This window comes from Pseudomonas lutea, from assembly GCF_000759445.1.
GTDB classification, from domain to species: Bacteria; Pseudomonadota; Gammaproteobacteria; order Pseudomonadales; family Pseudomonadaceae; genus Aquipseudomonas; species Aquipseudomonas lutea.
Genome location: NZ_JRMB01000002.1, coordinates 1,776,191 through 1,833,861, shown reverse-complemented (window position 1 = coordinate 1,833,861; position 57,671 = coordinate 1,776,191). Strand labels below are relative to the sequence as shown.

At 57.2% G+C, this 57,671-nt stretch carries 51 protein-coding genes (2 of these 51 running past the window's edge); 36 read left to right on the top strand and 15 right to left on the bottom strand.

Features of this window, described 5'->3' with window-relative positions:
• The 4 genes in view from glyQ to LT42_RS20315 are tightly spaced (at most 57 nt apart) and all read left to right on the top strand, a layout consistent with a single transcriptional unit that may run on beyond the window.
• On the top strand, window positions 1–381 hold the 3' portion of the coding sequence (gene glyQ / locus LT42_RS20330) for a glycine--tRNA ligase subunit alpha (protein ID WP_037016961.1). 567 nt of this gene lie to the left of the window's left edge; 381 of the gene's 948 nt are visible here — the last part of the coding sequence; the start codon falls outside the window, past its left edge; it ends in the stop codon at window positions 379–381.
• Window positions 378–2,432 (top strand): glycine--tRNA ligase subunit beta, encoded by a 2,055-nt coding sequence (gene glyS / locus LT42_RS20325; protein ID WP_037016959.1) that lies wholly within the window; start codon window positions 378–380, stop codon window positions 2,430–2,432. The genes glyQ and glyS overlap by 4 nt, the downstream gene beginning before the upstream one ends.
• A gap of 11 nt (window positions 2,433–2,443) precedes the next feature.
• Entirely contained in the window at window positions 2,444–3,001 is a 558-nt protein-coding gene (gene gmhB / locus LT42_RS20320; protein ID WP_152597704.1) for a D-glycero-beta-D-manno-heptose 1,7-bisphosphate 7-phosphatase, read from the top strand.
• A 57-nt stretch (window positions 3,002–3,058) separates the two neighbouring features.
• Window positions 3,059–3,829 (top strand): lysophospholipid acyltransferase family protein, encoded by a 771-nt coding sequence (locus tag LT42_RS20315; RefSeq protein ID WP_037016956.1) that lies wholly within the window; start codon window positions 3,059–3,061, stop codon window positions 3,827–3,829.
• Window positions 3,830–4,011: 182 nt separating this feature from the next.
• Here LT42_RS20315 and LT42_RS20310 read toward each other — a convergent pair whose 3' ends face one another.
• Window positions 4,012–5,199: an MFS transporter gene (locus tag LT42_RS20310; RefSeq protein ID WP_081955428.1), complete on the bottom strand. Its 1,188-nt coding sequence runs from the start codon at window positions 5,197–5,199 to the stop codon at window positions 4,012–4,014.
• A gap of 338 nt (window positions 5,200–5,537) precedes the next feature.
• Here LT42_RS20310 and LT42_RS20305 point away from each other — a divergent pair, with 338 nt between their 5' ends.
• Entirely contained in the window at window positions 5,538–6,653 is a 1,116-nt protein-coding gene (locus tag LT42_RS20305) for an acyltransferase family protein (RefSeq protein ID WP_052075341.1), read from the top strand.
• A gap of 60 nt (window positions 6,654–6,713) precedes the next feature.
• A complete protein-coding gene (locus LT42_RS20300) occupies window positions 6,714–7,862 on the top strand; it encodes an acyltransferase family protein (protein ID WP_052075340.1) in 1,149 nt (382 codons plus the stop codon).
• Window positions 7,863–7,927: 65 nt separating this feature from the next.
• On the opposite strand, the gene gyrB is transcribed toward LT42_RS20300, so the two are convergent.
• From gyrB to dnaA, 4 genes are read right to left on the bottom strand one after another with little or no spacing between them, the layout of a single operon-like run.
• Window positions 7,928–10,345 (bottom strand): DNA topoisomerase (ATP-hydrolyzing) subunit B, encoded by a 2,418-nt coding sequence (gyrB, locus tag LT42_RS20295; protein ID WP_037016953.1) that lies wholly within the window; start codon window positions 10,343–10,345, stop codon window positions 7,928–7,930.
• Window positions 10,346–10,349: 4 nt separating this feature from the next.
• Window positions 10,350–11,453, bottom strand: a complete 1,104-nt coding sequence (recF, locus tag LT42_RS20290; RefSeq protein WP_037016950.1) for a DNA replication/repair protein RecF — start codon at window positions 11,451–11,453, stop codon at window positions 10,350–10,352.
• Between the two features lie 13 nt (window positions 11,454–11,466).
• Window positions 11,467–12,570: a DNA polymerase III subunit beta gene (dnaN, locus tag LT42_RS20285; RefSeq protein WP_037016947.1), complete on the bottom strand. Its 1,104-nt coding sequence runs from the start codon at window positions 12,568–12,570 to the stop codon at window positions 11,467–11,469.
• Between the two features lie 35 nt (window positions 12,571–12,605).
• A complete protein-coding gene (dnaA, locus tag LT42_RS20280) occupies window positions 12,606–14,141 on the bottom strand; it encodes a chromosomal replication initiator protein DnaA (protein ID WP_037016945.1) in 1,536 nt (511 codons plus the stop codon).
• Between the two features lie 584 nt (window positions 14,142–14,725).
• On the opposite strand from dnaA, the gene rpmH reads away from it, so the two are divergent.
• From rpmH to glmS, 21 genes are all read left to right on the top strand, one after another.
• Entirely contained in the window at window positions 14,726–14,860 is a 135-nt protein-coding gene (gene rpmH, locus LT42_RS25435; protein ID WP_002551315.1) for a 50S ribosomal protein L34, read from the top strand.
• Between the two features lie 16 nt (window positions 14,861–14,876).
• Entirely contained in the window at window positions 14,877–15,278 is a 402-nt protein-coding gene (gene rnpA / locus LT42_RS20275) for a ribonuclease P protein component (RefSeq protein WP_037017607.1), read from the top strand.
• Complete coding sequence (gene yidD / locus LT42_RS25430; RefSeq protein WP_074886126.1) at window positions 15,271–15,516, top strand: membrane protein insertion efficiency factor YidD; 246 nt, start codon at window positions 15,271–15,273, stop codon at window positions 15,514–15,516. Before rnpA ends, yidD begins: the two co-directional genes overlap by 8 nt.
• Window positions 15,517–15,518: 2 nt before the next feature.
• Window positions 15,519–17,198 (top strand): membrane protein insertase YidC, encoded by a 1,680-nt coding sequence (gene yidC / locus LT42_RS20270; RefSeq protein ID WP_037016941.1) that lies wholly within the window; start codon window positions 15,519–15,521, stop codon window positions 17,196–17,198.
• Window positions 17,199–17,274: 76 nt separating this feature from the next.
• A complete protein-coding gene (mnmE, locus tag LT42_RS20265) occupies window positions 17,275–18,645 on the top strand; it encodes a tRNA uridine-5-carboxymethylaminomethyl(34) synthesis GTPase MnmE (RefSeq protein WP_037016939.1) in 1,371 nt (456 codons plus the stop codon).
• 522 nt (window positions 18,646–19,167) lie between these two features.
• Window positions 19,168–21,066 carry a tRNA uridine-5-carboxymethylaminomethyl(34) synthesis enzyme MnmG gene (mnmG, locus tag LT42_RS20260; protein ID WP_037016937.1) on the top strand — a complete coding sequence of 633 codons (1,899 nt, stop codon included), beginning with the start codon at window positions 19,168–19,170 and terminating at the stop codon, window positions 21,064–21,066.
• Window positions 21,067–21,071: 5 nt separating this feature from the next.
• The gene (gene rsmG, locus LT42_RS20255) at window positions 21,072–21,707 is read left to right on the top strand and encodes a 16S rRNA (guanine(527)-N(7))-methyltransferase RsmG (RefSeq protein WP_152597717.1); all 636 of its coding nucleotides are present in this window, start codon (window positions 21,072–21,074) and stop codon (window positions 21,705–21,707) included.
• A gap of 18 nt (window positions 21,708–21,725) precedes the next feature.
• Window positions 21,726–22,520, top strand: coding sequence for a ParA family protein (locus LT42_RS20250; RefSeq protein ID WP_037016931.1), 795 nt, complete (start codon window positions 21,726–21,728; stop codon window positions 22,518–22,520).
• Window positions 22,521–22,529: 9 nt separating this feature from the next.
• The gene (locus LT42_RS20245) at window positions 22,530–23,402 is read left to right on the top strand and encodes a ParB/RepB/Spo0J family partition protein (RefSeq protein ID WP_037016929.1); all 873 of its coding nucleotides are present in this window, start codon (window positions 22,530–22,532) and stop codon (window positions 23,400–23,402) included.
• 143 nt (window positions 23,403–23,545) lie between these two features.
• Complete coding sequence (locus tag LT42_RS20240) at window positions 23,546–23,956, top strand: F0F1 ATP synthase subunit I (RefSeq protein WP_037016927.1); 411 nt, start codon at window positions 23,546–23,548, stop codon at window positions 23,954–23,956.
• 16 nt (window positions 23,957–23,972) lie between these two features.
• Complete coding sequence (gene atpB / locus LT42_RS20235) at window positions 23,973–24,842, top strand: F0F1 ATP synthase subunit A (RefSeq protein ID WP_037016925.1); 870 nt, start codon at window positions 23,973–23,975, stop codon at window positions 24,840–24,842.
• A 137-nt stretch (window positions 24,843–24,979) separates the two neighbouring features.
• Window positions 24,980–25,237: a F0F1 ATP synthase subunit C gene (gene atpE, locus LT42_RS20230; RefSeq protein WP_002555987.1), complete on the top strand. Its 258-nt coding sequence runs from the start codon at window positions 24,980–24,982 to the stop codon at window positions 25,235–25,237.
• A gap of 57 nt (window positions 25,238–25,294) precedes the next feature.
• Window positions 25,295–25,765 (top strand): F0F1 ATP synthase subunit B, encoded by a 471-nt coding sequence (locus LT42_RS20225; protein ID WP_037016923.1) that lies wholly within the window; start codon window positions 25,295–25,297, stop codon window positions 25,763–25,765.
• A 12-nt stretch (window positions 25,766–25,777) separates the two neighbouring features.
• Entirely contained in the window at window positions 25,778–26,314 is a 537-nt protein-coding gene (locus tag LT42_RS20220) for a F0F1 ATP synthase subunit delta (protein WP_037016920.1), read from the top strand.
• Between the two features lie 21 nt (window positions 26,315–26,335).
• Entirely contained in the window at window positions 26,336–27,880 is a 1,545-nt protein-coding gene (gene atpA / locus LT42_RS20215) for a F0F1 ATP synthase subunit alpha (protein ID WP_037016918.1), read from the top strand.
• 50 nt (window positions 27,881–27,930) lie between these two features.
• The gene (gene atpG / locus LT42_RS20210) at window positions 27,931–28,791 is read left to right on the top strand and encodes a F0F1 ATP synthase subunit gamma (protein ID WP_037016916.1); all 861 of its coding nucleotides are present in this window, start codon (window positions 27,931–27,933) and stop codon (window positions 28,789–28,791) included.
• Window positions 28,792–28,819: 28 nt separating this feature from the next.
• The gene (atpD, locus tag LT42_RS20205) at window positions 28,820–30,196 is read left to right on the top strand and encodes a F0F1 ATP synthase subunit beta (RefSeq protein WP_037016914.1); all 1,377 of its coding nucleotides are present in this window, start codon (window positions 28,820–28,822) and stop codon (window positions 30,194–30,196) included.
• A 44-nt stretch (window positions 30,197–30,240) separates the two neighbouring features.
• A complete protein-coding gene (locus LT42_RS20200; protein ID WP_037016911.1) occupies window positions 30,241–30,666 on the top strand; it encodes a F0F1 ATP synthase subunit epsilon in 426 nt (141 codons plus the stop codon).
• 113 nt (window positions 30,667–30,779) lie between these two features.
• A complete protein-coding gene (gene glmU, locus LT42_RS20195; RefSeq protein ID WP_037016909.1) occupies window positions 30,780–32,147 on the top strand; it encodes a bifunctional UDP-N-acetylglucosamine diphosphorylase/glucosamine-1-phosphate N-acetyltransferase GlmU in 1,368 nt (455 codons plus the stop codon).
• A gap of 163 nt (window positions 32,148–32,310) precedes the next feature.
• On the top strand, window positions 32,311–33,078 hold the full coding sequence (locus tag LT42_RS20190) for a DeoR/GlpR family DNA-binding transcription regulator (protein ID WP_037016904.1): 768 nt from the start codon (window positions 32,311–32,313) through the stop codon (window positions 33,076–33,078).
• A 9-nt stretch (window positions 33,079–33,087) separates the two neighbouring features.
• On the top strand, window positions 33,088–34,923 hold the full coding sequence (glmS, locus tag LT42_RS20185) for a glutamine--fructose-6-phosphate transaminase (isomerizing) (RefSeq protein ID WP_037016901.1): 1,836 nt from the start codon (window positions 33,088–33,090) through the stop codon (window positions 34,921–34,923).
• A gap of 62 nt (window positions 34,924–34,985) precedes the next feature.
• On the opposite strand, the gene LT42_RS20180 is transcribed toward glmS, so the two are convergent.
• The 6 genes from LT42_RS20180 to lpdA all read right to left on the bottom strand — a co-directional run bounded on the left by LT42_RS20180 (window position 34,986) and on the right by lpdA (window position 42,657).
• Entirely contained in the window at window positions 34,986–35,216 is a 231-nt protein-coding gene (locus LT42_RS20180; protein ID WP_037016898.1) for a hypothetical protein, read from the bottom strand.
• Window positions 35,217–35,292: 76 nt separating this feature from the next.
• Complete coding sequence (locus tag LT42_RS20175; protein ID WP_037016896.1) at window positions 35,293–36,030, bottom strand: substrate-binding periplasmic protein; 738 nt, start codon at window positions 36,028–36,030, stop codon at window positions 35,293–35,295.
• A gap of 166 nt (window positions 36,031–36,196) precedes the next feature.
• Entirely contained in the window at window positions 36,197–37,480 is a 1,284-nt protein-coding gene (locus LT42_RS20170; protein WP_037016893.1) for a hypothetical protein, read from the bottom strand.
• Between the two features lie 11 nt (window positions 37,481–37,491).
• Window positions 37,492–38,793 carry a hypothetical protein gene (locus tag LT42_RS20165; RefSeq protein WP_276209547.1) on the bottom strand — a complete coding sequence of 434 codons (1,302 nt, stop codon included), beginning with the start codon at window positions 38,791–38,793 and terminating at the stop codon, window positions 37,492–37,494.
• A gap of 538 nt (window positions 38,794–39,331) precedes the next feature.
• Window positions 39,332–40,951, bottom strand: a complete 1,620-nt coding sequence (locus LT42_RS20160; RefSeq protein WP_037016890.1) for a glucan biosynthesis protein D — start codon at window positions 40,949–40,951, stop codon at window positions 39,332–39,334.
• Between the two features lie 305 nt (window positions 40,952–41,256).
• Window positions 41,257–42,657: a dihydrolipoyl dehydrogenase gene (lpdA, locus tag LT42_RS20155; RefSeq protein ID WP_037016887.1), complete on the bottom strand. Its 1,401-nt coding sequence runs from the start codon at window positions 42,655–42,657 to the stop codon at window positions 41,257–41,259.
• Window positions 42,658–43,035: 378 nt separating this feature from the next.
• On the opposite strand from lpdA, the gene hflK reads away from it, so the two are divergent.
• From hflK to cfaB, 5 genes are all read left to right on the top strand, one after another.
• Window positions 43,036–45,003 (top strand): protease modulator HflK, encoded by a 1,968-nt coding sequence (gene hflK, locus LT42_RS20150; RefSeq protein ID WP_037016884.1) that lies wholly within the window; start codon window positions 43,036–43,038, stop codon window positions 45,001–45,003.
• A gap of 11 nt (window positions 45,004–45,014) precedes the next feature.
• The gene (hflC, locus tag LT42_RS20145; protein WP_037016881.1) at window positions 45,015–46,055 is read left to right on the top strand and encodes a protease modulator HflC; all 1,041 of its coding nucleotides are present in this window, start codon (window positions 45,015–45,017) and stop codon (window positions 46,053–46,055) included.
• Window positions 46,052–47,119 (top strand): SPFH domain-containing protein, encoded by a 1,068-nt coding sequence (locus LT42_RS20140; protein WP_037016879.1) that lies wholly within the window; start codon window positions 46,052–46,054, stop codon window positions 47,117–47,119. The genes hflC and LT42_RS20140 overlap by 4 nt, the downstream gene beginning before the upstream one ends.
• Window positions 47,116–49,065 carry a cation-translocating P-type ATPase gene (locus LT42_RS20135; protein ID WP_037016877.1) on the top strand — a complete coding sequence of 650 codons (1,950 nt, stop codon included), beginning with the start codon at window positions 47,116–47,118 and terminating at the stop codon, window positions 49,063–49,065. The genes LT42_RS20140 and LT42_RS20135 overlap by 4 nt, the downstream gene beginning before the upstream one ends.
• A gap of 267 nt (window positions 49,066–49,332) precedes the next feature.
• Window positions 49,333–50,517 (top strand): C17 cyclopropane fatty acid synthase CfaB, encoded by a 1,185-nt coding sequence (gene cfaB, locus LT42_RS20130; protein ID WP_037016874.1) that lies wholly within the window; start codon window positions 49,333–49,335, stop codon window positions 50,515–50,517.
• Window positions 50,518–50,632: 115 nt separating this feature from the next.
• Here the strand turns inward: cfaB and cls are convergent, their stop codons facing one another.
• Entirely contained in the window at window positions 50,633–52,072 is a 1,440-nt protein-coding gene (gene cls / locus LT42_RS20125; protein WP_037016870.1) for a cardiolipin synthase, read from the bottom strand.
• A 175-nt stretch (window positions 52,073–52,247) separates the two neighbouring features.
• Here cls and LT42_RS20120 point away from each other — a divergent pair, with 175 nt between their 5' ends.
• Both LT42_RS20120 and LT42_RS20115 read left to right on the top strand, forming a co-directional pair.
• A complete protein-coding gene (locus tag LT42_RS20120) occupies window positions 52,248–52,769 on the top strand; it encodes a DUF3617 domain-containing protein (RefSeq protein ID WP_037016867.1) in 522 nt (173 codons plus the stop codon).
• A gap of 242 nt (window positions 52,770–53,011) precedes the next feature.
• Window positions 53,012–54,250, top strand: coding sequence for an N-acetylmuramoyl-L-alanine amidase (locus tag LT42_RS20115; protein WP_037016864.1), 1,239 nt, complete (start codon window positions 53,012–53,014; stop codon window positions 54,248–54,250).
• A gap of 63 nt (window positions 54,251–54,313) precedes the next feature.
• Here the strand turns inward: LT42_RS20115 and LT42_RS20110 are convergent, their stop codons facing one another.
• Window positions 54,314–54,703 carry a hypothetical protein gene (locus LT42_RS20110; RefSeq protein WP_037016861.1) on the bottom strand — a complete coding sequence of 130 codons (390 nt, stop codon included), beginning with the start codon at window positions 54,701–54,703 and terminating at the stop codon, window positions 54,314–54,316.
• 87 nt (window positions 54,704–54,790) lie between these two features.
• On the opposite strand from LT42_RS20110, the gene zigA reads away from it, so the two are divergent.
• A complete protein-coding gene (gene zigA, locus LT42_RS20105) occupies window positions 54,791–55,993 on the top strand; it encodes a zinc metallochaperone GTPase ZigA (RefSeq protein ID WP_037016859.1) in 1,203 nt (400 codons plus the stop codon).
• Window positions 55,994–56,012: 19 nt separating this feature from the next.
• Here the strand turns inward: zigA and LT42_RS20100 are convergent, their stop codons facing one another.
• Complete coding sequence (locus tag LT42_RS20100; RefSeq protein WP_037016857.1) at window positions 56,013–56,384, bottom strand: hypothetical protein; 372 nt, start codon at window positions 56,382–56,384, stop codon at window positions 56,013–56,015.
• Between the two features lie 51 nt (window positions 56,385–56,435).
• Between LT42_RS20100 and LT42_RS20095 the strand changes: the two genes are divergently transcribed.
• Window positions 56,436–57,398, top strand: a complete 963-nt coding sequence (locus LT42_RS20095) for a CobW family GTP-binding protein (RefSeq protein ID WP_037017601.1) — start codon at window positions 56,436–56,438, stop codon at window positions 57,396–57,398.
• Window positions 57,399–57,418: 20 nt separating this feature from the next.
• On the opposite strand, the gene LT42_RS20090 is transcribed toward LT42_RS20095, so the two are convergent.
• A protein-coding gene (locus LT42_RS20090) for a DUF3301 domain-containing protein (RefSeq protein WP_037016855.1) crosses the window boundary here: on the bottom strand, window positions 57,419–57,671 show its 3' portion. 140 nt of this gene lie beyond the right edge of the window; the window shows 253 of its 393 coding nt (coding positions 141–393); its start codon lies beyond the right edge, outside the window — the gene reads right to left on this strand; the stop codon is at window positions 57,419–57,421.

Sequence of the window (57,671 nt, the reverse complement as noted above, 5' to 3'; positions counted from 1 at the left end):
GGGCCATTCGGCAAAGTGACCTACGGCGATGTCTTCCATCAGAACGAAGTTGAGCAATCGACGTACAACTTCGAGCACGCCAATGTCGACAAGCTGTTTGAGCTGTTCGACTTCTACGAGAGCGAAGCCGTACGGCTGATTGAAGTCGAGCTGCCACTGCCGAGCTACGAGATGGTCCTCAAGGCCTCCCACACGTTTAACCTGCTGGATGCCCGTCGCGCGATTTCCGTGACTGCGCGTCAACAATACATTCTGCGCGTCCGTACCCTCGCTCGCTCCGTGGCCCAGGCGTACCTGACGGCCCGGGCCAAGTTGGGCTTCCCGATGGCTGCGCCTGATATCCGTGATGAAGTGTTGGCCAAGCTGGAGGCAGCGCAATGAGTGCTCAAGATTTTCTGGTCGAGCTGGGCACCGAAGAACTGCCACCCAAAGCACTGAATACTTTGGCCGATGCGTTCATGGCCGGTATCGAAAAGGGCCTGCAGGCTGCAGGTCTGACCTACAGCGCCAAACAGGTTTACGCAGCGCCACGTCGACTGGCCGTGCTGATTACCCAGCTCGCCACCGAGCAGCCTGACCGCAGCGTTAATCTGGACGGGCCACCCCGCCAGGCAGCGTTCGACGCAGAGGGCAATCCCACCCAGGCCGCATTGGGCTTCGCCAAGAAGTGCGGCGTCGATCTGAGCGAAATCGATCAAAGCGGTCCGAAGCTGCGTTACAGCCAGAGCATTCCGGGCAAACCAACGCTGAGCCTGTTGCCAACCATCGTCGAGGATTCTCTCAACGACTTGCCAATCCCCAAGCGCATGCGCTGGGGCGCGCGCAAGGAAGAGTTCGTACGGCCGACTCAATGGCTGGTGATGCTGTTTGGCGATCAGGTCGTTGACTGCACCATCCTCGCTCAGACCTCCGGCCGGGAATCGCGTGGCCATCGCTTCCATCATCCGGAAAGTGTGCGCATTACCTCGCCAGCCAACTACGCCAGCGATCTGCGCGCCGCTCACGTGCTTGCAGATTTCAACGAGCGTCGCCAGCTCATCAGCAAGCGTGTTGAAGAGCTCGCCGCTCAGCATGAGGGCACCGCCATTGTGCCGCCGGCATTGCTGGATGAGGTGACCGCGCTGGTCGAATGGCCAGTGCCGCTGGTGTGCTCGTTCGAGGAGCGCTTCCTAGAGGTGCCACAGGAAGCCCTTATCATCACGATGCAGGACAACCAGAAGTATTTCTGCCTGCTCAATGCCGAGGGCAAGCTGCTACCGCGTTTTATCACTGTCGCGAACATCGACAGCAAGGACGCATCGCAGATTGTCCTGGGTAATGAGAAGGTTGTGCGCCCGCGCCTGACCGACGCCGAGTTCTTCTTCAAGCAGGACAAGAAGCAGAAGCTTGAGACCTTCAATCAGCGCCTGCAGAACGTTGTCTTCCAGGCCCAGTTGGGCACGGTTTTCGACAAGGCTGAGCGGGTATCCAAGCTGGCTGCATTCATTGCCCCACGCATTGGTGGCGATGCTCAGCGCGCCGCACGTGCGGGTCTGCTGTCCAAGTGCGACCTGGCCACAGAAATGGTTGGCGAATTCCCGGAAATGCAGGGCGTGGCCGGCTACTACTATGCCTTGGCCGATGGTGAGCCCGAAGACGTCGCGTTGGCGTTGAATGAGCAATACATGCCACGTGGTGCTGGCGCTGAACTGCCAGGTACGCTGACTGGCGCAGCTGTGGCCATCGCCGACAAGCTCGACACCCTCGTCGGGATTTTCGGCATCGGCATGCTCCCGACCGGCAGCAAAGACCCATACGCATTGCGCCGCGCGGCGCTCGGCATCTTGCGCATTCTGATCGAGAAAAAGCTGGACCTGGACTTGGTCAAAACCGTGCAATTCGCGGTCGCTCAGTTCGGTGTGAAGATCAAACCGGCCGGCCTGCCGGAACAGGTTCTTGAATTCATCTTCGACCGCCTGCGCGCTCGCTATGAAGACGAGGGCGTCGACGTTTCGGTTTACCTTTCGGTTCGCGCCTTGCAGCCGGCTTCCGCCCTGGACTTCGATCAGCGCGTTCAGGCTGTGCAGGCTTTCCGCAAGCTGCCCGAGGCTGCAGCACTGGCCGCAGTCAACAAGCGTGTGTCGAACCTGCTCAGCAAAGCGGACGGCAATATCGCTCACACGGTAGAGCCGAAGTATTTCGATAACGCCAACGAGTTTTCGCTGTACTCGGCGATTCAGCAGGCAGATCAGGCCGTAGCGCCCATGTCCGCCAGCCGCCAGTACAACGAGGCGCTGACGCGTCTTGCCGCACTTCGCGAACCTGTCGATGCGTTTTTCGAAGCGGTAATGGTGAACGCAGAAGACGCCAGTGTGCGGGCCAATCGTTACGCCTTGCTCGCCCGTCTGCGCAATCTGTTCCTTGGCGTTGCCGACATCTCCTTGTTGAGCTGATTGCGAGGGATATGCCAGTGAAGTTGCTGATTCTCGATCGGGACGGGGTGATCAACCAGGACTCCGATGCCTACATCAAGTCGGTGGAGGAGTGGGTTCCGATTCCTGGTTCGGTCGAGGCCATCGCGCAACTGAGCAAGGCCGGCTGGACGGTGGCGGTGGCCACTAACCAGTCCGGCATTGCTCGCGGCTACTACGATCTCGCGACACTTGATGCCATGCATGCGCGCTTGCGTGAACTCGTGGCACAGAACGGAGGCGAGGTCGGACTGGTTGTCTATTGCCCCCACGGCCCGGACGCTGGCTGTGATTGCCGTAAGCCAAAACCTGGCATGCTCAAGACAATCGCCCGCCATTACGCCGTCGATTTAGCCGGCGTTTGGTTTGTGGGTGACAGTAAGGGTGACCTGGACGCGGCAGCTGCCGTCGATTCACAACCTGTATTGGTTATGACAGGCAAAGGTCAGAAGACGCGAAGCGGGCCATTACCCGCCGGCACGTTGATTTTTGAAGATCTGGCGGCGGTCGCCGCAGAACTTATTCACAACAGCGAACTGTTGGAAGGCTGAGGCCTGTCCAGCAGACCGCTTAATTCGGGCTATCGCCCCGTAACGGTATAAGCAGCTATGTCGATTGTGCAGGCCATCAGGATCTTCTTCTTTTACCTGCTGCTGGGCACCAGCGCCCTGCTGTGGTGTTCGCTCAGTTTCTTTATTGCGCCTTTCCTGCCATTTCGCGCTCGTTATCGCTTTATCAACGTCTACTGGTGCCGCTGTGCACTATGGCTGACGCGCGTGTTGCTCAACATCAAGGTCAACATCACCGGCCAGGAAAACATTCCCGAGACGCCATGCGTCATCGTCTCCAATCATCAAAGTACCTGGGAGACGTTTTTTCTATCGGCGCACTTTCAACCTTTGAGCCAGGTACTCAAGCGCGAGCTGCTGTACGTGCCTTTCTTTGGCTGGGCCATGGCGATGCTCCGTCCGATCGCAATCGATCGCAATAACCCCAAAGCGGCGCTCAAAGTCGTCGCAAAGAAAGGCGACGAATTACTTAAGGATCGCGTTTGGGTGCTCATCTTCCCTGAGGGCACGCGGGTACCTTACGGCCAGATTGGAAAGTTCTCACGCAGCGGTTCGGCACTGGCGGTTAATGCAGATCTCCCCGTCTTGCCCATCTCACACAATGCCGGCCGGTATTGGCCCAAAGAGGGCTGGGGGAAGAAGCCTGGGACTATTGAGGTCGTCATTGGCAAGCCGATGTATGCCGAGGGCACTGGCCCTCGCGCAATCGCTGCGCTGAACGATCGCGTTTCGGCCTGGAACGAGCAAACGCAGCGCGATTTGGGATCACCTGCGGTGCCTGCACCCCTACCGGAAAAATCCGCCGTCTGAATTTGTGGATAACCTGTGCACTAAATGTCGCAAAATCTCAGAAATACACTGCTAACTCATTAATTCTAATGCTTATTTCTCGCAGTGCTTACGGCGACAAAACCGTGCATAAGTTTTTCTTAGCCGTTGTCAATTGCTTGAAAAGGCCGGTCTTGAGCCTGCGCAGCCAAGACCGTAAGTGATCAAGCGGTCTTAGCCGACGCTGTACTGTAACGCGTGCATAGCGTCCCCATGCCGACTAACGCAATCCCGCCACACGCCGCTGCGACAAATCCCATGGCAGGTGAAACGCTGTCGATCGCAAAACCCACAATCGGCGCCGACAGCGTCTGGCCTATGCGGTAGGCCGAATCATGCAAGCCCATCACTTCTCCTCTGACGCTTGAAGGCGCCAGCTTTGCAACCGCTTCCGAACCTGCAGCCAGCGTCGGAGTGCACAGCAGGTTGGTCGGCAGCAGCGCGAGCAAAAGCCACCACCAGACGTCATCAAAAAAGACTACGGGTAGCAGCAACACGCTCATCGCCAGAGCGAGCTTCATTTGCGACCAAGACCTGTGGACAACTCCGTGGACATATCCGCCCACGATGGATGCAATGGACATGGCAGCGATGACATAACCGGTAAAGGCAAGTTGATCGCTGGCACGCAACACGGCAATGAGTGCCAACTCTGTGCCGTACAGCACGAATAAAGCACCCGCACTGACAAACATGACGGCTAATAAACGGCCGCTCATCCATGTGCGAAGTTTGGGTCGGACGCGATCTGGATTCGCCGCGACTTCATCCAGATTTCGGGTAGGCCAGTTCAATACATACAGTACGACGTAGGAGAGTGCGCGCCAAAGGCCTATGCCCGCCAGAGTGGCAGTCGCCGAATAGGTGGTGATCAACAGGATGCCGCTGGCGGGCCCGATCACGAATGAGAGTTCCATGAGCATCATGTTCAGCGAATACGCGGGACGGCGCTGATCTTCCGGGACCAGACTGGCCACGAACTGCCGCGCAAGCGATCCTGTCGGCACGGTAAAAAGACCGGCGATAAAAGCCAATAGGACATAGAGCCAATAGCTCACCATAGGGAGCAATATCCACGCGAGGGTCGACAGCGTCCCGCACACAGCCACCACCGGGCGTAAGCCATGACGGTCGATCATCCGGCCGAGCAGGGGAGAGCCCACCGCGAAACCCAAGGCAGTCGCCGTGCCCACCACGCCCGCATCAAAATAACTGCCGCCCATTTCGTTGAGCACATGCAAGCTCAACGTGAGCCCCATGATGGTCAGCGGGAGACCCGCGACGAACATGAATAACGTGGCAGGCAGCACTCGAGGGATTGCCAGAACTTTTTGGTATTTGCGAATCGACATGTGACTGAAGCTCCTTGGTCTTTCACTGTCCTGATGCTGCGGTTCAATCCACGGGTACTTCGGGTCATGTTGGCGTGGCTCGCTAACAGAAACTCAAAACACTGTCCCGCGTATCAAAAACTATCGTTCAGGATTCCGGGCCAAAATATTGGCTGACAGGGCGTGCAGGTTATCCACAGCACGATTAGGGAAGGCAATTAGACGCGCAAAATTCCCAGTGTATTGTTCATGCTCAACACCATTTACAACCCTCTCGATATCGCGCGTCCCCGACGGCGTAAGTGTCACAGCGGTGAATGGATCGAATCGGTACGACCCTGATCGCGCGCGGAGGCAGTATGAATACGTTGGGTGACTTGGCGTCCAGACGGGACAACAACTTTAACCTCATCAGGATAATCGCCGCAGCAGCGGTACTGATTTCTCATAGCTATCCTCTTGCGCTCGGCCATGATGCGGTCGAACCACTCTCTGACCTGATCGGCCTTTCCCTTGGTGAGGTGGCGGTAATCACGTTCTTTTGCGTCTCCGGCTTTTTTATCTCGCTTAGCCGCGATCGCGCAGGCGGCACGATCAACTTCTTCACCGCTCGATTTCTGCGCATCTATCCGGGACTGACATTCGTACTGCTGGTCAGTGTGTTTCTGATCGGACCTTTGTTTACGACACTGAGTACGCCGGAATATTTCCGTTCAGGTGAAACATACGGTTATCTCACCCACGACCTGACGCTATTCAACATGAAGTACCAGCTGCCTGGCGTGTTTGAGATGAACCCTTGGCCAGGTATAAATGGGTCACTCTGGACGCTTTTCTTTGAGGTCGCCTTTTACATTCTGGTCGGCGCGCTGGGTGCGTTCTCTGTCTGCAGCGAGCGACGCAGATTCTCCGGGTTTCTTGTTTTATACGCCGCGCTGTACATCACGTTCAAAGGGCTGAGATTGAACAGTGCGCTGTTCAACGACTTCTACGGCACCGAAGCTTTTTTCATGTGGAGCTTGCCATTTGTTCTGGGCATGTCCTTCTACCAATATCGTCAGCATATCCACCATCGTTTATTGGGCCTCCTGCCTTTCGCTGTTTTGGCGGCCTGCACATGGCGCACCCCGTTTTTCTTCGAGTGCGGGGTGCTGGCGTGGACATATCTGATTTTGTACTTGGGGTTCGCTTACCAGCCTGTGATCGCCCGTTACAGACACCTGGGTGATTACTCCTACGGTGTTTATATCTATGCCTTTCCGGTCCAGGAAATCCTGGCCCACCTTTTCAAAGGCATTGGCCCTGTCAGCATGATGCTGCTCGGTTTCCCGGTTGTATTACTGGCAGCCGTATTCTCTTGGCACTTTATCGAGAAGCCCGCCATGGCAAGGCGCGGCAGCGTTGCCGACTTTATCAGCAGTCGTCTGGACAGTATCAAACGGCCTAGGGCCACAGTTGGGAAAGGTAAAGCATGATCGCCCGAGCCCGAAGTTCGGGCTAAACGCGTTTGGCATGTATTCAACAGGGAGTTCGCGATGAAAAGATTTCAAGTGCTGGACGGGTTCAGGGGCATCTGCGCACTAAGCGTTGCGGTCTATCACGTCCACGTTCCACAGAGCTTCGGCGAATGGGCATTCTTCAGAAACGCGCATTATCTGGTGAGCTTTTTCTTCGTCCTGAGTGGCTTCGTCATGGCCCATACCTACCGCCAGAGGCTTGGCACGAAAGGTCAGTTCAGGCAGTTCTTCATCACTCGCACCTTCCGACTCTATCCATTGCACGTCTTTGTGCTCCTGTTCGCCATCGCACTGGAGATCGTGAAGCTGAGCGCAGAGCGTGCCGGTATAGCCTTCAGTCAGCCGAGTTTCACCGGGCAGCGCGCGCCCCAAGAAATCATCCCCAACCTGCTGCTCCTCCAATCCTGGTGGCCAGGATTCAATCCTCAGTCGTTCAACTTTCCGGCGTGGAGCATCAGTGTCGAGTACTACATTTACATGATTTTTGCGGGGATACTTCTGTGTACCCCCCGGTTCGCCACGCTGATATTCCTGATCGTTTCAGCGATGGCTGCCGCGTGTTTGTCGCTGGGACTTGCTGACTTGATGGAGCCGGCATTACAGGGGCTGTCTTGTTTCTTCGCAGGGGTTATGACCTATAAGCTTTATACAGTTATCCACAAGAAGGCCCTCTCGCGGTGGCTGCTCACCTTCCTGGAGGTGAGCGGTATTTGCATGACGTTGAGCTTGCTGATAAGCGAGAGCGGTCACAAGCAGCTTATTTTGATGGTGGTCTTCTGCGCGCTGATATTGGTCTTCTCTTTCGAGGGAGGGGTTGTCTCGACCTTGCTTAAAGCTCAACCATTTGAACGGCTGGGCGCGCTGTCCTACTCGATCTACATGGTCCATGCGATGGTTTTATTCGCTGTCACCCTAGGGTTGCTTATGGTGGGGAAGGTCACTGGTTACACCGTCGTCACATACACTGCCGCAGCCCCTGGTCCGATGCTTTCCTTCCAGAACGCAGTAGCTGACAACCTCCTGCTCATCGGTCTACTAATCATAATTGTGCGTATATCCGCGGTCAGCCATCAATGCATCGAGCTCCGCGGTATTGAGTGGGGCAGACGGTTGAGCAGGAGAGGGCTGATTACATCGCCAACCAGTCAGATCAAAACGGTAAGCTGAACATCTCAAACAAAACAGCCCCAACGATTCGCATCGTTGGGGCTGTTTTTATTTACGGGTGAACCTTAGAAATCGAGGTTCGACACTGCCAGTGCGTTAGCTTCGATGAAGTCGCGGCGCGGCTCTACTGCATCACCCATCAGGGTGTTGAAGATCTGGTCAGCGCCGATAGCGTCTTCGATCGTGACTTTGAGCATGCGTCGCACGCTTGGGTCCATTGTGGTTTCCCACAACTGATCGGGGTTCATCTCACCAAGACCTTTATAGCGCTGAATCGTGTGACGTTTGGTGCTTTCCGCCATCAACCAAGCCAGCGCTTCCTTGAACTCCGTGACCGATTTCTTGCGTTCGCCGCGTTGTACGTAGGCGCCTTCTTCGAGCAAGGTACTGATCTGAGCGCCCAGTGCGGTGACCGTTTTGTAGTCATTGCTGCCGAAAAAGTCGCGGTTGAAGGTTACGTAATTAGACAAACCATGGGAGATCAGCTCGACCTCAGGCAGCCACACGTTACGCTCGCGGTCTTCCCGCAAACTGGCCTTGTAGACCAAACCGGACTTTTCACCGACGCGCAGGCGTTCATCAAATTTTGCCAGCCACTCTTGCATGGCCGCATGGTCCGACAGCTGCTCCATTGGTACAGCCGGCAGATACACAAAGTGCTCGGTCAGCTCCTGCGGGTAAAGACGGGACAGACGTTTGAGGGTCTTCATGACCATACGGAAGTCGTGTACCAGTTTCTCCAACGCTGCGCCGGAAATACCAGGCGCCGATTCGCTCAAGTGCAGGCTGGCATCTTCAAGTGCGGACTGGGTCATGTACTCTTCCATGGCCTCGTCGTCCTTGATGTACTGCTCTTGCTTACCTTTCTTGACCTTGTACAACGGTGGCTGAGCGATATAGATGTAGCCACGCTCCACCAGCTCGGGGAGCTGACGGAAGAAGAATGTCAGAAGCAACGTACGGATGTGCGAACCGTCAACGTCCGCATCGGTCATGATGATGATGTTGTGGTAGCGCAGCTTGGCGATGTTGTACTCGTCGCGGCCGATACCGCAGCCCAGCGCGGTGATCAATGTTCCCACTTCTTGGGAAGAGATCATTTTGTCGAAACGCGCCTTCTCTACGTTCAGGATCTTGCCCTTGAGCGGGAGGATGGCCTGAGTTTTACGGTTACGTCCCTGCTTGGCGGAGCCGCCAGCAGAGTCACCTTCCACCAAGTACAGCTCGGAAAGGGCAGGGTCTTTTTCTTGGCAGTCAGCCAGTTTGCCAGGCAGGCCTGCAATATCGAGCGCACCCTTACGACGGGTCATCTCACGCGCTTTTCGTGCAGCTTCCCGAGCACGCGCCGCATCGATCATCTTGCCGACGACGGCTTTCGCTTCATTCGGGTTCTCAAGCAGGAAGTCAGAGAAGTACTTGCCCATCTCCTGCTCAACCGCTGTCTTCACCTCTGACGAAACCAGTTTGTCTTTTGTCTGCGAGCTGAACTTCGGATCAGGGACTTTAACGGAGATAATCGCGGTGAGGCCTTCGCGTGCATCGTCACCTGTGGTGGCGACTTTGTGCTTCTTCGCCAGACCTTCCTGCTCAATGTAGTTATTCAGGTTACGGGTCAGGGCTGAGCGGAAGCCAACAAGATGGGTGCCACCGTCACGCTGCGGAATGTTGTTCGTGAAGCACAACAGGTTCTCGTTGAAGCTGTCATTCCACTGCAGCGCAATCTCAACGCCGATGCCATCTTCACGCTGGATGTTGAAGTGGAAGACCTGGTTCACGGGTGTCTTGTTGGTATTCAAGTATTCGACGAACGCCCGCAGTCCACCTTCGTACTTGAACAACTCCTCCTTGCCGCTGCGCTCGTCCTTGAGAACGATACCCACGCCGGAGTTCAGGAAAGAGAGTTCACGGATCCGCTTCGCCAGGATGTCCCAACTGAAGTGGATATTTTTGAAAGTCTCAGATGATGGCTTGAAATGAATCTCGGTACCTGTGGTTTCACTCTCGCCAACGATTTGCATCGGCTCTTGTGGCACGCCGTGGACATACGTCTGCTCCCAGACCTTTCCACTGCGGCGAACAGTCAGGTTTAAAACCTCGGACAATGCGTTAACAACTGAAACGCCCACACCATGCAGACCGCCGGATACCTTGTACGAGTTATCGTCAAACTTACCGCCAGCGTGCAATACGGTCATGATGACCTCGGCTGCGGAGACGCCTTCTTCTTTATGGACATCGACAGGGATGCCACGTCCATTGTCGCGAACAGTGATCGATTCATCCGGGTGAATGATGATGCTGATGTCGTCGCAGTGACCTGCCAACGCCTCGTCGATCGAGTTGTCCACTACCTCAAACACCATGTGATGAAGGCCGCTGCCGTCATCTGTGTCGCCGATATACATACCAGGACGTTTCCGTACGGCATCGAGCCCTTTCAGCACTTTGATGCTGGTCGAGTCGTACGTTTGATTTTCGCTCATGCCTTCACTCCCGGTGGTCGTGGGTCTGGGTGATATTGCCATGTTCCACGTGGAACACAGCAACTGGCGTTTCCGCCAGCCAGCCTTCCCGCAACAATTCATGATCTACGCAGGTTATGAATACCTGGCAGCGTAATTCTTCCAGCAGCCGACAAAGCGCGCCGCGGTGATTCTCATCGAGCTCCGATGGAAGGTCGTCGACGAGATAAATACATTGGCCACGACGGGCCGTGCTTACTAAATGTCCCTGAGCAATCCGCAGGGCGCAGACCACCAGCTTCTGCTGCCCACGAGAAAGGATGTCCGCCGCATTATGCCCGCCGAGCCGCAGACGTAAATCTGCACGTTGGGGCCCTGCTTGCGTATGACCCATCTGCTGATCGCGATAGAGCGAGGATGCGAGTACGTCGCTCAGGTTCTTTTCTTTGTCCCATCCTCGATAGTAACTAAGTGTCAGCCCATCGATCTGAACAAGCTCACGCAGGGTTTGCTCAAATACGGGCTTCAATGCCTTGATATAAGCGCGCCGATACTCGTCGATTTCATCACTAGCCAGGCACAACTCACGGTCCCAGGCGGCCTGCGAAGCGGCGTCAAGTGTACCATGGCGAAGCCACGAGTTCCGCTGCCTCAGGGCCTTCTGGAGCCGTTGCCAAGTCGCCATAAATCGAGGTTCCACGTGGAACACTCCCCAGTCCAGAAACTGGCGGCGGATCTTGGGAGCACCTTCTAAAAGCCTAAAGCTATCCGGATTGATTAGCTGCAGCGGCAACGTCTCAGCGAGCTGCGCCGCGCTCTTCGCATTTTGGCCATCGATGCGAATTTGAAAATCACCCTGACGCTCCCGGGATACGCCGAGGCTGCTATGCCCACCTTCGGCGAGTTCGACCTGTCCAAATACCGTACAGGCAGGCTGCTCATATTGGATGACCGGTTGCAACCGAGCACTGCGGAATGACCGCGCCAGGCCGAGGAGATAGATGGCTTCAAGAACACTGGTTTTACCACTGCCGTTGGCGCCATAAAGGATGTTGATGCGAGGGGAGGGAGAGAACGTCACCGGGTGCAGATTGCGCACCCCGGTGACCGAGACGCGGCTAAGAGACATTGATCAACTGCTGTTACAGACGCATCGGCATGACGACATAAGCCGAGTCGTCATTACCAGATTCCTGCACCAATGCGCTGCTGTTGGAATCCGAGAGGATCAGACGAACTTGTTCGGTCGTCATGACACCCAATACATCAAGCAAGTAGCTTACGTTGAAACCTATCTCCAGCGAGCTGCCGTTGTAATCAACGCTGATCTCTTCTTCAGCTTCCTCCTGCTCCGGGTTATTCGCCTGAATTTTCAACTGACCGTTAGCCAACTGAAGACGAATACCCCGGTATTTTTCATTGGAGAGAATCGCGGTACGGCTAAACGCTTCTCGCAATGCTTGACGATCACCCACCACCAGCTTGTCCCCACCTTTAGGCAGCACTCGCTCGTAGTCCGGGAATTTACCGTCGACCAGTTTGGAAGTGAACGTGAACTCGCCTGTTGTCGCCCGGATGTGATGCTGGCCGAGCACGATGCTGACCAAGCCATCCTGCTCTGTTAGCAGGCGTGCAAGCTCCAGGATGCCCTTACGAGGAACGATGACTTGATGGCGGTCAGCCTGCTCAATGTCCGCTGCCATGGAGCACATGGCTAGCCGGTGGCCATCTGTTGCCACAGCTCGCAGAATGCCTGACTGGACCTCGATCAACATACCGTTGAGATAGTAACGAACGTCTTGCTGAGCCATCGCAAAGCTGGTGCGTTCAATCAGACGGCGCAGCTTGCTTTGAATAAGGCTGAAAGTGAGAGAGCCCGGGCCTTCTTCAACAGTCGGGAAATCGTTCGCAGGCAGCGTTGACAGTGTGAAGCGGCTGCGGCCAGCCTTCACGATCAGTTTTTGTTCATCTAGCTTGATGTCGATAAGAGCGTCGTTTGGAAGGCTCTTGCAGATGTCCATCAGCTTTCTGGCGGGCACCGTGATCTCACCTGGCTCTGCAGGCTCCTCCAGCTGGACGCGACCAACCAGCTCAACTTCCAGGTCGGTGCCCGTCAGTGACAACTGCTGGCCTTCTACAACCAAGAGTACGTTCGACAGAACCGGCAAGGTCTGACGGCGTTCGACAACGCCGGCGACCAGTTGCAGGGGTTTCAACAGGGCTTCGCGTTGAATGGTGAAATGCATGGTCTAGTCCCTTGCCTTGATAAGCTGCGACGGCATCACGTTGTTAACGTACGCAGCAAGTTCTTGTAGTCCTCGCGGATGTCCGCATCGGATTCTTTCAATTCGTTAATCTTGCGGCACGCATGTAACACCGTGGTGTGATCTCGGCCGCCAAACACATCACCGATTTCCGGAAGGCTGTGGTTGGTCAGTTCCTTGGACAATGCCATCGCCACCTGGCGCGGTCGCGCGACGGACCTCGAACGACGCTTGGACAGCAGGTCGGAGATTTTGATTTTGTAATATTCGGCAACGGTACGCTGGATGTTATCCACACTTACCAGCTTGTCTTGTAGGGCGAGCAAGTCCTTCAACGATTCGCGGATCAATTCAATGGTGATGTCGCGGCCCATGAAGTGCGAATGGGCGATGACGCGCTTCAGCGCACCCTCAAGCTCACGCACGTTGGAACGGATACGCTGGGCAATAAAGAACGCAGCGTCGTGAGGCAGATCGACTTTCGCCTGATCCGCCTTCTTCATCAAAATAGCGACCCGTGTTTCCAGCTCTGGAGGCTCAACGGCTACCGTCAGCCCCCAACCGAAACGTGACTTCAGACGCTCTTCAAGCCCTTCGATCTCTTTAGGGTAACGGTCACTGGTGAGAATAACCTGCTGACCACCCTCAAGAAGGGCGTTGAAGGTGTGGAAAAACTCCTCCTGAGAGCGCTCCTTGCGCGCAAAGAACTGAATGTCATCGATCAGGAGCGCGTCAACGGAGCGATAGAAGCGCTTGAACTCATTAATGGCGTTGAGTTGGAGCGCCTTGACCATATCCGCCACAAACCGCTCGGAGTGCAGATAAACGACCTTGGCGTTCGGGTTTTTCTTGAGCAGATGGTTACCCACAGCATGCATCAGGTGAGTTTTACCCAGGCCCACACCGCCATAAAGAAAGAGGGGGTTATAGCCATGCTTGGGATTATCCGCTACCTGCCAGGCGGCCGCTCGTGCCAGCTGGTTGGACTTGCCTTCGACAAAGTTTTCGAACGTGAAGGTCCTGTTGAGATAGCTGGTGTGCTTGAGCGCGCCCTCAACCTGAACGTTACGCTGCTCGGCGCGGGCTGGAGCTTGCTGGGAACTGGCACCCGCCATCGGATCGAAGCTAGCCCGAGAGGGTTCGTCTTCAACATTCAACGAGGTTTGGATCATAGGAGCAGAAGTTGAAACGACCTGCGGTGCGCGCGGGGGAACGGGCGCTTCGCTGGTGGCCGCTATCTCGGCAGCTTGAGACGCGGCGGCAGCCGCAGCCAGCGGTGCATTCGGCGCGGCACGTGGGGCCGAGCTACGTTTGCTTCCTATTAATAAGGACAGGGATGGCGCGATTCCTTGACCGTGCTCGCTGAGTAACTCGAGCAGCCGACCCAAGTACTTCTCATTGACCCAGTCCAGTACAAATCGATTGGGCGCATACACGCGCAGTTCATCGCCTTCGGCTTCAACCTGCAACGGACGGATCCAGGTGTTGAATTGCTGGGCAGGCAGCTCATCGCGCAAAAGCTCAACGCATTGCTGCCAAAGTTCCACTGACACAAATATCCCCTAGATTCTGAAGCCGGTGAGGCAAAAACAAGCCGCCATTGTAACCACCCGAAGCTGACTTATCCACATGAAGGTGGGGCACTAATGCATGAAATCCGGGTGTAGGTGCTTAAAACGACGCCTCTCCGTGGATAGATAAGCTCTGTGGATAACATGACGTCAGCCCATTGCATAACACAGGGTTGAAGGCTGTGGATAAGCCCCCTGTGGATAACCTGCGGAGTTGCACACAGCTTGTAATCAGCCGCCGCACAGCCGGGGCACTGCTTTTGGACAGGCTTTCATCCCTCTGTACACAACGAAATACTTGGCCCTCAGAGCTTTATCCACAGATCCTATCGCCCTAAGCTTTTATAAGCTTTACAAAAAAGCTTTAAATACCTTCCTTCTTTATTTCTATATTTGGGTTCGAAGCATGCACCGGCTGATCGGTCGCTGTCGATGAATGCACAGCAGGAACTAAATGCAAGAAACGTTGGTTGGAAATTGACCTGCGAGCCCGCTTTCTCTAGAATCCCCGGTCTCTTAAAACGGGGGCCATTCCGGCCCGTTGTGGACGAACCAGGTAACACGCCATGAAACGTACTTTCCAACCCAGCACTATCAAGCGCGCTCGCACCCACGGTTTCCGTGCTCGTATGGCCACCAAAAACGGTCGCGCAGTCCTGTCGCGTCGTCGCGCCAAAGGCCGTAAGCGTCTGGCAGTTTGATTAATCGGCACAGGTGGTGAGTCAGGACTTCAGTCGGGAAAAGCGTTTGCTGACCCCCCGGCATTTCAAGGCAGTCTTTGACTCCCCCACCGGCAAGGTTCCGGGGAAAAATCTCCTGCTCCTTGTGCGCAACAACGATCTTGATCATCCCCGTCTCGGGCTGGTGATCGGGAAGAAGAGTGTGAAGCTCTCCGTTGAGCGCAACCGCTTGAAACGCCTGATGCGTGAGTCGTTTCGCCTTCACCAGGACACCCTGGTCGGATGGGATATCGTCGTCGTCGCGCGCAAAGGCTTGGGTGACATTGAAAACCCCGAATTGATTCAGCATTTCGGCAAGCTCTGGAAACGTCTGGCGCGCAGCCGGCCCGATCCCGAACTTAAAACCGAAACTGCGGGGGTAGACAGTCCTGATGCGTAAACTGGCGCTCGTTCCGATCCAGTTTTACCGCTATGCCATCAGTCCCCTGATGGCCAGTCACTGTCGTTTCTACCCCAGTTGCTCCTGCTACGCGTACGAGGCCATTGAAAATTATGGTCTGGTGCGTGGTGGCTGGCTGACCTTACGTCGCTTAGGTCGGTGTCATCCGTGGAATCCCGGTGGTTATGACCCGGTTCCACCTGCTCCCACCTCCCGTTCCTCTTCGATGGCCGAGTAATCATGGATATTAAACGCACGATCCTGATCGTCGCCCTGGCAATCGTGACCTATGTCGGTGTCCTGAAATGGAACCAGGACTACGGTCAGGCTGCCTTGCCGACTCAGAATGTTGCTGCCACCACCAATACATCCGCTATTCCTGATGCTCCGCAAGGTTCAGCGACTGCCAATGCAGACGTCCCTAGCGCTACAGGCGAAGTCGCTGCGCCCGCGGAAATCCCCGTGGCCACCAGCAAAGATCTGATCCAGGTGAAGACTGACGTCCTCAATCTGGAAATTGATCCGGTAGGCGGCGATGTGGTGCAGCTTCGTTTGCCGCTGTATCCACGCCGTCAGGACCATCCCGAAATTCCTTTCCAGCTGTTCGATAACGGCGGCGAGCGGATTTTCCTTGCTCAGAGCGGTCTGACTGGCGCAAACGGTCCCGACGCTCGAGCCTCTGGTCGTCCGGTTTATTCGGCTACGCAGAAAAGTTTCCAGCTGGCCGACGGCCAGAATGATCTGGTCGTCGACCTGAAGTTCAGCGATGGTGGCGTTAATTACATCAAGCGCTTTACGTTCAAACGTGGCCTGTATGACCTGACCGTTTCCTACGTGATTGACAACCAGAGCGCGCAGCAGTGGAACGGTAGCCTGTTCGCACAGTTGAAACGCGATGCGAGCGCCGATCCATCCTCGACTACGGCGACAGGGACAGCCACCTACCTGGGCGCTGCCATGTGGACGCCTTCGGAACCCTACAAAAAGGTTTCCATGAAGGACATCGACAAAGGATCGGTGAAAGACACTGTTCAGGGCGGGTGGGTTGCCTGGTTGCAACATTACTTCGTGACCGCCTGGATTCCGAACAAGGCTGACAGCAACACCGTTACCACTCGTAAAGACAGCGCTGGCAATTACATCATCGGTTTCACTGGGCCGGCATTGACTGTCGCACCTGGCGCCAAAGCTGAAACGACCGCTACGCTTTACGCCGGCCCGAAGAGTCAGGCAGTCCTGAAGGAGTTATCCCCAGGTCTGGAACTGACAGTGGATTACGGCATTCTGTGGTTCATTGCCCAACCCATTTTCTGGCTGTTGCAACATATTCACAGCCTTGTGGGTAACTGGGGTTGGTCGATCATTTTCCTGACGATGCTGATCAAAGGGCTTTTCTTCCCGCTGTCGGCCGCCAGTTATAAATCCATGGCCAGGATGCGTGCAGTTGCGCCTCGACTCGCCGCGTTGAAAGAACAGCATGGCGATGATCGTCAGAAGCTGTCTCAATCAATGATGGAGCTGTACAAGAAAGAAAAGATCAACCCGCTGGGTGGGTGCTTGCCGATTCTGGTGCAGATGCCGGTGTTCCTTTCCCTGTACTGGGTACTGCTGGAAAGCGTCGAGATGCGCCAGGCGCCTTGGCTCCTGTGGATAACCGACCTGTCGATCAAAGACCCGTTCTTTATCCTGCCAATCATCATGGGCGCCACCATGTTCATCCAGCAGCGTCTGAACCCGACTCCTCCGGATCCGATGCAGGCGAAGGTCATGAAGTTGATGCCAATCATCTTTACGTTCTTCTTCCTGTGGTTCCCTGCCGGTCTGGTGCTGTACTGGGTTGTGAACAACACCTTGTCCATTACTCAACAGTGGTACATCACCCGCAGCATCGAAGCGAAAGCCAAGAAAGCTGAAGCCTGATCTACCCTGTTAACAAGTTCTTCAAACGCCCCCTCGTGGGGCGTTTTGCTATCCGTCAGTTCTTCAGGAGTCGGCCATGAATGTCCTTTTTGAAACCATTGCGGCCATCGCGACGGCTCCCGGCCGAGGAGGTGTCGGTATCATTCGAGTTTCCGGCCCCCACGCTGGCAAATGTGCCGAGGCAATTCTCGGCAAACTGCCTCAACCTCGTTATGCGCATTACGGCGCTTTCAAAGGGGTAAATGGCGCGGTAATCGACGTAGGCATTGGTCTCTACTTTTCTGGTCCTCATTCGTTTACCGGTGAGGATGTGCTCGAACTTCAGGGGCATGGCGGGCCTGTTGTTCTGGACATGTTGCTTGAGCGTTGCGTGCAGCTGGGATGCCGCCTGGCGCGCCCGGGCGAGTTCAGCGAACGCGCGTTTCTTAATGACAAACTTGACCTGGCCCAGGCAGAGGCAATAGCCGACCTCATTGAGGCGAGCTCTGCACAAGCGGCGCGCAACGCGCTGAGATCACTGCAGGGTGCTTTTTCCCAGCGAGTCCATGAGCTCACGGAAAAGCTGATCAGCCTGAGAATTTATGTCGAAGCGGCGATTGATTTTCCTGAAGAGGAAATCGACTTCCTCGCAGACGGCCATGTGCTGACAATGCTGGATAGCGTGAGGGCGCAGTTATCCACAGTATGGCGGGAAGCTAACCAGGGTGCCCTCCTCAGAGACGGCATGAATGTGGTCATTGCCGGCAGGCCTAACGCCGGTAAGTCGAGCCTGCTGAACGCCCTTGCCGGTAAAGAGGCGGCGATCGTGACGGAAATCGCAGGTACCACCCGGGATGTCCTGCGCGAACATATCCACATTGATGGTATGCCGCTCCATGTGGTCGATACTGCGGGACTGCGTAATACAGACGATCAAGTCGAAAAAATTGGTGTCCAGCGTGCGCTCCAGGCAATAGGCCAGGCTGACAGAATTTTGCTGGTGGTGGATGCAACGGCGCCGGAAGCGGACGATCCGTTTGCACTCTGGCCCGAGTTTCTCGACCTGCGACCTGACCCCGCCAACGTTACCCTGATTCGCAACAAGGTCGACCTGAGCGATGAAGCTGTGCAGCTGTCCACCAGCGTCGATGGGCATGTGACGATCAGCCTTAGTGCCAAAGCCGGTGGTGAAGGCGTTGAGCTTCTGCGCGAGCATCTGAAGGCCTGCATGGGATATCAGCAAGCGGCTGAAGGAAGCTTCAGCGCAAGGCGGCGCCACCTCGAGGCGCTGCACGAAGCAAGCGCCTCCCTCGAGCATGGTCGCTCTCAGCTGACCTTGGCGGGGGCTGGGGAGTTGCTTGCCGAAGATCTGCGCCAGGCGCAGCAGTCTTTAGGCGAAATCACGGGTTCGTTCACCTCAGACGATTTATTGGGACGGATATTTTCCAGCTTCTGCATAGGCAAGTAACGCATCGCTCTCCTAAAGGCAGGCTAATCAGGTTGGTCTGCCCCTCCCCAATCTACTTTTTTCGACTGTCCTGTCAGCTCATGGCGCAATGGGTGTGGCTGAACTCGCGCCAAATTTGGCCTCAGCACGATTTCACGTTGATATGAGCCCTGTGCATAAGCGGGCCTAAGGTCAGTTGATAAACGGGCGTTCAGCATGAGGATAAACACGCCTGTGGACAAGTAGGCTTTTAATCCACAGGCTTAAATAGGTTATCCAATGGCCTCCGATGCACATTACCACAGACCTTAAGTATTCTGTACATCACGTTCTATAAGGCCTGTGTTGATTTATCCACAGAAAAGTTGCCCAGTAGAAATAAACATAAAAACAAAGATCTTATAAATTTCTTTCTTTTTAATTTCTATAGCGCGCCTTATCCACACTTGGTTAAATTTTGCGCATCAGGTTCCTTAGGCTGGGGTAAGTGCCTATACTTGCCGCCCAATCCTATTCCCCCAATCAACAGGCACGAGGTGCGTGGTGGATTTCCCTTCCCGTTTTCAAGTGATCGTCATCGGCGGCGGTCATGCCGGTACCGAGGCAGCACTGGCGTCTGCACGTATGGGTGCTACTACCCTGCTGCTTACGCACAACGTGGAAACCCTCGGCCAGATGAGCTGCAACCCGGCCATTGGCGGCATTGGTAAAAGTCACCTGGTCAAAGAGATCGATGCACTTGGCGGTGCCATGGCAACCGCGACCGATAAAAGCGGCATTCAATTTCGCGTGCTGAATGGTCGTAAAGGCCCAGCTGTCAGAGCCACCAGGGCCCAGGCCGACCGTGTGCTTTACAAAGCTGCGGTCAGGGAAATCATCGAAAATCAGCCCAATCTGTGGATATTCCAGCAGGCGTGCGACGATCTGATCGTGGAACAAGACCAGGTGCGCGGTGTAGTCACCCAGATGGGGCTGCGTTTTCTGGCTGATTCTGTTGTTCTCACCACAGGCACGTTTTTGGGTGGACTTATCCACATCGGTCTGCAGAACTATTCGGGCGGTCGAGCGGGTGATCCGCCCTCCATCGCACTGGCACGCAGGCTTCGTGAGCTACCGCTGAGAGTGGGTCGGCTGAAAACAGGCACGCCTCCACGCATCGATGGACGCTCGGTAGATTTCTCGGTGATGACCGAACAACCGGGTGATACACCGATTCCCGTCATGTCGTTCATGGGGTCCAAGGCACAACACCCTAGCCAGGTCAGCTGCTGGATTACCCACACGAATGCCCGCACGCACGAAATTATCGCGGCGAATCTGGATCGGTCGCCGATGTACTCGGCTGCTGGAGAAATCGAAGGAGTGGGGCCTCGGTACTGCCCATCGATCGAGGACAAGATCCATCGGTTTGCCGACAAGGAAAGCCATCAGGTGTTTATCGAACCGGAAGGTTTGACGACTCATGAGCTTTATCCCAACGGTATATCGACTTCGCTACCGTTCGACGTACAGCTGCAGATCGTTCGTTCCATCCGCGGTATGGAAAACGCACACATCGTTAGGCCGGGCTATGCCATCGAATATGACTATTTCGATCCGCGAGACTTGAAATACAGTCTCGAAACCAAGGTGATTGCGGGATTGTTTTTCGCAGGGCAGATCAACGGCACGACCGGCTACGAAGAAGCCGGCGCACAAGGTTTGCTCGCCGGCGCCAACGCAGCCCTCAGGGCGCAAGGCAAGGACAGCTGGTGCCCGCGTCGCGATGAGGCTTACATTGGCGTGCTGGTAGATGACCTGATTACGCTCGGTACTCAGGAGCCCTACAGGATGTTTACCTCGCGCGCCGAATACCGCCTGATTTTGCGCGAGGACAACGCGGACCTGCGGTTGACCGAGCAGGGCCGGGCGCTCGGCTTGGTGGACGACACCCGCTGGGCGGCATTCTGCGCCAAGCGCGAGGGCATTGAGCTGGAAGAACAGCGTCTGAAGTCGACCTGGGTCCGGCCGGGTACCGAGCAGGGCGACGCGGTCTCGGCGCACTTCGGTACCCCGCTGACCCACGAATACAATCTGCTGAATCTGCTAAGCCGCCCTGAAGTCGACTACGCCAGTCTGGTTGCGCTGACCGGTCATGGTGCGTCGGACCCGCAGGTAGCTGAACAGATCGAAATCAGGACCAAATACGCCGGTTACATTGACCGTCAGCAAGACGAGATCGCTCGTCTGCGTGGCAGCGAAAACACACGGCTTCCTGCAGATATCGACTACACCGGTATTTCCGGTCTTTCCAAAGAGATCCAGAGCAAGCTGGGGATAACTCGACCGGAAACGCTAGGTCAGGCCTCGCGAATTCCGGGGGTGACGCCAGCAGCAATTTCTCTTTTGCTGATTCATTTGAAAAAACGCGGCGCGGGCCGCCAGTTGGAGCAGAGCGCTTGAGTTCGATGGTCACCCCGCAGCATGCCGAAGAATTGACTGTGGGTGCTCGAGAGCTCGGCGTCGACTTGAGCGAGAGCCAACACAGCCAGCTACTGGCATACCTGGCCCTGTTGATCAAATGGAACAAAGCCTACAACCTGACGGCCGTTCGGAACCCTGATGAGATGGTGTCTCGTCATCTGCTGGACAGCTTGAGTGTGGTGCGTTTCGTCGAGGGTGAGCGTCAGCTGGATGTTGGCAGCGGCGGTGGGATGCCCGGCATCCCGCTGGCCATTCTGTTTCCCGACATGAAAATCACAGTATTGGACAGCAACGGCAAGAAGACCCGTTTTCTGACTCAGGTCAAACTCGAACTTGCGCTCTCCAATCTCGAAGTTATCCACAGCCGAGCCGAAGCATTCCAGCCCATGCTGCCATTCAACGGCATCATCTCTCGCGCCTTCAGCAGTCTCGAAGACTTTACACAGTGGACGCGGCACATGGGCGACAGTGATACCCGCTGGCTGGCAATGAAGGGTCTGCATCCAGCGGAGGAGCTGGTAGCATTACCCGCAGATTTTAGTCTGGAAAGCGCGCAAGCCTTGGCCGTACCCGGTTGCCAAGGTCAACGGCATCTGCTGATACTGCGCCGCACGGCATGACAGGGAACACACGCAATAATGGCTAAGGTATTCGCGATAGCGAACCAAAAAGGGGGCGTGGGTAAAACCACTACCTGCATTAATCTCGCAGCTTCGCTGGTGGCTACCAAGCGACGAGTGCTTTTGATTGACCTGGATCCGCAAGGCAACGCCACGATGGGCAGTGGTGTGGATAAGCATGGGCTCGAGCATTCTGTTTATGATCTGCTCATCGGTGAATGCGATCTGAATCAAGCCATGCACTTTTCAGAGCACGGTGGATATCAGTTACTGCCCGCGAACCGCGACCTGACCGCCGCTGAGGTGGTTCTGCTGGAAATGCAGATGAAGGAGTCACGTCTGCGGTCGGCGTTGGCGCCCATACGCGAGAATTACGACTACATCCTCATCGACTGCCCGCCGTCGCTTTCGATGTTGACGCTCAACGCTCTGGTTGCAGCCGATGGCGTGATTATCCCCATGCAGTGTGAGTATTTTGCGCTCGAAGGTCTGAGCGACCTTGTGGATAACATCAAGCGCATCGGTGAATTGCTCAATCCGCAACTCAAGATCGAAGGTCTGCTGCGAACCATGTACGACCCGCGGCTTAGCCTGATCAACGATGTTTCTGCACAGCTCAAAGAGCACTTTGGCGACCAGCTGTACGACACGGTCATTCCGCGCAACATTCGACTGGCCGAGGCGCCCAGCTTTGGCATGCCGGCATTGGCGTACGACAAAACCTCTCGCGGCGCGCTGGCTTACCTGGCGCTTGCGGGCGAGATGGTCCGTCGCCAACGTCGTGGCAGCCGCACCGCTGCTCAGCCCACTTAAGGAAATTCCATGGCCGTCAAGAAACGTGGACTCGGACGTGGGCTGGACGCACTGCTGAGCAGCCCAACCGTAAGCGCGTTGGAAGATCAGGCCGTGAAGGCCGATCAGCGCGAGTTGCAACACATCCCGCTGGACCTTATTCAGCGAGGCAAATATCAGCCTCGTCGGGACATGGATCCGCAAGCGCTGGAGGAACTCGCGAATTCGATCAAGGCGCAAGGTGTCATGCAGCCGATCGTGGTCCGTCCGATAGCGGATAACCGCTTTGAGATTATTGCCGGTGAACGCCGCTGGCGCGCCAGCCAGCAAGCCGGTATCGAAACCATTCCCGCCATGGTGCGGGATGTTCCGGATGAAGCCGCCATTGCAATGGCGCTTATTGAGAACATTCAGCGCGAAGACTTGAATCCGATCGAGGAAGCGATTGCCCTGCAGCGTCTGCAGCAGGAATTTCAGCTGACCCAACAGCAAGTGGCCGAAGCGGTGGGAAAATCGCGAGTCAGCGTGGCCAATCTGTTGCGTCTGATCGCATTGCCGGAAGCAATCAAGACCATGCTCTCCCATGGGGATCTGGAGATGGGGCACGCACGTGCGCTGCTCGGATTGCCTGAAGATCAACAGGTTGAGGGGGCGCGACATGTTGTCGCACGCGGCTTGACCGTGCGCCAGACTGAGGCACTGGTTCGCCAGTGGTTGAGCGGCAAACAGGAGGCTGCGGAGCCTGTAAAGGCCGATCCCGATATCACCCGCCTGGAGCAGCGACTGGCCGAGCGGCTGGGCTCTGCGGTGCAAATCCGCCATGGACAGAAGGGTAAAGGCCAATTGGTTATCCGTTACAATTCACTGGACGAGCTTCAAGGTGTGCTCGCTCACATTCGCTGATACAAATGATGCGTAGCGTGTAGTCGGAAATCACTACCCGGCAGTTGAATAGGGGCTGAACCGCCCCTATACTCTGCGCGCATTTTGTCGGCACAATTTATGCCAAGTTGTTGATTTTAGCGGCCGGCATAAGAGGAGCCCATGTGACGGAGACACGCACGCCAAACCGCTTGCCCTTCCATCGCCTGGCTGTTTTCCCGATCTTGATGGCTCAGCTGGTTGTCCTTATTGGGGCAGCACTGGCGCTTTGGCAGTGGCAGAGTGTCGTAGCAGGGTATTCGGGGCTTTGCGGAGGCCTGATAGCCTGGCTGCCGAATGTATATTTTGCTCATAAGGCTTTTCGGTATTCCGGAGCCAGAGCAGCGCAGGCCATTGTTCGGTCGTTCTACGCCGGCGAGGCAGGCAAACTGATTTTTACGGCAGTGCTTTTTGCACTGACGTTTGCAGGGGTAAAACCGCTGGCTCCGCTTGCGGTTTTTGGCGTATTCATACTGACCCAACTGGTTAGTTGGTTTGCACCCCTGCTACTGAGAACAAGACTTTCGAGACCTTAGGGCGTTTGAGGCAACCATGGCAGAGCAAACAGCTTCGGGCTATATCCAGCACCACTTGCAGAACCTGACCTTTGGTCATTTGCCTGACGGCAGTTGGGGCTTCGCGCATTCCGCAGCGCAAGCAAAAGAAATGGGCTTTTGGGCTTTCCACGTGGATACCCTTGGCTGGTCGGTCGCGCTAGGTCTGATTTTCGTGCTGATCTTCCGTATGGCCGCAAAAAAAGCGACTTCCGGTCAACCCGGTGCGCTGCAGAACTTCGTTGAAGTGCTTGTCGAGTTCGTTGACGGCAGCGTTCGGGACAGTTTCCACGGCCGCAGTGCTGTCATCGCGCCACTGGCGTTGACCATTTTCGCCTGGGTGTTCCTCATGAACGCCGTCGACTTGATTCCAGTCGACTGGATCCCGCAACTGGCGATCATGGTCACCGGCGACCATCACATTCCATTCCGTGCCGTATCGACAACAGATCCCAATGCAACACTGGGTATGGCCCTGTCTGTCTTCGCCCTGATCATTTTCTACAGCATCAAGATCAAAGGTATCGGCGGCTTTATCGGAGAGTTGACCCTGCATCCGTTCGGCAGCAAGAACATTTTCGTTCAGGCTCTGTTGATTCCGGTGAACTTCCTGCTTGAATTCGTGACTTTGGTGGCCAAACCGATTTCCCTGGCACTGCGTCTGTTCGGCAACATGTATGCGGGTGAACTGGTGTTCATTCTGATCGCGGTCATGTTCGGTAGCGGCCTGCTCTGGCTGAGCGGCCTTGGCGTGGTCCTGCAATGGGCGTGGGCTGTCTTCCACATCCTGATCATCACCCTGCAAGCGTTCATCTTCATGATGCTGACCATCGTCTACCTGTCGATGGCTCACGAAGATAACCATTAAGACTCGCCTGGCGAGTCTGATGATCCCCTCGCTCCGGTGGGGGGGTGCCCGCGAGGGCCTGATGTAAGAAACGATTTTGTTTTACCGCTTTAATCTAAGAAAACCTAACCAATACGACGTAAAAGTCGGGAGGAAAGATGGAAACTGTAGTTGGTCTAACTGCTATCGCTGTTGCACTGCTGATCGGCCTGGGCGCACTGGGTACTGCAATCGGCTTCGGTCTGCTGGGCGGTAAATTCCTGGAAGGCGCTGCGCGTCAACCAGAAATGGTTCCAATGCTGCAAGTTAAGATGTTCATCGTGGCTGGTCTGCTCGACGCCGTGACCATGATCGGTGTTGGTATCGCTCTGTTCTTCACTTTTGCGAACCCCTTCGTTGGTCAACTCGCTGGCTAATCACTCGAATTGTCGAGTTGATTGGTGTGATGGACAACGAACGAGCGAGGTGTTGGCGTGAACATTAATGCAACCCTGATTGGCCAGTCCGTTGCGTTCTTCATTTTTGTGCTGTTCTGCATGAAGTTCGTGTGGCCTCCGGTCATCGCGGCTTTGCACGAACGTCAGAAGAAGATTGCGGATGGACTGGACGCTGCTACACGAGCAGCTCGCGACCTGGAGCTGGCCCAAGATAAAGTGGGTCAGCAACTGCGCGAAGCTAAGGCTCAGGCAGCTGAGATCATTGAGCAAGCCAAGAAACGCGGTACCCAGATTGTCGACGAAGCCCGGGAACAGGCTCGCGTCGAAGCTGACCGCATCAAGGCTCAGGCTCAGGCCGAGATCGAACAGGAACTGAACGGCGTCAAAGACGCGCTGCGCGCCCAGTTGGGTAGCCTGGCAGTCAACGGCGCAGAGAAGATCCTGGGTGCCACAATCGATCGAAACGCGCACGCGGAGCTGGTTAACAAACTGGCTGCTGAAATTTAAGCGAGGGCGATCATGGCAGAACTGACCACGTTGGCCCGACCTTACGCTAAGGCAGCCTTCGAGCATGCACAGGCGCACCAGCAACTGGCCAATTGGTCAGCCATGCTCGGCCTGGCTGCTGCAGTGTCGCAAGACGACACGATGCAGCGCATGCTCAAGGCCCCGCGACTGACGAGCGCAGACAAGGCCGCCACTTTTATTGAAGTGTGCGGCGACAAGTTCGATGCCAAGGCACAGAATTTCATTCACGTCGTTGCCGAAAACGACCGTCTTCAGCTTTTGCCGGAGATCTCCGAACTGTTCGAGCTGTACAAGGCCGAGCAGGAAAAATCGGTAGACGTGGATGTGACCAGTGCTTTTGCATTGAACCAAGAACAGCAAGACAAACTCGCCAAGGTTCTCAGTGCACGGCTCGGCCGGGAAGTGCGCCTGCACGCTGCGGAGGATGCCGCCCTGATAGGTGGTGTCATCATCCGCGCCGGCGACCTGGTTATCGATGGCTCAGTTCGCGGCAAACTCGCGCAACTAGCCGAAGCATTGAAATCTTGAGTTTGAAGGGGCAGCAGAGCAATGCAGCAACTCAATCCTTCCGAAATAAGTGAAATCATCAAGGGCCGTATCGAGAAACTCGATGTGGCCTCCCAAGCCCGAAACGAAGGCACTGTCGTCAGCGTGTCTGACGGTATCGTGCGGATTCACGGTCTCGCCGACGCGATGTACGGCGAAATGATCGAGTTCCCGGGCGGCGTTTACGGTATGGCACTGAACCTGGAGCAAGACTCCGTGGGTGCTGTCGTACTGGGCGCTTACACCTCTCTGGCTGAAGGCATGAGTGCCAAGTGCACCGGCCGCATCCTGGAAGTTCCTGTTGGTAAGGAATTGCTGGGTCGCGTAGTCGACGCTTTGGGTAACCCTGTCGACGGCAAAGGTCCGCTGAACAACACCGAGACCGACGCGGTCGAGAAAGTTGCTCCAGGCGTGATCTGGCGTAAGTCGGTAGACCAGCCTTTGCAGACTGGCTACAAGGCAGTTGATGCCATGATTCCTGTCGGCCGTGGCCAGCGTGAGCTGATCATCGGCGACCGTCAGATCGGTAAAACCGCTCTGGCCATCGACGCGATCATCAATCAGAAGAACAGCGGCATTTTTTGCGTGTACGTGGCAATCGGTCAGAAACAATCGACCATCGCCAACGTTGTACGCAAACTGGAAGAACACGGTGCTCTGGCCAATACGATCGTCGTAGCCGCCAGTGCTTCCGAGTCTCCAGCGCTGCAGTTCCTGGCACCGTACTCCGGCTGCACAATGGGCGAGTACTTCCGCGACCGCGGCGAAGACGCATTGATCGTTTACGATGATCTGTCCAAGCAAGCCGTGGCCTACCGTCAGATTTCCCTGCTGCTGCGCCGTCCACCAGGACGTGAAGCGTACCCAGGCGACGTGTTCTATCTCCACTCCCGTCTGTTGGAGCGCGCCTCCCGCGTTTCGGAAGAATGGGTCGAGAAGTTCACCAACGGCGCAGTGACTGGCAAGACCGGTTCGCTGACCGCACTGCCGCTCATCGAAACACAGGCTGGCGACGTTTCTGCGTTCGTTCCGACCAACGTGATCTCCATCACTGACGGTCAGATCTTCCTGGAATCAGCCATGTTCAACTCCGGCATTCGCCCGGCAGTGAACGCCGGTGTGTCGGTATCCCGTGTGGGTGGTGCCGCTCAGACCAAGATCATCAAGAAGCTGTCCGGTGGTATTCGTACCGCGCTGGCTCAGTACCGTGAACTGGCAGCATTTGCCCAGTTCGCATCTGACCTGGACGAGGCAACTCGCAAGCAACTTGAGCATGGTCAGCGTGTCACCGAGCTGATGAAGCAGAAGCAATATGCGCCAATGTCGATTGCTGACATGTCGCTGTCGCTGTATGCCGCTGAGCGTGGGTTCCTGACTGACGTCGAAATCGCCAAGGTTGGCAGCTTTGAACAAGCGCTGATTGCTTACTTCAACCGAGATCACGCCGATTTGATGGCGAAGATCAACGTGAAGGGTGACTTCAATGACGAAATCGACTCTGGCCTGAAAGCCGGTATCGAGAAGTTCAAGGCCACCCAAACCTGGTAAGCCGCAGCGGGAGCCGCGAGGCTCCCGCTTGCTAACCTGATAGGTGTTACATGGCAGGCGCAAAAGAGATTCGCAGCAAGATTGCGAGCATCAAAAGCACGCAAAAGATCACCAGCGCCATGGAAAAAGTGGCGGTCAGCAAAATGCGCAAGGCTCAAATGCGTATGGCTGCTAGCCGTCCTTACGCGGAGCGCATCCGCCAGGTGATTGGTCATCTTGCCAACGCTAACCCGGAATATCGTCACCCCTTCATGATCGAACGCGAAGTAAAGCGTGTCGGTTACGTTGTGGTGAGCAGTGATCGTGGTCTGTGTGGTGGCTTGAATACCAACCTGTTCAAGGCTTTGGTCAAGGACATGGCGAAGAACCGTGAAAACGGCGTAGAGATCGATCTGTGCGTGGTCGGCAGCAAAGGTGCGGCGTTTTTCCGCAACTTCGGCGGTAACGTTGTCGCTGCGATCAGCCACTTGGGCGAAGAGCCATCGATCAACGATTTGATCGGCAGCGTCAAGGTGATGCTGGATGCCTACCTGGAGGGTCGTATTGATCGCCTGTCCGTGGTGTCCAACAAGTTCATCAACACCATGACTCAGCAACCAACGGTCGAACAGTTGATTCCGTTGGTCGCCACCCAGGATCAAGAACTCAAACACCACTGGGATTATCTGTACGAGCCCGACGCCAAAGAGCTGCTTGATGGCTTGATGGTCCGTTACGTGGAGTCGCAGGTCTATCAGGCGGTGGTCGAGAACAACGCAGCTGAGCAAGCTGCGCGGATGATCGCGATGAAGAACGCCACTGATAACGCCGGTGACCTGATCAGCGATTTGCAGCTGATCTACAACAAGGCGCGTCAGGCAGCGATCACCCAAGAGATCTCGGAAATCGTCGGCGGCGCTGCCGCGGTTTAACGGTTCAAATATTCAGAGGATCCAGCTAATGAGTAGCGGACGTATCGTTCAAATCATCGGCGCCGTGATCGACGTGGAATTTCCACGCGACAGCGTACCGAGCATCTACAACGCGCTGAAAGTTCAAGGCGCGGAAACTACTCTGGAAGTTCAGCAGCAGCTGGGCGACGGCGTAGTTCGTACCATTGCGATGGGCTCCACCGAAGGCTTGAAGCGCGGTCTGGACGTAATCGACAGTGGCGCAGCCATTTCCGTACCGGTCGGTAAAGCGACTCTGGGCCGGATTATGGACGTACTGGGTAACCCGATCGACGAAGCGGGCCCGATCGAAACCGAAGAGCGCTGGGGCATCCACCGTCCTGCACCTTCGTTCGCTGATCAGGCTGGCGGCAACGACCTCCTGGAAACCGGCATCAAGGTTATCGACCTGGTTTGCCCGTTTGCCAAGGGCGGTAAAGTCGGTCTGTTCGGTGGTGCCGGTGTCGGCAAGACCGTAAACATGATGGAACTGATCCGTAACATCGCCATTGAGCACAGCGGTTATTCCGTGTTCGCTGGTGTGGGCGAGCGTACTCGTGAGGGTAACGATTTTTACCACGAGATGAAGGACTCCAACGTTCTGGACAAAGTAGCGTTGGTCTACGGTCAGATGAACGAGCCGCCGGGAAACCGTCTGCGCGTTGCGCTGACTGGCCTGACCATGGCTGAAAAGTTCCGAGACGAAGGTAACGACGTTCTGTTGTTCGTTGACAACATCTACCGTTACACACTGGCCGGTACTGAAGTATCCGCACTGCTGGGCCGTATGCCTTCTGCAGTAGGCTATCAGCCGACGCTGGCTGAAGAGATGGGCGTGCTGCAAGAGCGCATCACTTCGACCAAGGAAGGCTCGATCACTTCGATCCAGGCGGTATACGTACCGGCGGATGACTTGACAGACCCATCGCCAGCTACAACGTTTGCCCACTTGGACGCTACCGTCGTTCTGTCCCGTGATATCGCTTCCCTGGGTATCTACCCAGCGGTAGATCCACTGGATTCGACTTCGCGCCAGCTGGACCCGAACGTTATCGGTCAGGACCACTACGACACCGCTCGCGGCGTTCAGTACGTTCTGCAGCGCTACAAAGAGCTGAAAGACATCATCGCGATCCTGGGTATGGACGAGCTGTCGGAAACCGACAAGCAGTTGGTATCCCGCGCTCGTAAGATTCAGCGCTTCCTGTCGCAGCCGTTCTTCGTGGCTGAAGTCTTCACCGGTGCCTCGGGTAAATACGTTTCCCTGAAAGACACCATTGCTGGCTTCAAAGGCATCCTCGCCGGTGACTACGACCATTTGCCAGAACAGGCTTTCTACATGGTCGGCGGCATCGAAGAAGCGATCGAGAAAGCCAAGAAACTGTAACCCAGGCGCCCGGTAACGGGCGCTAATCAGGTTGAGGCATGCAAATGGCTATGACAGTCCATTGCGATATCGTCAGCGCGGAAGGAGAGATTTTCTCCGGTCTGGTCGAGATGGTGATTGCACACGGTAACCTGGGTGATATCGGTATCGCTCCAGGCCACGCACCGTTGATCACCGATCTGAAGCCGGGTCCGATCCGTCTGATCAAGCAGGGTGGCGAAGCCGAGGTGTTTTACATCTCCGGTGGCTTCCTTGAGGTTCAACCGAACATGGTCAAAGTGCTTGCCGATACAGTGCAACGCGCAGCCGACCTGGATGAAGCCTCAGCTCAGGAAGCCGTCAAGGCAGCCGAGCGCGCTCTGAATGAAAAAGGCGCGGATTTCGATTACGGATCTGCTGCTGCACGTCTGGCGGAGGCCGCAGCCCAGCTGCGCACCGTTCAGCAAATTCGCAAAAAGTTTGGCGGTTAAGCCGGCAGATTTTCATGCGCGATTGAGTAAAAGGGTAGCCTCGGCTACCCTTTTTCTTTTTTCGGCTCAGAGTCTCAGCCGGTAAATGCGCCTAGTTCGTCTGGAATCCTTTCATGTCTCTCGATGTCGTCATTCTTGCCGCGGGTCAGGGCACCCGTATGCGTTCGGCTCTCCCCAAGGTCTTACACCCTGTGGCGGGCAATTCGATGCTTGGCCATGTTATCCACAGCGCGCGCCAGCTTTCCCCTGACAGCATTCATGTGGTTATCGGGCATGGTGGAGAGCAGGTACGAAAGCAACTGGCTAGCAACGACCTGAACTTCGTCGTACAGGATAAACAGCTGGGAACAGGCCACGCGGTCGCCCAGGCCTTGCCGGTGCTGAACGCTGAAACCGTATTGATTCTTTACGGCGATGTCCCGCTCATCAAAGTCGAGACACTGAACCGGCTGCTTACGCTTGTAAACGATCAGCAGTTGGGCCTGCTGACCGTTACGCTGGATAACCCTACCGGCTATGGCCGCATCGTTCGGGATAATCAGCAGCGGGTGTGCGCCATCGTCGAGCACAAAGATGCGACTGAAACGCAGAAGGCTATCAAAGAGGGGAACACCGGCATTTTGGCAGTGCCCGGCAGACGCTTGGCCGACTGGCTGGGTCGACTTTCCAACAGCAATGCGCAGGGCGAGTATTACCTGACTGACGTCATTGCCATGGCCGTCGGCGATGGTTTAGTGGTCGCAACTGCCCAGCCTGAAGATGCCATGGAAGTGCAGGGCGCCAATGACCGTAAGCAGCTGGCAGAGCTCGAACGCCATTACCAGCAGGGCGAGGCGCGGAGACTCATGGCATTGGGCGTCACATTGCGCGATCCGGCGCGCTTCGACGTTCGAGGAGACGTCACGGTGGGTCAAGATGTGGTGATCGACGTCAATGTCATCCTTGAAGGGCGGGTCATCATCGAAGACGACGTCTCGATCGGGCCAAATTGTGTGATCAAGGACAGCACCCTGCGCAGGGGAGCGGTTATTACGGCAAACAGTCATATTGATGGTGCGGTCATCGGCGAAGGCGCGGACGTAGGTCCGTTCGCTCGCTTGCGTCCAGGCAGCGTGCTGGATGCCCGAGCCCATGTGGGTAACTTCGTTGAGCTGAAGAACGCTCATCTAGGGGAGGGCGCAAAGGCCGGCCATCTGACGTACCTGGGCGATGCTGTTATAGGCGCGCGGACCAATATTGGTGCCGGCACCATCACGTGCAACTACGACGGTGCAAACAAGCACCAGACCGTGATGGGTGAAGACGTGTTCATAGGCTCGAACAACTCGCTGGTTGCGCCTGTGACTATCGCGACGGGCGCCAGTACTGCCGCGGGTTCCACCATCAATCAAGACGTGCCCGCTGAGCAGCTTGCAGTTGCACGCGCGCGCCAGCGCAATATCGAAGGCTGGAAGCGGCCTGTCAAAATCAAAAAAGACTGAAGTTATCCACAGGAGCCTGCTGCCGTGCCAATGACAGCGGGCTTTGAACTGCGTCGCCGATTTTTCAGGCCTTCCATGAAATTGCGCCTGCCCCCCTTGACGTAGATCTTTCGATAGGCTTTCATTGCTTTCGCTAACTTACGAACCGAAAGTTAAGACTGCCATGTCGAAACGTAATACGCCTCAACGCCGCCACAACATTCTTGCCCTGCTCAATGAGAAGGGTGAAGTGAGCGTGGACGAGTTGGCCAAGCGCTTTGAGACTTCCGAGGTGACGGTCCGTAAGGATCTGGCTGCGCTCGAAAGCAATGGGTTGCTGCTTCGTCGTTACGGCGGCGCCATCCCCATGCCCCAGGAACTGATTGGCGAACCAGGCCAGCCTGTTTCCAGGTTCAAACAAGCCATTGCTCGAGCTGCTGTTGCCCGCATCCGGGAACACGCACGGATCATCATCGACAGTGGCAGTACGACCGCTGCGATGATTCCGGAGTTGGGTTTGCAGCCGGGTCTCGTCGTGATGACCAATTCCCTGCACGTCGCCAATGCGCTGGGCGAGCTGGAGCACGAGCCTGTATTGCTCATGACCGGCGGGACGTGGGACCCGCATTCCGAGTCTTTCCAGGGCCAGGTCGCCGAACAGGTGCTGCGATCCTACGATTTCGATCAGCTGTTCATCGGCGCGGACGGGATTGACCTGACGCGAGGTACCACCACGTTCAACGAGTTGCTGGGCCTCAGCCGGGTCATGGCTGAAGTCGCGCGCGAAGTGATCGTGATGGTTGAGTCCGACAAAGTCGGTCGAAAGATTCCTAATCTGGAGCTGCCCTGGAGCAGCTTTCATACCCTTATTACCGATGACCGCCTGCCTCAAGAGGCGCGCGAGCAAATTCAGGCCCGTGGCGTAACCTTGATTTGCGCTGCTGTTTCCTAGGAGAAGACCATGTGTGGAATTGTCGGCGCTGTTGCTGAACGTAATGTGACGCCCATCTTGCTTGAAGGCCTCAAGCGCCTTGAATACCGGGGCTATGACAGCGCTGGCGTAGCGTTATTCAACAATGATGGCGTGCTCGAGCGGCGGCGTCGTGTTGGTAAGGTCAACGAACTGGAACAGGCGCTTGCGGGCGAACCCGTTACAGGGCGTCTGGGCATTGCTCACACTCGATGGGCAACGCACGGCGCGCCACTTGAACGCAACGCTCACCCGCACTTTTCCAATGACCAACTGGCAGTGGTGCACAACGGCATCATTGAAAATCATGAGCCGCTTCGCGCCCGACTAAAAGCGTTGGGTTACGTATTCACCTCCGATACCGATACCGAGGTGATCGTCCACTTGCTGCACCACAAGCTGCAAGAGATCCCTGACCTCGCCGCTGCCTTGAAGGCCACGGTCAAGGAGCTGCACGGCGCCTATGGCCTGGCCGTTATCAGCGCCAAACAACCGGACCGTTTGATTGCCGCGCGCAGTGGTAGCCCGCTCGTCATAGGTCTGGGCCTGGGGGAAAACTTTCTGGCGTCCGACCAGTTGGCATTGCGCCAAGTGACCGATCGCTTCATGTACCTCGAAGAGGGCGATATTGCCGAGATCCGTCGCGACAGCGTGCAGATATGGGACGCGTCCGGCCTGCCCGTCGAGCGTGAAACCGTTCAATACCATGAAGGTGCCGAAGCAGCGGATAAAGGCGAGTACCGTCACTTCATGCTCAAGGAAATTCACGAGCAGCCAAAGGTAGTTCAGCGCACGCTGGAGGGACGTCTCGGACAGCAGCAGGTGCTGGTTCAAGCGTTCGGGCCGCAAGCCGCGGAGCTGTTCGCCAAGGTACGGAACGTGCAGATCGTCGCTTGCGGGACCAGTTATCACGCCGGCATGGTTGCCCGTTACTGGCTCGAAGGCCTGGCCGGCATCCCTTGCCAGGTTGAAGTCGCCAGCGAATTTCGTTACCGCAAGGTCGTCGTGCAGCCGGACACGCTATTCGTTTCCATCTCACAGTCAGGCGAGACTGCCGACACCCTTGCCGCCCTGCGCAATGCCAAGGACTTGGGCTTTCTCGCCAGCCTGGCCATCTGCAACGTGGGCATCAGCTCCCTCGTACGGGAATCCGATTTGACCCTGCTTACTCAGGCCGGCCCGGAAATCGGCGTCGCCTCCACCAAAGCGTTTACCACCCAGCTGGTGGGACTCATGTTGTTGACGCTCTCGCTCGGTCAGGTCAAAGGGACGCTGGAAGCCGGCGTGGAAGCGCAGTTGGTGGAAGAGCTGCGCCGTCTGCCGACCCGCCTGGGCGAGGCGTTGGCCATGGACAGCACGGTCGAGAAAATTGCCGAGCTGTTCGCCGAGAAGAACCACACCCTGTTTCTGGGCCGTGGCGCGCAATTCCCGGTGGCCATGGAAGGGGCGCTCAAGCTTAAAGAGATTTCCTATATCCATGCCGAAGCCTATCCGGCAGGCGAGCTGAAACACGGCCCGTTGGCGTTGGTGGACAGTGACATGCCTGTCGTCACCGTCGCGCCGAACAACGAGCTGCTGGAGAAGCTCAAGTCCAACCTGCAGGAAGTGCGCGCACGCGGCGGAGAGCTGATCGTATTTGCTGATGAAAAAGCCGGGCTGGTAAACGGGGAAGGTACCCATGTTGTTTCCATGCCGCACATCATCGACGCTCTGACGCCGATTTTGTACACCATCCCCCTGCAGTTGCTCTCCTACTACGTAGCAGTGCTGAAGGGCACGGATGTGGACCAGCCGCGCAACTTGGCAAAATCAGTCACTGTTGAATAAGTTATCCACAGAGACGGTACGCCGCCTTATAGTTGCAGCGACTAAACGCTTCAAGCCATTCGTCATTTGCTGATCCAAAAAGAAGCGCGGATACAGCTGTGGATAAGATCGCTAATGCGGGGAAGCCAATTCGGCTTGGCTTCCTTCACAGTTATCCAGTTATCCACAGTAGTCGGCGCTTTTGACTGCTTCGTCTCCATCGTGATCTCAACATCAACATCAACATCAACATCAACATCAACAGATAGACCGAATCTGGTCGACTTACCCACAGCTCTGATGTGCAGTGGCATCCGACGAAGACCTCCACGCAGCCCCGCAATCTGTGGATAAACCGATCGCATCCTATTTGCGCCTGGGTTGACACGCTCAAGGCGCATCCTGTGTGCCTGGCAAGTATCTACGCCGGATCTGCTCCAACTCACCGGTCTTTTGCATGCTGTCGATTGCGCTGTTTATCTGCGGTAGCCACGAGGCATGTTGTGGTTGAAGCTTGAACACCAGCATCGCTTCGCTGAGTCGCGCGCCTCGTGTGAACAGCGAGGGATCAAGCTTTTCGCTTGAAATCAACTCATCGAAGATGTCGTCGACCATGGCGATGGCGTCCACGCGTCCGCTCTGCAGCAGTTTGATCAGCGCCTCGTCCTGGGAGGTTTCCAGTCGGCTCATGCGACGTTTGTCGATAGCCGGGTCAAGTGCCCAATAGTTATAGCCTCGTACCATGCCGATGGTGAGGTGATCCATTTGCCCAATGGATTGACCGCGAGCGGGGTGATCAGCCAGAAAGTACAAGTGCTCTTTGACGGTGGAATAAGGTTTCGAGAAAACGAAGCGGCGCCGTTCTGCGGCATTGTTCCAGATCAGCGCGTCTGCGAAGTTGATGTCGACCTCGCTCTTTTGCAACATCGATTGCAAGCGGTTGACGGGGTAGGTGACAAAGGTTACGTCCAGATTGGCTAGCGCCATCACCCGTCTCGCGATGTCGATGGATACCCCTATCAGGTGACCGTCCTTGTCCTCATAGGCATAGGGCTTCCATTGAGCCCCGGCTGCAATGTAAGGCCCCGCCATGGCTGGCGTCATGAGCAGCACCAGCAGACTACCCACCAGCAATCTCCCTCGAAGCCCCATGTATTCCCCCGGCATCTCCGCTGCTCAAGGCCGTAGCGTAGCAGCAAGAGATGTCCGAGAAATGTCGTAGTGCCACTATTTGCACCCGAATGCCCAGACGCTTTTCAGAACGGCAGGCGGGTGCGGCACTCGTTACGGTGTATCAGGCATCAGGACTGAGGCGGATGATCTTGGGAAACTCCGTCAACTTTACCGGCGTTGAGCAATGATCATCCTTGCAGACCCATTGCTGCCGGGCGTTCGCCATCCCTTTGTCGGGGTCCAAGGTATCGAGCACACGAACGTTCTGGTTTTGCATGGCGGAGGCACTGATGCTGACTTCCCGCTGGCGACCGCTGGCCCATGCGACCATTATTCGCTCGCGCCCGGCACTGAACGCCAGTTGATAGATGCCGTCATTCTGGAGGCTGTTGGTGGGCTCGTAATGGAAGTCGCGGAGATACGGGCTGATGGCCTTGAGCACCGCGTAGGCAGGCTTCGGGCCGAGGGCAGAGTCGAGCAGGCCGAAGTTGTGTTCCTGTTCACTCCGATCATCACCATCATTGATCAAGTCGTACCACCACATGCCCTTGACGTTGGGCAGGGTTCGAATGAGGAAATACGCCCGGGCCAGATAAGCAGCCTGGCGCTCCGGACTGATCCCGCAATTGCCTTCGTGACTTGGCCAACTCATCTCCGTCAGGTAAAGGGGCACAGGCCTGCCAGCCTTGAGGGTGATCTTGCGGTCGAGGTCACGCATCCAGCCTATCCAGCTCTCCGGCGTGTTGCGATCACTGCCGTAGCAATGCACATAGGGGTGCAGGGATAACCCATCGGCGTACTTCATCACGCCGGCAGCGATGATGCGGTCAACGAACCCACTCGTGATACCCAATGTCGTCACTGCACCGGCGAGTATCACTGCCTGGGGGTTATTCTTGCGAATGACTGGCGCCACGTCTCGGACCAACGAGGCGTAGTCGTTGCTCAAACGCGCATCGCCGGGACCTTCGATGTCCCATTCATTCCAGACCTCGTAGAATTTCACGGGGTTGCCCAGCTGGCGGGTGATGAAGTCGACGTACTTCAGGTACGGAATCCTGACCTCGGGCTTGCGCGGTTTGGCGTTGCCTTGAAACGACGTGCCGTAGCCGAGAATCACCATCGGGGCAAGATCCAGCGCCCTGGCGGTGCTCAGCCACGCCCGCCACGGCGCGACGATCTGCAACTGGCCCGCTGTGGGTTCGGCGGTGGACCAAAACGCATCGTCACGAACCGACGTCACGCCGGCCGCGCTCGCCATTTGAAGGCTGTGCAGCGGTTGCCCGGTGTTGTTCATTGAGTGCGTCGCGACTCCCACAATGAAGGGGGCGTCCGCGTCCGCATTGGCATTGGCAGTCGCCAGGGCAGCCAAGAGTGCCAGGGTACCCAGCGTACGAAGGCTCATGAGTGATCCGTTCAACTCAGCCCCGGCAGGCCGTTCCAGGCGGGCAACTCATGGGGCTTTGGGGAAGGCACTCTGACCCGCGATTTCATAGCCAATGCATGCCCGATCGCCATCCCCATGAACATGTTGGCAAGCGTGACTTCCAGGGTGTCAGTGGTCCAGCTCACAATGCAAATGCAGAAGCTCGTCACCAGCATGGCTCGCCCGTATTGGCTGACGCTGTCTGCCAAAACGAAAAACAGCGGGATATGCAGGGCATACAAGAACAGCCCCGCAAGACCCAGCATTGCCCACAGATAAACCACCGTGCTGTCCGAGACCATGAAGATACCGGCGCCGGGTACCGGAAAGGCCGCAACGGCGCTGCCGACCAGCCCGAAGCCCACGCCGGAGAGTGTGCGTTGGTCATCCATCAGCGTCCGAATGACGTTAGGCCAGGTGTTGATCAATCGGTCATAGATTGATGCCAGGGACCCGGTGGGCGAGATTCTGGAGGCATCGAAGTCGGTCATCATTCCCACGAAAGGCAAGGACATCCCCAGCACCACGGCGACAAGAATGGTAGCGCGCGCCGTCCAGCGGTAGCGCATGATCAGCAGCAGGCCGGTACCGCCGATGAACGCCAATGCGGGCGCCTTGCTGGTCGTCAATATCACACCGGCCAGGCCAACCACGCACACCATCAGGCCAAGCAACCTGGAGCGCAGTGTTGCCATCAGGTAAAGGCTGAAAATCGAAATGATGATAGCCAGCGAACTGGAGATACGTGCGAAGCCGGCCGGGCGGTCGAGGTCTTCCGCCACCCATGCGGTGTTGGCCGTCAACTCCGTGCCGCCAACGGTATAGCTGTAGCCTTTCCACGGCAGGCTGATGTATCTGTCGAGCGCGATACCGCCTAGCGAGGCAACCAGGCAAAAGACGACAGCCCACATAAACAAGCGCTTGTGGCGAATGATCTGGTCACCGCAGGCGAGCCCGAACAGCAGCGGGCTAATGCCGTACAGCGCGAATGCGAAGTTACCTGCCTGCGCGCCGTTCAGTGCCGCCCATCCCGCTGACAGAAGCAGCAACAGCAAGCTTAGCCAGACGCCCGGGCCCGCTTTGAAGGTGCGCAGCTCCAGCGCGAAGAACAGCAGGCAGGCTATCTTCGGGCCATAGAGCAGCACGGAAATCCCGGCCTGATCGAGATAAAAGCGCAAAGCACCGTTGAACGACTCAGCGATCATCAAGCTGATCGCAACCAGCACCACTGCCGTGGATTTATCAAACGAGAGTAAAGACGGTTTTTCTACGTATACGGGGGAAGTCGACATCATGTGCAGCCCCTCGGGAGCATTTAAACGTGTAATAAGCACCAGCGTGCGAAGCGAATGGCCGGGCGCGCAAGTGTTTGCCCAGCCGAGGCGGCAATAGCCGAAAACGGCCTGCGATCGCGATGATTGTGATGTCGCTGCAGGGCAGGAGAAGGGACGTAATAAGCTTCTGCGAGCGGCGAGACAGGGATATATCAGCGTTAGATGGACGTACTGTCAATCAAATAGTCAAAATTATGGACATATTAAAAACCACCCAAACGGTGCCTATCGTAACTATTTGATTTATAAGAGGGATATAAAATTGACGCTGGTTATGAGCACTGAAATACGGGGTTTATAACAGCGCTCTATGATTCAATATCGTTACACGTTGGTTCTGCAGCAGCGGCAAAAGCTGCTGACGCGCGTGCCTTCGCAGATTGAAACAGGCGCAGCATTTGAGAGCTTGCGGGCGAAGTCAGCCGCTGGATATCCAGCGGCTGACAGGGTAGTTCGTCTCTACCTACGGATTGGCTCCGTCAATGACAGAACGTTCTCAGGTGTAGCGACGCTTGTCAGGGGCAGGGGGGAAATACTGGTACAGCCACGTTTCACTCAACGTGCGATCGCCGGTCTTGATGAACATGCGCATTTCCACCGGGTCCATCGAGTCGCTGGTAGGGTACCAGTCAAACGTGACACGGAAGCCCTTGATGTCAGGCAGTACAAGCACATTGAAATCCTGAATCTTGCCATGCGACACCGTGACCACGGGTTCAATGCCGGAACCTTCGGGCAAACGGTCCAGGCCGCCTCCGTTGAAGTCCACTGCAAAACGTCGTGCCCACACTTCAGGATAATGCTCGCCTGGCGCCCAACCTTCGATGAAGCCTCCCATGCCTGAACGGGTTGCATGCACTTGCGCCAGCGGTGTGCTGACAGGTGGGAGCGGGCTCCAGTAGAGCTTGTAGCCGTAGTTCATGGACATGCCGGCCTTGACCGGCACCTTTGGGTTCCAGAACGCAACGATGTTATCCAGGGTTTCGCCTGTGGTAGGCAATTCCAGGAGATCGATAGAGCCCTCGCCCCACGCCGTGGTGGGCTCGACCCAGAGGCTCGGTCGGCGGTGATACCAGTCGACAGTGTCCTGATAGGTCTTGAAGTCGTGATCGGTCTGCACCAGGCCGAACCCTTTGGGATCCTTGTCAGCGAAGGCGTTGAACTGGATCTTGGCCGGGTTGTTGAGCGGACGGCATATCCATTCGCCATTGCCGCGCCACATGGCCAGCCGGTCGGAGTCATGAATTTCCGGGTGAAGGGTGTCGCACATGCGGCGTTCGTGCGTGCCGCAGCTGAACATGCTGGTCATGGTGGCGATGCCCAACTGCTCGATGTCGGCCCGCGCGTTGATGTGCGCGTCGATGTCCATCACCACCCGGTCGGCCTGGCAATCGATGTCGAAGCGGTAAGCGCCCGTCGCACTTGGGGAATCCAGCAGCGCATAGACCACAAAGCGCGTGGCATCTTTGGTGGGTTTCTCGAACCAGAATTTCGTGAAATCCGGGAATTCTTCCGGGCTATGGGCGTAGGTATCAATGGCCAGGCCCCGCGCGGAGAGGCCGTATTGCTTGTTGCTGTCGATCGCTCGGAAATAGCTGGCGCCAAGGAACGAAAGAATGTCATTGATGGCAATCTCCGGGGCCTTGAACAGCTTGAACCCGGCGAACCCCAGATCGCCTTTTAGCTGACTCTTATCGATACGACTGGCTTCGTAATTGAACAGCTCGGGACGGAAATGCACTTCCCGCGCCTGTTGGGTCGCCGGGTCAACGCTATACATACGAACCGGCGTCTTGAAACCGGCACCGACGTGGAAGAAATGCACATCGAGCTGACCTTTCACGTCATTCCATAATGAATGACCAGCGTCGTACTTGATCGCGTTGAACTGCTGCGGCGTCATGTTCGCCAGAGTGGGTGGCAGGTTTTGCTTGGTGCTAACGTAGGGCTTGCCAGCCATCTGTTTGGCGGTGTCCTGCAAGGCCTTGAAATCGAAATGTTCGATGTCGCCATCTGCCGCTGCAGCCAGTGCGCGTGCCGCATAAAGACCCGTGGCCGGCAGCGCGCTATAGGCTGCCACGGCCATGGAAGCTTTCAAGAGATTCCTGCGATTCATAAGGTGAAGCCTCTGAAGATGCTGTGCCTTCCTGCACAAAAAAGTGCGCTTTCCCAATCCTTGCCGAACGCAAATTACCAACAAACAGATAACAATCCGGGCATGTTGTTCGCGCAGAGGGAAAAAAATCGTTTCAGGGCACGACCGGTTTCACTCCAGAGTGATGCTCGGCACGGCTGATTCTCTCGGCAATCCCGGCGTTTCAGCGCGTAAATTCCCCACCAAGCCGGGCCCATCCAAAGTGCGTTTTGCCTCAATGGAGCCTGCTGTGGCGGGAAACTTATCACCGGTCTACCAGGCAGGCTTCAAGCTTGCGTCGTATGTCCCCCAACGGCCATTGCCGCCTGACGCAACGCTTCAGAGCGCGTTGGATGGGGATGGCAGGTCAATGCCACGTCTTCAGCAGAGGCGGCGAATTCCATCGCTACGCAATACTCCGCGATCATCTCGCTGACGCTTGGACCGACCAGGTGAACGCCGAGGATTTCATCAGTGCGCTCATCCGCCAGTACTTTCGCGAAGCCATCGGTTTCGTGGTTGACCTTGGCGCGACTGTTGGCGCTGAAGGGGAATTTGCCCACCTTGTAAGCACGCCCTTCCTGCTTGAGCTGTTCTTCCGTTTTACCGACGCTGGCCAGTTCGGGCTGGGTGTAGATGACGTTAGGGATGAGGTTGTAGTTGAGCTCGCTCTTTTTGCCGACAATGCGCTCCACGCAAACGCCTGCCTCATCTTCCGCCTTGTGCGCCAGCATCGGGCCAGACGTGACGTCGCCGATGACCCAGATGCCCTCGGCTGCCGTGCGGTGTCCCGTATTGGGCAGAACGCCGCGCTTGTCCACCTCCAGTCCTACGGTTTCCAGACCCAGCCCTTTGGTCACCGGACGTCGTCCGATGGACACCAGTACGTAGTCCGCTTCAATGAACTCGGCGTCTCCACCGGCCGCCGGTTCGACAGTCAGCGTCACGCCGGTGTCGGTTGGAAGGGCAGACGTTACCTTCGACCCGAGTCTGAACTGCATGCCCTGACGCGACAGCGAGCGGTGCAATGTTTTGCCCGCCTCCAGGTCCGTTCCGTGGGCGACGTGATCGAGAAACTCGACCACCGTCACCTGCGCCCCCAGTCGGCGCCACACCGAACCGAGCTCAAGGCCAATCACGCCTGCGCCAATCACCACCAGATGCCTGGGCACTTCGCTCAGCGACAACGCGCCGGTGGAATCCAGAATGCGTGTGTTGTCGATGGTCACGCCGGGCAGGGGGGTTGGTTCGGAGCCGGTGGCAATGATGATATCCCTCGCGCTCAGCTCGGTTTCGACGCCTGCGGCATCTGTCACGATAACCTTGCCAGGCCCGGCGAGGCGGCCCCAGCCTTTGATCCACTCGGCCTTGTACTTACGGAACAAGAACTCGATGCCTTTGGTAAGGCCGGTCACGCTTTCGGCTTTTTGCGCCATCATTTGGGCCAGGTTCAGCGTCGGATTCACCTCAATGCCGAGCTTCTTGAATGCCTCCCCGGTGGCCGCTTCATACAGCTCCGAGGCATGAAGCAGTGACTTGGAGGGAATGCAGCCCACGTTCAGACACGTGCCGCCAAGGGTCCCGCGGCCTTCAATGCACGCGACTTTCAAACCCCTCTGGCCGGCGTGAATCGCCGCGTTGTAGCCGCCGGGGCCGCCGCCGATGATGACAACGTCGTAGTGATTCATGAATCTGCTCCTCAAGGACAGTCGAGTGGTGGAGGGAAGCGTAGACGTGTCTCGGCAGAGATCGCAGGCTGCACCGTTTACGCTTAGATGATGGGCATAATATTTAAGGGTCGCTCCGTCCAAAGTCAAGCGCAAGAACCGGCGTACGTATCGTCAATACGCTGCAGAAGCAGTTGAGAGAGAGGCCCGAGCTCCTCCACCTGTCGCTTGGCTGTCTGACCACGCATCCGCAGGCCCACACACAAATAATCGGACGGAAATTTCACGACTTCTGTTATATCGTAACGCCCTGTGTCAATGCGGCGTGCCTGCGCAAGGCGGGGCTGGCCTGTGACGGGAACAGCGGCCGGTAAGACGTTAAACAGTTTTGGAGTAGCAATGCGGGTTGATCTGGACGATGAGGGCGTTACGCCGGCGAGCCTGCCACGGTTTCAGCGGGCGGTTATTCAGTCGCGGCGTCTCTCACGGCTGACATATCTGACAGGAGCGGCAGGCGTAATCGGCTTGGTGGTATCGCTTTTTGTCGACCTCTTTTCGCCAAATTCACTGTGGACGGCTGTGTTGACCAACAGCGCTGCGAGCCTGCTGGTGCTCGCCGCGGCGCTACAGTCTGCGCAGGTGGTCAGCCAGTGGCGCGCGAGGGTAATCGCGCCGCCCGTGCCAGCGCGTGACGACCGTGACGCGGTGGTTAATGGTGACGAGCAAGGCTGGTACGACCGCCTGCTCGGTCGAATCGGCGGGGCCGGTACGTCGATGGTCGGCCAGGTGGGCTTGCCGGTGTTCTGGCTCGCTGGCTGGGCATTGCTGTCACTGATCAGCATCGGGCTGATCTGGAACCTCACCTTGGCGGGGAGCAATGTTGGCCTGCTCGGAAACGTGACCGGTGGCCTGCTGCTGTTGATGTGTTTTGCGCTCTTGGTGCTGGAGCGGCAGCTGGCTAACGAGACAGAGGCGAGTTGGCCGGAAGCTGTGCAACTGGCGCAGCTCACCCGGGTGGCAATCGGGACGCTCTTGGTCGCAGCGTTCTGCCTGTTCTTTTCTTCGTTTGACCGGGTATGGCCTGCACGATTGGCGGTGCTGATCGGACTCCTGCCTGGTCTGGTTGCGGCCGAGTTGGTCATCCGGGCTTTACTGTCCATTTTCAGCCCGCGCAACGAGCAACTTGAGCCACGCTTGATCGCAAGCAGTTTCGTTGCCGGGTTGTTGCGCTGGCCGCCGCGCCCGTTGCTGGCGCTGCAAACCGAATTGCACAACCGTTTTGGAATCGACCTGCGGCAGATCTGGGCGTTTACCTACATGCGCCGAGCTTTCCTGCCGGTGCTGGCGGTCATACTCGGCCTTGGGTGGCTGCTGAGCGGGGTCCATGAGATTCCCATGCAGGGCCGCGGCATCTATGAGCGCTTTGGCAAGCCAGTTGAAATCCTGCAACCAGGCTTGCACGCCGGTTTGCCTTGGCCGTTCGGCACGGTGCTGGCGGTCGAAAATGGCGTGGTCCATGAACTCGCCACCAGCGTCTCCGAGGGTGCTGCTGCCGAGCAGACGCTTGACCCCGCCGAAGGTCCGCCGCCCGCCGTCGCCAACCGGTTGTGGGATGCCACTCACATCAACGACAAGTCACAGGTGATCGCGAGCGGCTCCGGCGACAAACAGAGCTTTCAGATCGTCAACATGGACGTTCGCTTCGTATACCGCATCGGCTTGACGGACGAGGCCGCGTTGGCCGCGACCTACAACAGCGCCGACATTCCCAGCCTGATTCGCAGCACCGCCAGCCGGATATTGGTACACGATTTTGCCTCCCGTACACTTGATGAGCTGCTCGGTGAGCAGCGCAATGATCTTGCCGCTGATATTGGCGATGCCGTTCAGCGCGACCTGAAAAAACTCAACAGTGGCGTGGAAATTCTGGCCACTGTGGTGGAGTCGATTCACCCACCGGCAGGCGCGGCCAATGCTTACCACGCGGTACAGGCTGCTCAGATCAGTGCTCAGGCATTGATCGCCCGGGAACGTGGCGCGGCGGCCGATCAGGCCAATCTGGCTCAGTTGCATGCCAGCATGGCTGGTGATCAGGCAGCGGCTAATTCTCGTGAGGTGATGGCCACTGCCCAGGGAGCGGATTTGCGGTTTGGCGCAGAGCAACAGGCTTATGCCAAAGCCGGTCAGGCGTTCCTGCTTGAGCAGTACCTCAGTCAACTGACCGCCGGGCTGCTGCACGCCAAGCTGCTGGTGCTGGATCATCGACTCGGCGGCACCAGCGCGCCAACGATCGACCTGCGTTCCTTTACCCTCCCGGTCGACCCCGCAACGTCGTCGCAGTCAGCTGAACAGCCCTCGGCTGAATAAGGAGTCGTCCATTGAGTCTGTTTCATTCTCACGATCACCATGATCATTCCGGCCATGACCACGCAGGCCACGGCCACGGTGGCCACCATCACGGGCATCACCACGGCGATACCTCGGCGCCGGCAGGTTTCCCATGGCGTCGCGCCGGATTGGCGGCGGTGCTGATTGCTTTCGCGGTAGCAGCGGCGAGCCTGGTGCAGGTGCGTTCGGGTGAAGCCACTGTCATCACCCGTTTCGGTAACCCGGCCAGGGTGTTGCTCGACCCGGGCCTGAGCTGGCGCTGGCCTGCGCCGTTTGAAGCGGCGATTCCCGTCGACCTGCGCTTGCGGACCACTTCAAGTGGTTTGCAGGATGTCGGCACGCGCGATGGCCTGCGCATCATCGTTCAGGCGTACGTCGCCTGGCAGGTGCAGGGCGATCCTGACAACGTAAAGCGTTTCATGCGCGCCGTGCAGAACCAGCCGGACGAAGCGGCCAGGCAGATCAGAACATTTGTCGGTTCAGCACTGGAAACCACTGCTGCGAGCTTTGACCTGTCCAGCTTGATCAATACCGATGCGAATCAAGTGCGCATTGCCGATTTCGAAAACCAGCTGCGCCAGCAGATCGACAAACAGTTGCTGACGACTTACGGGGTCCGTGTCCTGCAAGTCGGTGTCGAACGCCTTACGCTGCCGTCGGTGACACTAAACGCGACGGTCGACCGCATGCGCGCCGAGCGCGAGACCATTGCCACCGAGCGTACGGCGATTGGCAAGCGGGAGGCAGCGCAGATTCGCTCGGCTGCGGAACGGGACGCGCGGATTGTCGAAGCCGACGCGACGGTGAAGGCGGCAGATATTGAGGCGCAGTCACGCGTTCAGGCCGCGCAGATATATGGCCGCGCCTACGCCGGTTCGCCGCAGCTGTACAACTTGCTGCGTTCGCTGGATACCCTCGGCACAGTGGTCGGGCCAAGCACCAAGCTCATTTTGCGCACCGATGCCGCCCCATTCCGCGTACTGGTGGACGGGCCGCCAACACTGGACAGCAAGGCTGGAACGCAGCCATGACCGAGCACGACTCGGCGCCGGTCGAGCGGCCCGTTATCCAGAGTCCGTGGCTGCAGGCCAGTCGGCTGGCGTTTCTGGGGCTGTACGCCGTCACCTTGCTAGCGGCCGTGGGCTGGGCCGTCTCAAATGTCCGGGAGATCAATCCACAAGACCGCGCCGTGGTGTTTCGCTTCGGTGAACTGGATCGAGTGCAAAACGCCGGCTTGCTGCTGGCCTGGCCGCAACCGTTCGAGCAGGTGGTGCTGCTGCCTTCCGCCGATCGCGTAATTGAGCGCCACGTCGAAACCTTGTTGCGCTCGCCCACGGCGTTGGCCGCCGATAAGGTCACCAGCTTCGCAACGCCGATGAGTGATGCGCTCGCAGGCTCCGGGTACCTGTTGACCGGCGATGCCGGTGTCGTGCAGCTCGATGTCACCGCGTATTACAAAGTGACGGATCCACGGGCCTTCGTGTTGCAAGGTGAGCACGTGCTGCCAGCGCTGGACCGTCTGGTTAACCGCAGCGCGGTAAGCCTCACTGCAGCCCGGGACCTGGACACCATTTTGGTCGCGCGTCCGGAGCTCATGGGCTCTGACAGCCAGTCGGCCGAGCGTCGTGAGCGTCTGCGCGGCGACCTGGTGCAGGGCATCAATACACGGCTCGCCGAGTTGACGGCCACGCAGGTTGGTTTGGGGGTGGAGGTCGTCAGGGTCGACGTCCAATCGAGTCTACCGGCCGCTGCGGTGAATGCTTTCAATGCAGTGCTCACCGCCAGTCAGCAAGCCGATCAAGCCGTGGCGAATGCCCGCACTGACGCGGAAAAGCTCAACCAGACCGCTAACCAGCAAGCCGACAGAGTGCTCCAGGTGGCTCATGCCCAGGCATCCGAGCGGTTGGCCAAGGCGCAGACAGATACCGCTGCGGTGACAGGACTGGCCCAATCCATCCAGAACAAAAGCGACCCCGGTCTCCTGCTGAGGATTTACCGCGAGCGCGTTCCGGTCATCCTCAAACAAGCAGGGTCGGTGACCACCGTCGACCCACGCGATGATTCCCGCCTGATCATTCAGGGAGCTGACAAATGAGTGGCGAAGCCGCGCACAACCATTCCCATGATCACGCCGCGCCTGTCGTACCGGGCAGCATGCTGACGGGCCGAGAGCAGCGCAGCGCTGCCCGTCAGTTGACCCTGGCAATGCTTGCCTTGGGGTTGCTGGCACTAGGTTTGGTCTGGCGATTCTTCGCGCCCGGGCAGGTAGGCGTCAGCCAATTATTATTGGGCGCAGCTTCTCTTCTGGTGGCGATCCCGGTAGTCAGCGCGGGATGGCACAGCCTGCGCTACCCCAGCTTGCATGGCATCACCGATCAGCTGATTGCTTTGGCTATGCTGGGCGCCTGGGCAACGGGAGATTTGATGACCGCTGCACTACTGCCGATCATTATGATCTTCGGCCACGTGTTGGAGGAGCGCAGTGTCATCGGCTCTCAAGAGGCCATTCAGGCGCTGGGTCGGCTCACTCGCAGCCATGCGCGGCGGATCGACGAGGATGGATCAATCCGCGAAGTTGATAACGGCACGCTGGTCGCCGGTGATCGGGTTGAAGTCCGGGCTGGCGACCGTGTGCCGGCTGACGGACGAGTAATCTCCGGGCAGGCCAGTCTCGACACGGCGCCGATCACCGGAGAGTCAGTGCCGCTGGAAGCGCGGGCCGGAATGGAAGTCTTCGGCGGTGCGATTAACCTCGATGGCTTGCTGCGCATCGAAGTAACACGTATTGGCAACGAATCCACGCTGGGCAAAGTCATCGCCCTGATGCAAAGCGCTGAACGCTCGAAACCGCCGATCACGCGCCTGCTCGAACGATACGCGGGCAGCTACATGGTACTGGTGCTGCTGATCGCGGCGGTGACATGGTTCATCACCAACAATGCCCAGGCGATGCTGGCTGTTCTGGTCGCCGCGTGCCCCTGCGCGCTGGTGTTGTCTGCGCCGGCCACGGCCATCGCAGGCATTGCCGTCGCCGCCCGTCACGGGATTCTGATTCGCAGTTCTGCATTCCTCGAAGAACTGGCGGACCTTACCTCGCTGGTTGTCGACAAGACGGGGACGCTGACGTACGGCAGTCTGCGTTTACAGTCGGTGCAGGCAGAAGAGGGCGTGCACGATGAGGTGCTCGCGTTGGCGGCAAGTCTGGGCTCAGCCAGCAGTCATCCGGTGAGTCGCGCGTTGGCGAATCTGGTGGAGAAGGATCATCTGCTGGCGCTGGATGACATTCGCGAGCGCCAGGGCCTGGGTGTTGTCGCGCAAACGGCGCGGGGTGAAGCGGCGTTGGGTCGCCCCGAACTGTTCGCGCAGTTGGGCATTGTGACCTCACCGGTTCCGGATCACGACGGCCCCATTGCAGGCCTTGCCGTCGATCGCCATTTCATCGCCTGGCTGCTTCTGGCTGACAGCCTCAAACCGGAGGCCCGTCAAGCGCTGAGCGAGTTACGCGAGCTGGGCATGGGGCGACAATTGTTGCTGACGGGAGACCGCCAAAGCGTAGCGGATAGCCTGGGCAAGGAGGTGGGCATCAGCGACATTCACGCTCAGGCCTTGCCGGAAGACAAACTCACCCGGGTCATGAGCGAAATCAAAAAAGGCTTTCGTCCGATGGTCGTCGGGGACGGCATCAACGATTCTCTGGCACTCAAAGCCGGGGTGGTCGGGGTCGCGATGGGGGCGGGCGGAGCCGACATCGCCCTGGCCTCTGCCGACATCGTGCTGATCGGTAGCGACCTGCGCCGCCTGGGTACCTGCGTGCGACTGAGCCGGCAGTGTCGGCATACGTTGCAGGTCAACGTCATCATCGGGTTGGGCTGGACGCTGGCCATTGTCGCAATGGCGGCGTTCGGCGTTCTGGGCGCAGCAGGAGCGATGATTGCCGCGGTGCTGCATAACCTCAGTACACTCCTTGTGCTTGGTAACGCGGGCCGGCTGCTTCGCTTTCATGAGCCCATCGCGAAATTTCATAGTGCTTTAAAGCCCTGATAATCCGAAGATTTCGCTGAAACTACCGCTTTAGAGCGCTTCGCTAAGTATTAAAATTTGCTTGAGCTTTGTAGATCTCTGTTACAAATTATATTCAGTCTTGTCAGGGTGCTCCATTTGCAGGCGTCACGTTGGCTCGAATTCTGGGGCACAGGGTAGTACCCGTTGTAGATTCGTCGCTGTCCATCATGCTGAATGCCTGAGACTCCCGAGTTGGAGTCGGTTATGGACTGCCCTTTTCCTGTAGCTGGATAAGGGGGATTTCATATGCTTGCGCAACTTCCACCGGCGTTAAAAAACCTGCATTTGCCGCTTCGTCTGCGTCTGTGGGACGGCAACGAGCTTGAGTTGGGCAGTGACCCCTCCGTTACGATTCTGGTGAAAGACCCATCGTTGGTCTCCGACTTCACCCATCCAAGCCTGGACTTGCTGGGCAGTGCTTTTGTGGAGGGTCGACTTGAGCTGGAGGGTTCTATCAGCGAGGTGGTACGCGTCTGCGATGAACTGACAAAAGCGCTCGGCGATGAGGATGACAATAATCCTCCAGCGCGGACTGAACACGATAAGGCCACCGACGCTGCGTCGATCTCCTACCACTACGACCTTTCCAATGACTTCTACCAGCTGTGGCTGGACCGGGACATGGTCTATTCCTGCGCCTATTTCAAGACTGGCACTGAAACACTGGATCAAGCGCAACAAGACAAGTTTCACCACCTGTGCCGCAAGCTGCGTCTGAAACCGGGTGAGTACCTCTTGGATGTGGGCTGCGGCTGGGGAGGGCTGGCACGCTTCGCAGCTCGCGAATACGGGGTCAGGGTCTTCGGCATCACCTTGAGTCGCGAGCAACTTTCCCTGGCGCAGGAACGAGTCCGTGCCGAGGGTCTGCAGGACAGGATCGACCTGCAACTGCTGGACTACCGCGACCTGCCCAAGGATGGCCGTTTCGATAAGGTCGTCAGCGTTGGCATGTTTGAGCACGTCGGCCATGCCAACCTGGAGCTATATGCCAAATGCCTGTTTGACGCGGTGAAGGAGGGCGGCCTGGTGATGAACCACGGCATTACAGCCAAGCACACCGATGGTCGCCCCGTCGGCCGAGGCGCTGGTGATTTCATTGACCGTTACGTGTTTCCCAATGGAGAGCTCCCGCACCTGTCGATGATCAGCGGATTCGTCAGCGAAGCGGGTTTGGAAGTGGTCGATGTCGAAAGCCTTCGTCTGCACTACGCGAAGACTCTGGAGCACTGGAGCGCTCGCCTGGAGGAGAAACTCGACATCGCGGCTGCGATGGTGCCGGAGCAGGCGCTACGGATATTCAGGCTTTATCTGGCGGGGTGCGCTTATGCGTTTTCCAAGGGCTGGATCAATCTTCATCAGATACTGGCGGTCAAGCCGCGTGCCGACGGCAGCCATGATTTGCCCATGACGCGCGACGACTTATACCTGTAAGCAACTGAGCTCCGTGCGCGGGAGGCTTGGCACGGGGCTCATTTGGCATTCGTCCCAAGCCAACAAGGCGATGCTTTAGGGTTGAGAGTGGCCACGCGATCCTGTCGACGGATATTCACAGGATGGGCGAAATCAGCCTCGCCACTCTCATGCCCAGTTGCTGGAGGTGATGGGTCTCTTTACTTTCTTCGCTGGAAATCTCGTGGGACAAGGCGAAGTCGTCAATCAGCATGTTCTCGACTTCACGCGCGAAGTCCTCATCCACGGTGAGGAGCATGAGTTCGAAGTTGAGCCGAAACGAGCGATTGTCCAGGTTCGCACTGCCGATAGCCGAGATCGCACTGTCGACCAGCACAACCTTTTGGTGAAGAAACCCGGGCTTGTAGCGAAAGATACGAACCCCTGCACGCACTGCTTCAAACGCGAACAGGCTCGAGGCGGCATACACCGTGTAATGATCAGGCCGCGATGGCAGCAGCAGACGCACGTCTACGCCCCGTAATACGGCCAGACGCAACGCGGCTGAGACGGCTTCATCTGGGATGAAATACGGTGTGGTGATCCATACGCGTTCGGTCGCTGCGTGGATGGCCTCAACGAAAAACAGAGAGCAGGTTTCCTGCGCATCGGCAGGGCCGCTTGCGAGCAGTTGGCAGAGGACCCCGTCTTCCGGATAGCTGTCCGGCAAGATCAGCGGCGGCAGTTCTCGGGTTGCCCAAAACCAGTCTTCGGCGAATGACTCTTGCAGGCACGCCACAACGGGGCCGATAACAGCCACGTGAGTATCACGCCAAGGTGCGAGCGGTGGCTTGAGTCCGAGGTATTCGTCGCCCACGTTGTGCCCTCCGACGAAGCCCTTTACTCCGTCTACCACTACGATCTTGCGGTGGTTGCGGAAGTTGATCTGAAAGCGAGTCAGCCAGCCGCCTCTGGTGGCGAATGCTTTGATCTGGACACCACCGGCGCGCAGCTCATCGATGTAACGCGCCGGCAGTGCATGGCTCCCGATTCGATCATAGAGCACATAAATCGCGACGCCCGCTGCTGCACGTTCGAGTAACAACGCCTGCAGGCGACGTCCCAAGTCATCGTCATGAATGATGAAAAACTGAACGAAGACGACCTCGCGTGCGCTCTTTATGGCCTCGAAGATCGCGCTGAATGTTTCGTCACCGTTGATCAGTAGCTTTACTTCATTGTTTGCCAGACAGGGCATCCGCCCCAACTTCGGCATCGCGCGCAGTGAGCGATAGGCATCCGATCTTCGAGCGGCTACGGCCTCTTCAATCCAGGGCTTCCAGTTGAAATCCGCGATCGCCGTGCGCATTTCAGTATTCGCCTGACGTCGCGCTTTGATGTAAGCGTCGAACGTGCTTCGGCCGAACACCAAGTAAGGAATCAGCGCGACGTAGGGGATAAAAATGAGCGGCATTGCCCAGGCAATCGAGCCCTGAGCCGTTCGAACGGTGAGTAAGGCGTGGATTGCTGCGACAATGCCCAGCAGGTGCGTGAAACCGAGCAAATAGCCAAAGAAATACGGGCTGTGGTAATCCATGCGCAACCTTGTGCCAGACGCGTGATGAGTGTCTAACAGACCACACCGCACCGCGATTGTCGCTATTTTATTGAGGCTGCAACTGGCTACCGTATCCACCGTCTAATCGTCATTACATTAAGAGCCGCAAGGGCTTCGTCCAATCTTCCCTAGAAACTCACAAGGAACCCGATCCATGAAAAAGCGCGTACTTGCGTTGATGGTTTGTCTGACTGCTCCCCTCGCTCAGGCGCAAGTCCTGCAACCGGGTCTGTGGGAATTGAGCTCCAGCAACATGCAGGTGGACGGGCAGCAGATGCCTGATCTGCACGTGATGCTTTCCCAGTTGCAAATGATGGCGCCGCAGCAACGAGCGGCCATGGAACAAATGCTGGAAAAACAAGGCGTTACTCTGGGCGGAAAAGGCGTGCGTATTTGCCTGACGCAGGAGCAGGTCAAGAATGAGCAAATCCCGCTCACCGACCCTAAGTCCGGCTGTACTCAGCAAGTCACTGACCGCACCGGCAAGACCTGGAAATTCAAATTTAGCTGCCCGCGAGCTCAGGGCACAGGCACCGCCCAGTTCCTGAGTGACCGGGAGTTTAATACGCATGTGATTGGGTCCTTCAACGCAACGGGCCAGCAGCAAAATGGCAGCATGGACACCCGTGCGGTATGGCTTGGCCAGCAATGCGGAACGGTCAAACCGAGAACCTGACCGTATCTGCACGACCTTCACGCCTCGTTTCTCGGGGCGTTCTTTTTTGTCCTCCATCACCTGTGTTCCACGTGGAACACGTTCGTGTTTCACATGAGGTAGACGGGGTTAGTCATTGATCCCGCTGGCTAAAGGCGCTTCCGAACTTATAGAAAGCTTCATCTTCAGCTGGCATCCCGCCTGTTACATTATAACTAACTGCCCTCTTCGAGCCGGGATGCTCTTTTCCATCGGAACGTGCCATGCACCGACGTCAAATGCTGCTAAATATGATTTTGGCCAGCGCCGCTTTTGCGCTTCCGTTTTCTGTGAATGCAACTCAAATCCGTAACGCACGCCTGTGGCGCTCCGATAGCAAGCTAAGACTTGTGTTCGATCTAAGCGGCCCGGTGCAGTACAAGACTTTTACGCTCAGCGCGCCTGAGCGAATCATCATCGACGTCAGCGGCGCGCATCTTGAAGGCGACTTCAGTCAGTTGGCGCTGGAAAATACGCCCATAAAATCCATCCGCTCCGGGCATTTTGGGGCCAGTGATACACGTATCGTTCTGGACCTGACGTCGCCTGTGCAGCTCAACAGTTTTTTGTTGGGGCCAGAAGGTTCGCAAGGCAACCGGCTCGTTCTGGATCTGGGCCACGATGCGCTTGCTCGCGCCCCAGTACAGCTAGCTGCAGCGGCACCGCTGGTTAAGGAGCCGCAGGCGCCACTCGCGGCAAGGGACCGCTCAAAGCGCGACATTATGGTGGTAGTAGACGCAGGCCATGGCGGCAAGGATCCGGGGGCTGTCGGCTCCAGAGGTGAGCGTGAGAAAGACGTCGTGCTGTCCATCGCGCAGTTGCTGGCCAAGCGCCTGAAGCGCGAAAAAGGTTTCGATGTGCGTTTGGTCCGTAACGATGACTTCTTCGTGCCACTGCGCAAGCGCGTTGATATTGCGCGCAAATACAACGCGGACATGTTCATCTCGGTCCATGCCGATGCGGCGCCCCGGCTCACCGCCTCGGGGGCATCAGTGTTTGCGTTGTCGGAAAACGGCGCTACCTCTGCGACAGCTCGTTTCATGGCCCAGCGCGAAAACGGCGCTGATCTGATCGGAGCAACCAGTCTGTTGAATCTGAAGGACAAAGATCCAATGCTGGCCGGGGTGATTCTCGACATGTCGATGAACGCTACCATTGCGGCAAGTCTTGAGTTGGGCCACACCGTATTGGGGAGTCTGGAGGGTGTTACCACGCTGCATCAAAAGCGCGTGGAACAGGCCGGCTTCGCGGTTCTGAAGTCCCCCGACGTGCCGTCGATTCTGGTCGAGACCGGCTTCATCTCCAACAGCCGCGACAGCCAGCGTCTGGTCACCGCACGACATCAACAAGCCGTAGCGGACGGGTTATTCGACGGGATGAAGCGTTACTTTGAACATAATCCTCCCGCAGGTTCCTACGTCGCATGGCAACAAACGCAGAGGGCGGACGAGGCGGCAGTTTGATGCTGATGCAGTCTGGCAGGCAGCCCGGCAAATGAGGTCGCCTGCCAAACTCATCACCCACCCTTAATGGCAGCCCGTTACGCGGTCGCACGTGATTCTGGTTTTGTCTCCGCTCGAGCTGGACACTCGGCTAATCGTAGTCCAGCCCACTTTCTGCACGTACCCCACCCATGCCTCACCGTCAGACGCCAGCCCGGTAAAAAACGTCAGCGATCCGTAACGGCTGTTGGTCTGCGCCCACGTGCGTCGCTGGATGCTTTCGTAACCGCGCACATACATCGTTTTCCCTGCCGACGCCACGCTGTAGCGGTTTCCCTGCACATCGACGCAGGCCAACAGCGTTGCACTGCGTGTGCATTGGGCTCTGTCCAGCCTGGGCGATGGCGGCATGGCAAACACCGGTGCGCTCATTAGCAGTAAACACACAGGCCAGAAACGAAATAACCGAGCCATCTACGGCCTCAAAAAAGATTAGCGTAAATGCAGCGTTATACTATAACGTAAAGATTCATCGCCGTTGCATACCCTTTGTGAGACCTCATGAACCGTCTTCCCGTTACCGTCCTGTCCGGCTTTCTTGGCGCAGGCAAAAGCACGCTGTTGAACCACATTCTGCGCAATCGTGAGGATCTTCGGGTTGCCGTTATCGTCAATGACATGAGTGACATCAATATTGATGGCGGCGAGGTGCAGCGGGATGTCAGCCTCAATCGCGCAGAGGAAAAGCTTGTTGAGATGAGCAATGGCTGCATCTGCTGCACCTTGCGCGAAGACCTGCTGGAGGAGGTGAGCCGACTTGCCCATGAGGGCAGATTCGACTATTTGCTGATCGAGTCCACCGGCATCTCCGAGCCCCTTCCAGTGGCCGAAACATTCACCTTTTGCGATGAGCAGGGCCGAAGCCTGAGCGATGTAGCGCGTCTGGATACTATGGTCACGGTGGTTGATGGCCTGAACTTCCTGCAGGATTTCAACGCGGCAGAAAACCTGAGTACCCGTGGCCAGACTTTGGGCGAGGATGATGATCGCTCCATTACTGACCTGCTGATCGAACAGATCGAGTTCGCCGACGTCATCCTGATCAGCAAGATCGACCTGATCAGCTCAGCCGATCGGCAAGAGCTAACGGCCATTTTGCGCCGCCTCAATAGCGAGGCAGATATTCTGCCGATGGTCATGGGTGCCGTCCCGTTGGGCAAAATCCTCGACACCGGCCGTTTCGATTTCGAGCGAGCAGCTCAGGCGCCAGGCTGGCTCAAGGAGCTACGCGGCGAGCACACACCAGAAAGCGAAGAGTACGGGATCGCATCAAGGACTTATCGAGCGCGTCGGCCCTTCCACCCGCAACGCTTCTTCGACCTGCTGAACGCACCATGGGAAAACGGACGACTGTTACGCTCCAAAGGCTCGTTCTGGCTCGCGAACAAGCATGAGGATGCCGGTAGCTGGTCCCAGGCCGGCGGCTTGATGCGGCACGGGTTTGCCGGCCGCTGGTGGCGGTTCGTGCCCAAGGCACAGTGGCCGGCTGACGACGAAGACATCCGGGCGATCATGAAGAGTTGGGACGGCGAAACAGGCGATTGCCGGCAGGAGTTGGTGTTCATCGGTCAGAACATCGACTTTGCCCGACTGGCCGCCGCACTGGATGAATGTCTGCTCACCGACGCCGAGCTGGCACTTGGCGTCGCAGGCTGGCGCTCAATGCCAGATCCGTTCGGCGACTGGTACCACAACGCGGCATAGCAGGGCGGGTTAGCTGAGGTCAGTGCGCCTTCCAGACGCCTTTGCTTTGCTGCTCGCAGAACGGCTTGAGAAACGCTGCATCGCTGGCCACGCCGTAATAGTGAATGTTTTGCCGATAAGGCATATTGGCGACCTGCGCATTGCTGCATTCACCAAATGAGCCGGCTGGGCATTGTTCCGAGTAGGTGACGTCGGTTTTCTGATCCTTGAGCTGGGGTTTGCAAAAGCCATCGTGGAACAAGTCTGGGGGAATATTGATATTTTCCTGGCAGACTTTGACGTCCACTCGCTCGCCCTGGCTGTGCACGACGCACGATTCGGCCCAGGCGCCGGTGGCCGTCAGTGTCGAAAGCAACCATGCCAGCCGCATGGGCAGCCAGTTTGCGCGCATCCTCTATCTCCGTCAGCGCTCATCTCGGGAGCGATGTTAAACATGGCCAACCTGCTGCAGAACATCCCCACTCATGTCATCGCCGGCCCGCTGGGCGCTGGCAAGACAAGCCTGATCAGGCATCTTTTGAGGCACAAGCCCAGGCACGAGCGCTGGGCTGTCCTGATCAATGAGTTCGGCCAGATTGGCCTGGATGCTGCGCTGTTGACGACCGCCGAAGATGGTATCGCACTTGGGGAAGTGGCTGGCGGCTGTCTGTGCTGCGTTAACGGTGTACCGTTCCAGGTGGGTCTCGGACGTCTGTTGCGCAAGAGCAGACCTGATCGCCTGCTCATTGAGCCCTCCGGGCTAGGGCATCCGCTTCAGTTGATCAAGCAGTTACACGCTGCGCCTTGGGCCGGTGTTCTGGCGGTTCAACCCAGTGTCATGGTGCTGGATGCCCAGGCGCTGACCAGCGGCACGGTGTTGCCCGGCGCCCAGCAAGAAGCGTTGATGCACGCGGGCCTGCTGCTGCTGAACAAGTCAGCCGGGCTCAATGGTGCAGAGCGGCATGCAGTCACCGCTGCGCTACCTGACTGCGCGGTGCACTGGACCGACCACGGTGTTTTGCCTCTGGATTTACTGCCAGGGATCAACGTTCAGGCCCAGATGGGCGCAGACGATCCTGCACTACCCAAGTCTCTGGCAGAAATGCCCGGAGCATGGCCCGACGCGATGGCGCCGGTCTGCTTGATCCAGCAGCAGGCCGAAGGCTGGAGCATAGGCTGGCGCTGGCACCCTGAGCGCGTATTTGATGCCTCACATGTACATGCCTGGTTACGGTCTTTGGGCTGGCAGCGTGCAAAAATGGTTATCCACAGCGAACGGGGATGGGTCTCAAGCAACGCTCTGAGTGAAGAGGATTTAAGCTGGACCCACAGCGAGTGGCGCAAAGACTCACGTCTTGAGCTGATCTTCGACTGTCCTCAGGATGAGGCTGCGATGCAGCAGGCGATGGCGGCCTGCCTGGTGTAAAGCGGGTTATCCACAGCTGATCACTGCTTCCACTTATTGTGCTCCTGCCGCCACTGGCTCAGCTGGATGATCTCGGCGGTTGGCTTGGGGTCCTTGATTTCGAACGGGTAGGGCGCCAGTTCGATCTGCGCCGCATGGGCACCGAACATAGTGATCGTGCCCGGATGACGATGCTCGCCAGTCACGGTGAACTCGAAGTTGTAGACCCGCGCCAAACGCTTGCGGCCCTCGTTGTCTCGCTTGAAGGTCACTCGCTTCAGCGCCACGTTGCCA

Excerpts from the sequence above, each read along its gene's own strand:
- atpD (WP_037016914.1), top strand. The coding sequence starts at position 28,820 with ATGAGTAGCGGACGTATCGTTCAAATCATCGGCGCCGTGATCGACGTG.
- LT42_RS20245 (WP_037016929.1), top strand. The coding sequence starts at position 22,530 with ATGGCCGTCAAGAAACGTGGACTCGGACGTGGGCTGGACGCACTGCTG.
- LT42_RS20160 (WP_037016890.1), bottom strand. The coding sequence starts at position 40,951 with ATGAATCGCAGGAATCTCTTGAAAGCTTCCATGGCCGTGGCAGCCTAT.
- dnaN (WP_037016947.1), bottom strand. The coding sequence starts at position 12,570 with ATGCATTTCACCATTCAACGCGAAGCCCTGTTGAAACCCCTGCAACTG.
- LT42_RS20300 (WP_052075340.1), top strand. The coding sequence starts at position 6,714 with ATGAAAAGATTTCAAGTGCTGGACGGGTTCAGGGGCATCTGCGCACTA.
- mnmE (WP_037016939.1), top strand. The coding sequence starts at position 17,275 with ATGAATGTCCTTTTTGAAACCATTGCGGCCATCGCGACGGCTCCCGGC.
- LT42_RS20200 (WP_037016911.1), top strand. The coding sequence starts at position 30,241 with ATGGCTATGACAGTCCATTGCGATATCGTCAGCGCGGAAGGAGAGATT.
- LT42_RS20315 (WP_037016956.1), top strand. The coding sequence starts at position 3,059 with ATGTCGATTGTGCAGGCCATCAGGATCTTCTTCTTTTACCTGCTGCTG.
- yidD (WP_074886126.1), top strand. The coding sequence starts at position 15,271 with ATGCGTAAACTGGCGCTCGTTCCGATCCAGTTTTACCGCTATGCCATC.
- LT42_RS20140 (WP_037016879.1), top strand. The coding sequence starts at position 46,052 with ATGACCGAGCACGACTCGGCGCCGGTCGAGCGGCCCGTTATCCAGAGT.
- LT42_RS20115 (WP_037016864.1), top strand. The coding sequence starts at position 53,012 with ATGCACCGACGTCAAATGCTGCTAAATATGATTTTGGCCAGCGCCGCT.
- LT42_RS20305 (WP_052075341.1), top strand. The coding sequence starts at position 5,538 with ATGAATACGTTGGGTGACTTGGCGTCCAGACGGGACAACAACTTTAAC.
- LT42_RS20220 (WP_037016920.1), top strand. The coding sequence starts at position 25,778 with ATGGCAGAACTGACCACGTTGGCCCGACCTTACGCTAAGGCAGCCTTC.
- rsmG (WP_152597717.1), top strand. The coding sequence starts at position 21,072 with ATGGTCACCCCGCAGCATGCCGAAGAATTGACTGTGGGTGCTCGAGAG.
- LT42_RS20135 (WP_037016877.1), top strand. The coding sequence starts at position 47,116 with ATGAGTGGCGAAGCCGCGCACAACCATTCCCATGATCACGCCGCGCCT.
- glmU (WP_037016909.1), top strand. The coding sequence starts at position 30,780 with ATGTCTCTCGATGTCGTCATTCTTGCCGCGGGTCAGGGCACCCGTATG.
- zigA (WP_037016859.1), top strand. The coding sequence starts at position 54,791 with ATGAACCGTCTTCCCGTTACCGTCCTGTCCGGCTTTCTTGGCGCAGGC.
- gmhB (WP_152597704.1), top strand. The coding sequence starts at position 2,444 with ATGCCAGTGAAGTTGCTGATTCTCGATCGGGACGGGGTGATCAACCAG.
- recF (WP_037016950.1), bottom strand. The coding sequence starts at position 11,453 with ATGTCTCTTAGCCGCGTCTCGGTCACCGGGGTGCGCAATCTGCACCCG.
- hflK (WP_037016884.1), top strand. The coding sequence starts at position 43,036 with ATGCGGGTTGATCTGGACGATGAGGGCGTTACGCCGGCGAGCCTGCCA.
- glyS (WP_037016959.1), top strand. The coding sequence starts at position 378 with ATGAGTGCTCAAGATTTTCTGGTCGAGCTGGGCACCGAAGAACTGCCA.
- LT42_RS20100 (WP_037016857.1), bottom strand. The coding sequence starts at position 56,384 with ATGCGCGCAAACTGGCTGCCCATGCGGCTGGCATGGTTGCTTTCGACA.
- atpA (WP_037016918.1), top strand. The coding sequence starts at position 26,336 with ATGCAGCAACTCAATCCTTCCGAAATAAGTGAAATCATCAAGGGCCGT.
- atpG (WP_037016916.1), top strand. The coding sequence starts at position 27,931 with ATGGCAGGCGCAAAAGAGATTCGCAGCAAGATTGCGAGCATCAAAAGC.
- LT42_RS20120 (WP_037016867.1), top strand. The coding sequence starts at position 52,248 with ATGAAAAAGCGCGTACTTGCGTTGATGGTTTGTCTGACTGCTCCCCTC.
- lpdA (WP_037016887.1), bottom strand. The coding sequence starts at position 42,657 with ATGAATCACTACGACGTTGTCATCATCGGCGGCGGCCCCGGCGGCTAC.
- LT42_RS20165 (WP_276209547.1), bottom strand. The coding sequence starts at position 38,793 with ATGTCGACTTCCCCCGTATACGTAGAAAAACCGTCTTTACTCTCGTTT.
- glmS (WP_037016901.1), top strand. The coding sequence starts at position 33,088 with ATGTGTGGAATTGTCGGCGCTGTTGCTGAACGTAATGTGACGCCCATC.
- rpmH (WP_002551315.1), top strand. The coding sequence starts at position 14,726 with ATGAAACGTACTTTCCAACCCAGCACTATCAAGCGCGCTCGCACCCAC.
- LT42_RS20180 (WP_037016898.1), bottom strand. The coding sequence starts at position 35,216 with ATGCCACTGCACATCAGAGCTGTGGGTAAGTCGACCAGATTCGGTCTA.
- LT42_RS20190 (WP_037016904.1), top strand. The coding sequence starts at position 32,311 with ATGTCGAAACGTAATACGCCTCAACGCCGCCACAACATTCTTGCCCTG.
- gyrB (WP_037016953.1), bottom strand. The coding sequence starts at position 10,345 with ATGAGCGAAAATCAAACGTACGACTCGACCAGCATCAAAGTGCTGAAA.
- LT42_RS20310 (WP_081955428.1), bottom strand. The coding sequence starts at position 5,199 with ATGTCGATTCGCAAATACCAAAAAGTTCTGGCAATCCCTCGAGTGCTG.
- cfaB (WP_037016874.1), top strand. The coding sequence starts at position 49,333 with ATGCTTGCGCAACTTCCACCGGCGTTAAAAAACCTGCATTTGCCGCTT.
- LT42_RS20110 (WP_037016861.1), bottom strand. The coding sequence starts at position 54,703 with ATGGCTCGGTTATTTCGTTTCTGGCCTGTGTGTTTACTGCTAATGAGC.
- LT42_RS20250 (WP_037016931.1), top strand. The coding sequence starts at position 21,726 with ATGGCTAAGGTATTCGCGATAGCGAACCAAAAAGGGGGCGTGGGTAAA.
- atpB (WP_037016925.1), top strand. The coding sequence starts at position 23,973 with ATGGCAGAGCAAACAGCTTCGGGCTATATCCAGCACCACTTGCAGAAC.
- cls (WP_037016870.1), bottom strand. The coding sequence starts at position 52,072 with ATGGATTACCACAGCCCGTATTTCTTTGGCTATTTGCTCGGTTTCACG.
- atpE (WP_002555987.1), top strand. The coding sequence starts at position 24,980 with ATGGAAACTGTAGTTGGTCTAACTGCTATCGCTGTTGCACTGCTGATC.
- yidC (WP_037016941.1), top strand. The coding sequence starts at position 15,519 with ATGGATATTAAACGCACGATCCTGATCGTCGCCCTGGCAATCGTGACC.
- LT42_RS20170 (WP_037016893.1), bottom strand. The coding sequence starts at position 37,480 with ATGAGCCTTCGTACGCTGGGTACCCTGGCACTCTTGGCTGCCCTGGCG.